A 56,063-nucleotide genomic window follows, 5' to 3' on the forward strand; every position below is an offset into this window, starting at 1 on the left:
TGCGCCGCCGCTGCCGATCACGACTACGTCGTAGTTCTGCGGTGCGGAAGGATTACCGCCCTCTTCAATTACATACTCTTTGCTGGAGGTGGAGAGCGCGCGCGATACCGCTTTTTTCAGCGCCTCGCTCTGGGTAGTGGCGCCGCTGATGGCGTCAACGTGCGGGCTGTTGGCCACCAGAATGCGGTTACGCAGGCTTTCAAAGGTCTCGGTAAAATCAACGTCCAGCGTATCGTCCGGCACCATTGAAATATCGGTGATGCGGTCGGTATCCAGGGTGACGTTGATTTTCAGCTTCAGCGCTTCCGCCTCGACTTTCTCCTGATAGACGCCCGCCTTGTATTTGCGGCCCGGCGCGCTGACTTCGCGGATCATCGCGTCCACCAGCGAGAAGCGCCACAGCGGTTCCGGGATCATCAGCGCTTCGCGCTGGGTGCTGTCAATATAGAGGTCGAGATGCTCGTTGTTCAGCACGCGATCCGCCCAGTCAGGATAGGCGATGCAGGCTTTGCCGATCGCCACCAGATCGTAGCCGTGCTCCAGTGCCATCTCCACGTCGGCTTTATTCACCACGCCGCCGACGCCGATAACCGGCACCTTCGCCAGGCGTTCGGAACGCTGCGCGATATATTTGTCGATCAGCGGCATCGGGTCGCGGGTATCGACGATCGAGGGGCGCAGCAGCTGGCCCATGGAAAAGTGCACGTAGTCGAGGCCGCGCTCCGCCAGTTTTTCCAGCAGATAGAGTGTGTCGGCAAAGCGAATGCCGGGCACTTCGATCTCTTCCGGCGAGAAGCGATAGCCGATAATGAAGGTGTTGTGCGCGATGCGCTCCGCCATTTTATGGGCGATATCCAGCACCGCCAGCGGGAAACGGGCGCGGTTTTCGCGGCTGCCGCCCCACTTGTCGTCGCGCTGGTTAGAGTTAGGGGAAAAGAACTGCTGGATCAGATAGGTATTGGCGCCGTGCAGCTCCACGCCGTCGAAGCCCGCCTTGATGGCGCGGTTCACCGCGTCGCCGAATTTAGTGATCATCACTTCAACTTCGTCGGCGGTCAGCGCCTGCGGCGTGGTCGCGCCTTCGCGCGGTGCGGCAATGGCGCTGGGGCCCACCGGCGTTTTGCCGCCGATCAGCCCCGGTTCCACCATACGGCCGCCGTGGTAAATCTGCAGAATAGCCGTCGAGCCCTGCGATTTAATCGCGTCGGCGATTCGGGCAAGTCCGGGGATCTTGTTGTCGCTGTCGATGCCGATAGCGCCGGGAAAGGCGGGGCCTTTGTTATCGATAAAACAGGATTCGACGATAACCGTACCGAGCGTGCCTGCGCGCGCGCGATAGTACTCCACGAGCTCGCTGGTCACGGTACCGTCGTAAAATCCCGTACAGGTGGTCATCGGCGCCATGACCAGACGATTTTTTAATACCGCGCCGTTGGGCAAAGTCAGCGGATTTAAAAGCGGGGTGCGAGTATTCATTTAGATTAACTCCGGAAATTAAAAGCTGAGAAATTCTGCGGACGAGGCACTCTGGTGATTATTAAAAGGTCCGGCTTAATGCCACTAATATACCAGTTACTTTAGCTACAAAAGAAATGAATATAGTTATAAAACTTTTAAAGGAGCGGAGTTATTTATTTTGCAATGGCTGAGATTTTAGTTATAGTAATGTTAGCGAAAGCGCTGAAAAAATCAAATTATTGTTATAATATAAAATTAAACTATACTTTTCAACAAGGTAAAAGCGGTGAAATTTGCAGAAAAAAGCGCCAGTAACGCTATTTGTCGCTTCGGAATCTTCTTAAGAGTGCAGATCGGATTTTAAAGACTTTAATCCAGTTAAAAGGCAAACTCACTCTTTGATCTAGATCAAAATTTACTATTATGGCAGGCGCATCATATAGCCACGACGCAAAAGTTTATTTAATAAAGTTGTCACATGAAGACGTTATTCAATAAGGTTTTGCTGAAGGCGTTCTACGCGCACTAATAATAAACGGTGCATCAACAAAGCCGACACTCTCTTCTTTATAACTTGCAGACCCTCACTATGAACATGAAAACGACGCTGAACGAAGCCGCGCAACCTGCGCCCGTCCCGCCGCCGGGACAACACAAACGCTGGATCATGCTGGCCCTGCCCATCGTGGTCGCCGTCCTGCTGATGCTGGTGCCGACCCCCGCCGGGCTCGAGCCCTACGCCTGGCACTTTTTCGCCATCTTCGTCGGCGTTATCGTCGGCCTGATCTTCGAACCGCTGCCGGGCGCGGTTATCGGCCTGACCGGCGTGGTGGTCATCGCCCTCTTCAGCCAGTTCGTGCTGTTTAGCCCCGCCGAGCTGGCGAAGCCCGGCTTCAAGGTCGCCACCGAGGCGTTTAAATGGGGCGTAAGCGGTTTCGGCAACTCCACCGTCTGGCTGATTTTTGGCGCCTTTATGTTCGCCGCCGGCTACGATAAAACTCAGTTCGGCCGCCGCCTGGCGCTGATTCTGGTGAAATATCTTGGCCGTCGCAGCCTGACGCTCGGCTACGCCATTACCTTCGCCGATCTGCTGCTGGCGCCTTTTACCCCGTCAAACACCGCGCGCAGCGGCGGCACCATCTACCCGATTATCGCCAACCTGCCGCCGCTCTACGGCTCTAAACCCAACGACCCGAGCGCGCGCCGCATCGGCTCTTACCTGATGTGGGTGGCGATTACCGCCGCCTGTATCACCAGCTCTATGTTCCTGTCGGCGCTGGCGCCGAACCTGCTGGCGCTGGCGCTGGTGAAAAGCGTCGTCGGCTTCGATATCTCCTGGGGCATGTGGTTTATCGCCTTCCTGCCGCTCGGCGTGCTGCTGATCCTGACCATGCCGCTGCTGGCGTACTGGCTCTATCCGCCGGAAGTGAAGGTCAACGACGAAGTGCCGCGCTGGGCCACCGCCGAACTGCAAAAGCTGGGCAAACTGTCGCGCAACGAGATCCTGCTGCTGATTTTCGTGGTGTGCGCGCTGCTGATGTGGATTTTCGCCACCGCCTGGATCGAGCCTGCGATGGCTGCGCTGCTGGTTATCATACTGATGCTCTGGACCGGCGTGCTGAACTGGAGCGACATCACCAGCAACAAAGCGGCGTGGAACACCTTCGCCTGGTTCGCCACCCTGGTGGCGCTGGCGGATGGCCTGGCGCGCGTCGGCTTTATCGCCTGGCTGGGCAAAGAGGGCGGCATGCTACTGCAGGGTTACGACCCGCAGGTCTCCGCGGTAGTGTTGCTTGTCGCCTTCTATCTGCTGCACTACCTGTTCGCCAGCACCACGGCGCACACCACCGCGCTGCTCCCCGCAATGCTGACCATCGCCGCGGCGATCCCGGGCATCAATATGCCGGTGTTCTGCCTGATGCTCTGCACCTCGCTTGGCGTGATGGGGATTATCACTCCTTACGGTACCGGCCCCAGCCCGATTTACTACGGCAGCGGTTATCTGCCGACCAAAGACTACTGGCGTCTGGGCACCATTTTCGGCCTGCTGTTCCTGGTGCTGCTGATGCTGATCGCCTATCCGTGGATGGTGATGATGTTCTAAAGCAGGCGACGAAACAGGTTAATAAAGTGTAAAATCCTTTCCCTTCAGCTTACGCCAGCCGCGTCCCGCGCGGCTGGCGAAATAAAAACCAACAATATTTGCGGCTGTTCGTCTCGCGCTGCGCGAGCCGTCGCCGCCGCATAAGTGAGCCGAGATGTCGAACAAACCTTTCTACTATCAAGAGCCCTTTCCGCTGTCCCACGATGACACCCAGTACTATCTGCTGACGCGCGAGCACGTCTCCGTCACCAGCTTCGAAGGCGAAGAGGTGCTGAAGGTCGATCCCAAAGCGCTGACGCTGCTGGCGCAGCAGGCGTTTCACGACGCCTCTTTTATGCTGCGTCCGGCGCACCAGCAGCAGGTCGCCTCTATCCTTGCGGACGATGAAGCGAGCGAGAACGACAAATATGTCGCCCTGCAGTTTCTGCGCAACTCGGAAATTGCCGCCAAAGGCGTGCTGCCGACCTGCCAGGATACCGGCACGGCAATCATTATGGGCAAAAAAGGGCAGCGCGTCTGGACCGGCGGCGACGACGAAGCCGCGCTGTCGCAGGGCGTCTACAACACCTTTATCGAAGACAACCTGCGCTATTCGCAGAACGCCGCGCTCGACATGTATAACGAGGTGAATACCGGCACCAACCTGCCGGCGCAGATCGATATCTACAGCACCGACGGCGACGAATATAAGTTCCTCTGCATCGCCAAGGGCGGCGGCTCAGCCAACAAAACCTATCTCTACCAGGAGACCAAAGCGCTGCTCTCGCCCGGCAAGCTGAAAAACTATCTGGTGGATAAGATGATGTCGCTCGGCACCGCCGCCTGTCCGCCCTATCACATCGCGTTCGTGATCGGCGGCACCTCGGCGGAGGCCACGCTGAAGACCGTGAAGCTCGCCTCGACCCACTATTACGATAGCCTGCCGACCAGCGGCAACGAGCATGGCCAGGCGTTCCGCGATCTGGCGCTGGAGCAGGAACTGCTGGAGGCGGCGCAGCAGCTCGGCCTCGGCGCGCAGTTCGGCGGCAAATATTTCGCGCACGATATCCGCGTTATCCGCCTGCCGCGCCACGGCGCCTCCTGTCCAGTGGGCATGGGCGTCTCCTGTTCAGCGGACCGCAATATCAAAGCGAAGATCAACCGCGACGGCATCTGGATTGAGAAGCTGGAGGATAACCCGGCGCAGTATATTCCGGAAGCGCTGCGTCAGCAGGGCGAAGGCGGCGTGGTGAGCGTCGATCTTAACCGGCCGATGAAAGAGATTCTGGCGCAGCTCTCCGCTTACCCGGTTTCTACGCGTCTCTCGCTGAGCGGCACCATTATCGTGGCGCGTGATATCGCCCACGCGAAGCTGAAAGAGCGCATCGACAGCGGCGAAGGGCTGCCGCAGTATGTGAAAGATCACCCGATCTATTACGCCGGTCCGGCGAAAACGCCAGAAGGTTACGCCTCCGGCTCGCTTGGCCCGACTACCGCTGGCCGCATGGATTCCTACGTCGATCTGCTGCAGTCGCACGGCGGCAGCATGATTATGCTGGCGAAGGGCAACCGCAGCCAGCAGGTGACGGACGCCTGCCAGAAGCACGGCGGGTTCTATCTCGGCAGCATCGGCGGCCCGGCGGCGGTGCTGGCGCAGCAGAGTATTAAAAAGCTGGAGTGCGTGGAGTATGCCAAGCTGGGGATGGAGGCGATCTGGAAGATTGAGGTTGAGAACTTCCCGGCGTTTATCCTCGTGGACGACAAAGGCAACGATTTCTTTAAGCAGATTCAGGACAGCACCTGCGCGCGCTGCGTGAAGTAAACCTTAAATACCTTGTAGAAGGCGTGACCTTTGTGCTCACGCGGCTGGCAGGATTCGATCGCAAAGGCGCTTTACGCATCCCTGCTCGCTCGGCCCGCGACATCCATGTCGCGGGACGCTTTGCTCCTCGAACCCTGCCAGCCGCGTATTAAGCCTCAGAGCTGCCTGCAAGAATCTGTTTCAGGCGTATTGTGCTCGTCTAATATTACGACGGACTACCAGAAACGCGGCACTTCCGCCGCATCGCTCGCTTCTCCCGCCCGCAGTCGAGCGGCACCATCGCCATCGCGCAGCGAGACCGGCAAATTAACCGCAATGATGCTGTACTCCACGCCGTCCAGCACCTCGTCATGTTCAGTCAGCACGTTATAAAATTCGTTCATCAACATTCCTTATTCAGTTCGGCCTCAGGCCCGTCAGGAACCACCGTCCTGACCATGCCATAGCAATCTTACGCGGTTATGACAGTTAACAATGGGTCGAAAAAACGCGAAATGCGCCGGGATTAATATGAAACAAAAACGGCGCGTTGCCCAGAGAGCAGCGCGCCGCAAAGCGCGAAATCAGAAGAAACCGAGCGGCTGAACGCTGTAGCTCACCAGCAGGTTTTTGGTCTGCTGATAGTGGTCCAGCATCATCTTGTGCGTCTCGCGTCCGATGCCCGACTTTTTATAGCCGCCAAAGGCGGCGTGCGCCGGATAGAGGTGATAGCAGTTGGTCCAGACGCGCCCCGCCTTGATGGCGCGGCCGACGCGGTAGGCGCGGTTGATATCGCGCGTCCAGACGCCGGCGCCCAGCCCGTAAATCGAGTCGTTGGCGATGGCGATCGCTTCCGCCTCATCCTTAAAGGTGGTAATGCCGACCACGGGTCCGAAAATCTCCTCCTGGAAGACGCGCATGCTGTTGTCGCCCTTCAGCAGCGTCGGCTGAATGTAGTAGCCGCTGGCGAGCGAGCCTTCCAGCTTCTCTACACCGCCGCCGGTCAGCACCTCCGCGCCCTCCTGACGAGCGATCTCCAGATAGGAAAGGATCTTGTCGAACTGCTGCTGCGATGCCTGCGCGCCGACCATGGTTTCGCTGTCCATTGGATCGCCGCGCTTAATGGTTTTGATGCGCTTCATCACCGCCGCCATAAAGGGCTCGTAGATCGACTCCTGCACCAGCGCGCGCGACGGACAGGTACACACCTCGCCCTGATTCAGAAAGCCGAGCACCACCCCTTCGGCCGCCTTCTCGATAAAGCTCTCTTCCGCCTGCATGATATCTTCGAAGAAAATGTTCGGTGATTTGCCGCCCAGCTCGACGGTTGAGGGGATCATGCTCTTCGCCGCCAGTTCGAGAATATGGCCGCCGGTCGCCGTGGAGCCGGTAAAGGCAACTTTGGCGATGTCGGGATGGGAGGCCAGCGCCTCGCCCGCCTCTTTGCCGTAGCCGTGCACCACGTTCAACACGCCGGGCGGCAGCAGATCTTTAATCAGCTCGACAAACAGGGTAATGCTCAGCGGCGTCTGCTCGGCCGGCTTCAGCACCACGCAGTTGCCCGCGCCCAGCGCCGGAGCCAGCTTCCACGCCGCCATCAGCAGCGGGAAGTTCCAGGGGATAATCTGCGCCACCACGCCGAGCGGCTCATGGAAATGGTAGGCGGCGGTAAACTCATCGATCTCGGCCGCGGTGCCCTCCTGGGCGCGCACGCAGCCGGCGAAATAACGGAAGTGATCCACCGCCAGCGGCATATCGGCGGCCAGCGTTTCGCGCACCGGCTTGCCGTTATCCCAGGTTTCGTTCACCGCCATATATTCCAGATTTTGCTCCAGCCGATCGGCAATCCTGAGCAGCGCCAGCGACCGCTGCTGCGGCGAAGTTTTGCCCCAGGCTTCGGCGGCGGCGTGCGCCGCAGCGACGGCATTGTCTACATCCGCCTTGTCCGAGCGCGGGAATTCCCCTGCGACCGAACCGTTGACCGGCGAAGTGTTGGTGAAGTAGTTGCCGTTCACCGGCGTCACGAATTCGCCGTTAATGAAGTTGCCGTAGGTTTTCTGCAGCTGAATCAGAGAACCCTGTTCCCCGGGAGAGGCGTAACGCATGGTGAATCTCCTTAACATGACCGGAATCGAAACAACAATGAAACTTGCTGTTAACAATGAATGAACAAACCCAGCCTGTCAGATGTTGCAGTCGGAAACTGTGACCGCCGCAAAGGAAAAGCGCGCCGTCCGTGCGCACGGATAATTCTGAGAATAAGCCGAGGCGCGGAAAAAAAGCGAAACCTCAGGCCGGAACAGGGTCAACAGAGAAGGTTAATCACAGGAGAGAGTGACATGCTGGCTTCGGCTTTTACCCTTATGCGCGCAAAAGCAGACTTTATTCACCAGTTTATTCGCCATCCGCGCAAGATGGGCAGCATTACACCCTCGTCGGCGGCGCTGTGCCGCGCCATGAGTGACAGCGTCTGCTGGCGCAGCGCGCTGCGCGTCGCTGAACTGGGTGCGGGCGACGGCGTGCTGACGCGTCATCTGCTGGCGCGTATGCAGCCGCAGGCGACACTGGATGCGTTTGAGATCAGCGCGCCGCTGGCGGATAAGCTGCGCGCGCTGGAAGATGCGCGCCTGCAGGTGCGCAGCTGTTCGGCGGCCTGGTTATCAGGCGAGTATGACGCGATCTTTTCCGGCCTGCCGCTGCTGTCGCTGCCGCCGGCGCTGCGCGACGACATTCTGCGCGCCGCGTTCGACGCGCTCGGCCCGGACGGCGTTTTCGTGCAGTTTCAGTACACTTCGATCACCCAGCCCGATCTGTCGCGCTACTTTATCTGGCAGCGCCAGCGGGTGCTGAAAAACGTGCCGCCCGCCTGGGTTTATCGCTGTCGGCGCAGCTACGCGCCCTGAGCCTGATTCGCCTGCGGGCGCGTCTGCAGCCAGAATGCCGTCAGCAGCTGCCGCGCCCAGTCCGCGCCTTCGATATCCGCATCCGCGACGCTATCGCTGACGTCCGGCGGCAGGCAGGCGCTCATAATATGGCGTGAGAATTCCGGGTGAAACTGCACCGACAGCGCCTGCGGCGAGTAGCGCAGGATCTGACAGGCATCTTTCTCGGAGGTGGCCAGCACCTGCGCCTGCGGCGGCGGGACAATCACCGACTGGCGGTGCGACAGCCAGGCGCTGAAGCGTTCCGGCAGCGCCGAGAGCAGCGCGTCGCGCTGCATCGCCGCTTTGCACGTCAGCGGCAGCAGGCCGCGCTCCCAGCCGTTGGGGTTGTCCGCCACCTTGCCGCCCAGCGCGTAGGCCATCAGCTGGTGGCCGTAGCAGACGCCCAGCAGCGGCAGCTCAGCGTCAATCGCCGCCCTTACCCACGCCGCGCTGCGCTCGCTCCACTCGGCGTGGTCGGTCACCATCGCCCAGGATCCGCTCAGGATAGCACCGCTGATCTGATCAAACTGCGGCAGCGATTCGCCAAGGTGCGGACGCACAATGAGATAGTCATCAGGTTGCAGATCAAGCGCGTCAATAAACCAGCGCGGCTGTTCGCCAATGCGTTCAACCACGATGGCAGGCGGCACTTCCAGTTGAATCAGCGCAAGGGGCAAAGAGGAGGTGGAAGTCATACCGAATGGGTTCCCAGGCAGATTAGCGTCTCGGTGAACCAGTCTGACAGCAAAGCGGCAGCCTGTCTTATGATTTTCCTGCTGCAGTCATAACAGAAAAATATTTGTCATCGCCTGTCGGCCTCTCCCCGCTTCGTGCCATCATTAGGCGTGGCGAAAAACAACAGCGAAGGACGGGATTGTGGCTCTGCGGCATTTTTTTCTAATCTTGATGGTGGTCTCTATCTGGGCATTCAATAACGTGGCGGTGAAGTGGGGCCTGCTGGAGCTGCCGCCGCTGTTTCTCACCTGCATGCGCTTTGTGGTAGTGGCGATTGTGCTGATCCCCTTCTGCCGCATCACCCGCGAGCAGCTTCCGTGGCTGCTGGCGCTCGCCTTTACCTTCGGCTTTATGCACTTCTCGCTGCTATTCGTCGGCATGCGCTATACCGATGCTGGCACCGGCGCGATTGTGGTGCAGCTCGGCACGCCAATCGCCATGCTGCTGGCGATGGTCGTCCTGAAGGAACGGTTGAGGGCGATTCAGCTGGTCGGCATTGCCATCTCCCTGTGCGGCGTGGCGGTGCTCTCCGGCAGCCCGACCATCCCCGCCTGGTGGGTGCTGGCGATCCTGCTCTGCAGCGCCACCGGCTGGGCGGTCAGCAATCTGATTGTGAAAAAATCGCCGCCGATCAAGCCGCTGACCATGACCGGCTGGATCGCCTTTCTGGCGGTGCCCATCGTCGGCCTGTCGAGCTTCGTAATGGAGTCGCACCAGTTTTACGCCCTCAGCCAGGCGGGATGGCGCGGCTGGTTCGGCATTCTCTACAGCGCGCTCGCCTCGTCGATTGTCGCCTATACCCTCTGGTACGGGCTGCTGAAGCAGTACAACGTCAATCTGATTATGCCCTACTCGCTGCTGACGCCGGTGCTGTCGGTGCTGATGGGCATTCTGGTGCTGGGCGACAGCCTCAACAGCTTTAAAATCATCGGCGCCTCGCTGGTAGTGTGCGGCACGGCGATAGCGGTCATCAATCTGCGCAGCCTGCGCATGCATGCGCGCTTCCCGCGTCTGCGCCGCCGCTGAAAAAGCGGTGCTATGCTCTGGATACCGTCTGTTTCTGGAGAATGATTATGGATTATCAGCTTGCCGCGTCGCTGTGGCAGCAGCTACGGCAAGGATTGCGTGGCCCCGGCGACGCAACCGCCCCGCCCACTTTTCTTGATACTGCAACCTTCTCATCCGCTTTCGCCGTCAGCGAGCTGGCGGCCACCAGCATTGGGCTGGCGACCCAGGCGACGGCAGATTTCATCGGCGTCCGCCAGCTGGTGAGCGTCAATGTACGCCTCGCCTCGCGCTGGTTTCAGACCAGCTTCTTTCCCCGCAATCGCCCCGCGCCCGCGCTGTGGGACGCCTTTGCCGGCGACTATCGCAGCGCCGACGGCTGGATCCGCCTGCATACCAACGCGCCGCAGCATCGCGCGGCGATGGAGCGCGTGCTGGGCCAGCATCACGACCGCGACGCGCTGGCGCGACAGGTGGCGCGCTGGCAGGCTGACGCGCTGGAGCAGGCAGTGGTCGACGCGGGCGGCTGCGCCGCAAAGATGCGCAGCGAGCAAGCGTGGCAGCAGCATCCGCAGGGCCTGGCGGTGCGCGAAGAGCCGCTGATCGCCTGGCGTCGGGGCGCCGCCGCGCCCGCGCGCAGCTGGCCGATGCTCGCCGCGCGGCCGCTGCTCGGCGTTCGGGTGCTGGATCTGACGCGCATCATCGCCGGGCCGGTGGCGACCCGCTTTCTCGCCAGCCTCGGCGCGCAGGTGCTGCGTCTCGATCCGCCCGGCTGGCGCGAGCCGACGCTGGATGAAGAGATCGCCTGCGGCAAACGGCGCGCCGTGGTCGACTTTAAAACGGCGGCAGGCCGCGAGACGCTGCGCGAACTGCTGCAGCAGGCGGACGTGCTGGTGCACGGCTATCGCGCCGACGCGCTGGAACAGCTGGGATTCGACGCCGAGACGCGTGCCCGGCTGGCGCCGGGTCTGGTGGACGTTAGCCTGAACGCCTGGGGCTGGCACGGCCCGTGGCGCAACCGCCGCGGCTTCGACAGTCTGGTGCAGATGGCGTGCGGCATCGCCGAGAGCGGCATGCGATGGTCGCAAAGCGAGAAGCCGACGCCGCTGCCGGTACAGGCGCTGGATCACGCCACCGGCTATCTGATGGCCGCCGCGGCGCTGGAGGGGCTGCGTCAGCGCCACGCTACCGGCTACGGCGTGGCGGCGCGGCTGTCGCTGGCGCGCACCGCCCTGCTGTTGCAGCAGCATCCCTGTCGGGACGCGCGCCTGCCAGCGGGCATTAAAGCGCATGCGCACGACACGCTGCCAACCGTTGAGCTGACGCCCTGGGGCATCGGGGAACGGCTGCGCGCCGCCGCGCGGCTGCCCGGCACGCCCCAGCTCTGCGCCACGCCAGGTTGCGAGCCGGGTACGCATCCGGCGCGCTGGTAAAAAGGCGCGGCGTTACGCTTCGCCGCTCTCTTCGCCGGCCTCGTTCAGCTCGTCCCACATCGCCTGGATAGCTTCGCGGCTTAGCATCGCCAGCGTGCGGTAGAAGGCGGTGGTGGCGTGCGCCTCGACCTTGCCGAGAAAGGCGCCGCACCAGGGCAGCAGATAGCTGTCGAACAGGGCGCACTGCGCCGCGCTCTCATCTTCCGCGGACTGATCTTCCAGCCAGGAGGCCGCCAGCATCAGCACGCCGAAGTGGTCGGCGGGCGCGTCGCTGAGCGGCATGCCGCGCGAGGCGAGAAAAGCGCGCACCTCCGGCTCCGGCTTGCCTTGCGGCCACTGCGACGCGTAAGGCGGCACCTTACAGTCGGGGCCGACGAACAGCGCATTGTAATCCGCCGCCAGCGCCTGCGGATCGCTGTTCTGCTGCAGGCGCTGCAGCAGCTCGTCCTGCTCCAGCGGCCACTGCGCGCCAAGTTTGCCCTCGCGCAGCAGCGTAAACAGCGGAACCAGCAGCGGATCCTGCGGCTGACGGTTAAACAGGGAGCCGATCACGCGGCAGAGAATGGAAAACTCGTTCATGCACTATTCCAGAGGCAAAAGGGTTAGAAATCCGCCAGTTCGGCAATTTTTTTGCCGGTGCGCTGCTCCAGAAAATCGAGCAGGCGGCGCGGCGTGACATTTAACACGCGATCCTCGGGAAAATCCACTGCGCGCGTAATACGCAGGCAGTGCTCGAAGTCACCCAGCGTAAACGCGGTGTGGGAATCGGAGCCAAACGCCAGTTTTCCGCCGGCGTCGCGCACCGCTTCGGCGATGGCGCGGCAGTTCGGCTCGCTGCCGGGACGTGAGGTGGTAAAGGAGGAGTTGTTGATCTCCAGCGCCACGTTGTAGTGCGCGGCCGCTTCTGCGACGGCGCGGATATCGACCGGGAACTTCGGGTTGCCCGGATGGCTGATGATATGCGCCACGCCGTTCGCCATGGTGGCGATCATCGCATCGGTGTGATGGCTCTTGTCGCGCGGCGTGTAAACCGGCTCGTGAAAGCCGGCGATAATCAGATCCAGCGAGCCGAGCATCGGGCCGGAGCAGTCGATTTCGCCCTGCTGATTTTTAATATTGGCCTCGATACCGCGCAAAATGCCGACGCCGTCGATGACGCGCGGCCAGATTTTCATATTGACGAAGTGCCAGTAGTGCGGCGCGTCGGCCATATCGGGGCCGTGATCGGTAATGGCGAACAGCCTGATGCCGTTGTTTTTCGCCTGCGCGACATAGTCGTGCAGCGTGCTGTAGGCATGAGTACTGGCGACGGTATGCATATGCAAATCAACGGGGTACATTATTTTCTCCTCTCTGCCGCCCGCTCGGGCGGCCAGTAAGTTAACCGGAATTCAATAGCCGCGCTGGCGATCGACGCAGCCCGAGGGCCGTTCGCCCGCCTCGATGGCGCCGATGGCGCGCGTGACGGCGTCCATCGCCTCATCCGGCAGGGTCAATGCCGCAATATGCGGGGTCACGGTGACGCGCGGATGACGCCACAGCGGATTCTCCTGCGGCAGCGGCTCCTGCTGGAACACGTCGAGCGCGGCGGCGCGCAGCTGCCCGCTCTCCAGCGCCGCCAGCAGATCCGCCTCCACTACCTGCGCGCCGCGCGCCATATTGAGGAAACAGGCGTGCTGCGGCAGCTGGCTCAGGGTGCGCGCGTCAAACAGGTTGAGGGTTTCCGGCGTGGTGGGCAGCAGATTGATCGCCACCTGCGCGCCGCGCAGAAAGTCATCGAGGCTCTCGCGTCCGGCAAAGCTCTCGACGCCCGGGATGTACTTCAGCGTTCGGCTCCAGACGCGCAGCGGAAAGCCCCAGGGCCGCAGCGCCTCGATAACGCTCTGCCCCAGCACACCCGCGCCGAGCACGCCGACGCGGAACCTCTCGCGCGTGGTCGGCGGCAAAGGCTGCCACTGCGCCTGCTGCTGCTGTCTGGCGTAGTCGTCGAAGCGGCGGAACCAGCCGAGTACGCAGTAGAGCGCATACTCCTGCATCTGCCGCGCCATGCCGCTATCTTCCAGGCGGACCAGCGGTACCGACGGCGGCAGCATATCGGGATAGCGCGCCAGCCGGGCGAGAATATCGTCTACGCCCGCGCCCATCACGAATACGCCCCGCAGTCCGGCGCGATGCGCCAGCATCTCGCGCGGCGGCTGCCACAGGATAGCGTAATCGGCGGGCGCGTCGTCGCCGGGCTGCCAGCGCCGGACCCGGGCCTGCGGCAGACGCCGCCGCAGGCCCGCCAGCCAGATCTCGCCGTCCTGAGTCGGGTGATACCAGATAATATCCATCTCAATCCTCGTTTTTTGCCCTCAGCCTCCGGTAAAAGCGGCGCCAGGGCAAGCAAAAACCGCCACCCCGCCGCCAGGCTCACGCCTGGTCTGCTTCACATTTCCGCAGCGTCGTCGCGCCACGTTGTCAGATTGCGACTAAAGTTGTTTGAGTGGTCAATGCGTTACGCGCGGCCGCCTTTCGGACAAGGAGAAAAACCGATGAAGAAAACTGTCGTAACCGCGCCTGTCGGGCGTCAGGGAGTCGCGCCAGTGCTGCTGACTCTGCTGCTGGGTCTGCCTGCGCTGACGGCGCACGCAGACGATAACTCACGTATGCTCAGCAGCCAGCCGCAGCCGCCGGATGTTCGGCTGGGTCCATTATTTAACGCGGTGCAGCAGGCGCAGTTCTATCCCGACCAGAAAACCTTCGCCGACGCGGTGCCGAAGTTCGATCCCGCATCGATTCTGGCTGACTGGCAGATGCAAAAGAATCAGCGCAATTTCGATCTGAAGCGTTTTGTCGCCAGCAACTTTACCCTGCCCGCCGCAGGCGAAAAATATGTGCCGCCCGCCGGCCAGAGTCTGCGCGCGCATATCGACGGCCTGTGGCCGGTGCTGACGCGCACCGCCAAAAGCGCCGGGCGCTACGATTCGCTGCTGCCGCTGCCGAAACCCTATGTGGTGCCGGGCGGCCGCTTCCGCGAGGTTTACTACTGGGACAGCTATTTCACTATGCTTGGCCTGGCCGAAAGCGGCCACTGGGATCGCGTGCAGGATATGGTGGATAACTTCGCGTGGGAGCTGGATACCTACGGCCATATTCCCAACGGCAACCGCAGCTACTACCTCAGCCGCTCGCAGCCGCCTTTCTTTAGCCTGATGGTCGATCTGCTGGCGACGCACGAAGGCGACGCGGCCTACACTAAATATCTGCCGCAGCTGCAGAAAGAGTATGACTACTGGATGGCGGACAGCGATAGCGTCGCCGCCGGTCAGGCGAGCAAGCGCGTGATCAAGCTGGCGGACGGCACCGTGCTTAACCGCTACTGGGACGCGCGCGACGCGCCGCGCACCGAATCCTGGCTGGATGACGTCAATACCGCGAAAAAAGCGCCGCAGCGCGACAAAGGCGAACTCTACCGCGATCTGCGTGCCGGCGCCGCGTCCGGCTGGGATTTCAGCTCGCGCTGGTTCAGCGACGCGCATAACCTCGCCTCGATCCGCACCACTCAGCTGGCGCCTGTCGATCTCAACAGCCTGATATTCCATCTGGAGCAAACGCTGGCCAAAGCCTATCGCCTCGATAAGCAGCAGGATAAGGCGAAGCAGTTCGCCGATCTGGCGGAGAAGCGCCAGGCGGCGGTGAACCGCTATCTGTGGGATGAGAAACAGGGCTGGTACGCCGACTACGACAGCAAAACGCGCCAGGCCAGCCCGCAGCTGACCGCCGCAGCGCTCTTCCCGCTCTATATGCAGCTGGCCAGCGACAAGCAGGCCGATCGCACCGCCTCGGCGGTAGAGAAACAGCTGCTGAAAGCGGGCGGCCTGCTCACCACTACGGTGAACAACGGCCAGCAGTGGGACGCTCCTAACGGCTGGGCGCCGCTGCAGTGGGTGGCGGTAGAAGGTCTGGAGCACTACAACAAGCCGCAGCTGGCGCAGCAGGTCGGCATGCGCTTCCTGCAGAACGTCCAGACCACCTACGACAAAGAGCATAAGCTGGTCGAGAAGTATGTGGTCGACGGGCCGAACCTCGGCGGCGGCGGCGGCGGCGAATATCCGCTGCAGGACGGCTTCGGCTGGACCAACGGCGTGACGCTGATGCTGCTCGACAAGTACTGTCCGAAAGAGAAAACCTGCAACAGCGCGCAGGATATTCCTCAGGCCGCGGCGACCACGAAGTAACCTCCCCCAGACGAAGGGCCGCTGCCGGCCCTTCGTTTTCTTTTTTGCCTTCTCCTGTTCAACAAACCTTGAAACATTTTTCACATATTGATAATAATTCTCACTCTGATTTTGAGAATCTTTATCATACATGTGCCGCCTGCCTAAGGCGGACCGAACAAGGACAGGACATGACGCTGCCGTTTCCCCCTCACCGCTGCGCGCTGCTGTGCGCGCTGGCGATCGCTCTGCCCGCCGCCAGCCTGGCGGCCGACACGCTGACGGTGACCGCCTCGCCGCAGGAGAGCGCCGACGGCCCAACCCAGGGCTATCTCGCTACCACCAGCGCAGGCGCCACCAAAAGCGATCGCCCGCTGCTCACGACGCCGCAGTCGGTCTCGGTGATTACCCGCCAGCAGATCGACGATCAGGGCGCGATCGATCTCAATCATGTGCTGAACTATACGCCAGGGGTTTTCTCCAACTTCGGCGGCGCGGCGACCCGCTACGACACCATTTCGCTGCGCGGCTTCCACGGCGGCGACGTGGATAATACCTTCCTCGACGGTCTGCGCCTGATGAGCGACGGCGGCAGCTATAACGTTTTGCAGGTCGATCCCTGGTTTCTGGAGCGCGTCGACGTGATTAAAGGCCCCTCTTCTGCGCTGTACGGCCAGACGGTGCCGGGCGGGCTGGTGAACCAGACCACGCGCCGCCCGCAGTTCAGCGAAGCGGGCCACTTCCGGCTGACGGCCGGTACCCAGGATACGCGCGGCGCGGCGTTCGACTACACCAACGCCATCAACAACGAGTGGGCGTTTCGCCTGACCGGCATGACGCGCAACAGCGATACTCAGTATGACCACACGCGCGAGGAGAAGTACGCGCTGATGCCGCAGCTGATGTGGCAGCCTACGGAAGATACGCAGCTGCTGCTGCGCGCCTATCTGCAAAAAGATCCGTCGGGCGGCTATCACGGCTCGGTGCCGGGCGATGGCGCGCTGAGCGCCCACAACGGCGCGAAGCTCAGCACCGGTTTTTACGACGGCGATCCCTCTCTTGACCAGTTCAAGCGGCGCGAACAGATCTACAGCTATGATTTCCAGCACCGCTTTAGCGATGTCTGGTCGTTTTCCTCGACCGGCAGCTACAGCCACTCCAACGTCGATCTCGACCAGGTTTATCAGGTCGGCTGGCAATCGCCCGGCAGCGCTATCCTTAACCGCTACTATTCCGGCGAGCGCTCGTCGCTCTCCGCCTGGGCGACGGATAACCGCGTTACGGCGGAGTTCGACACCGGGGAGCTGGCGCATCGCCTGTCGATCGGCGCGGAGTATCACCGTTACAAGAACGATTTAAGCGACGCGGGCGACGCGGCCAGCGCGCTCAACGCCGATACCGGCGCGGCGCTTGGGCCGATGCCGGACTATAGCTGGACGCGCGAGACGCGCCGCTACTACCAGACCGGCCTCTACCTGCAGGATGAGATGACGTGGGATCGCTGGCATCTCGATCTCTCCGGCCGCTACGACCGCATCGTCGCCGACAACAGCGGCACGGCGCGCCGGCAGGACGATCACGTCAGCGGGCGCGCGGCGCTGCTCTACGCCTTCGACAACGGCGTCTCGCCCTATGTGAGCTACAGCCAGGCGATTACGCCGACCGCGCTGACCGGCACCGACGGCAACCTGCTGCAGCCGACCACTTCGGAACAATATGAAGCGGGCATAAAATATCAGCCGGCAGGCACGCGCGATCTCTATACCCTGGCGCTCTACGATCTGACGCAGAAAGATGTCGCCACGCGCAATATCGTCGACTCCACCTATACGCCGACCGGCAAAGTGCATTCGCAGGGCATCGAGCTGGAGGCGCGCAATCAGCTGACGTCGCGCCTGAGCACGGTGGCGGGCTATACGCTTAACCACCTGCGCTATAAGGAGACGCTGGACGGCAATGATGGCCACACGCCATACGTGACGCCAAACAGCATGGCCTCGTTCTGGGGCCACTATCAGTTTGACGCCGGCATCAGCGCGGGCGCAGGCGTGCGCTATATCGGCAAACAGTGGGCGGACAATGAGAACAGTCGACGCGTGCCGTCGGTGACGCTGTTCGACGCTTCGGTGCGCGCCGACCTCGGCGTCTGGAACAGCGCGCTACGCGGCGCGTGGCTGCAGGTCAACGCGAATAACCTGACCGATCGTCACTATGTGGCAGCCTGTTACGGCACGGGCTACTGCTACTGGGGCGCGGAGCGTTCGCTGCTGGTGTCGGTGGGATACGATTTCTAGCGGGGAAAGTAAAACGGGACGACAAAGTCGTCCCGTTGCAGTTCTTACGCTATGCGTATTAGCTACGGACTTTACGGTAGATAAACAGCACGACAAGGGCACCGATTACCGCGACCACAAAGCTGCCGAAGTTAAAGCCGTCTACTCGGCCGAAGCCAAACAGGGTACTGATCCAGCCGCCGACTACCGCACCGATGATACCCAGAATAACGGTTACGATAAAACCACCGCCATCTTTACCAGGCATGATCCATTTAGCGAGAATACCGGCGATTAAACCAAAGATGATCCATGAAATGATACCCATCTACTGCTCCTTCCTTTTTGTTTAGGTTGTGACCGCCTGATTAATCAGGAGAATTACAGAGCTAAGTATAGACCGGAAATTCTCTAATGCAGGATAAACCGCGACAAAAATTGACTTAAAAACCTAAAGCTTCCGCGCCCACCGCCGATAACGCAGAGAGAATAAAGCATCAGATAACAGCAAATTTGCCCTCTTTTGGAGCCAGTAAGTGAAAGAAGCCGACAAAGAACAGTATCTCAAACGTGGCACGCTGGCGGTTCTCGGCGTGATAAAGGATTTGCTACGATTTCAGACGCCTTTAATGGTCACTTTTTCGCGCGGTCAGTTTATCAGCCGTATGCTGGATGCCGACGAGGATCGCATTGTTTTCGACCTCGGCAGCAATAATCTCGACAACGAGTATGTGCTTTCCTGCAACGATGTGAGCATCTTCGCTGAAACCTACGGCGCCAAGGTAGAGTTCAGCCTCGCGTCGCTGGAGAGAACCACCTTCGAGGGGTTGCCCGCCTTTAGCGCGCCGCTGCCTGACCTGCTGTGGCAAATTCAGCGCCGTGAGTTTTTCCGTATCTCCGTGCCGCTCGATCCGATCTTTTACTGTCACAGCGAGTGGCCCAACGGCAAGAAGGTGCGTTTCCGCCTGCAGGATCTGTCGCTGGGCGGCATCGGCGTGCTGGTGGACGAGGCGCTGCCGGACGGCCTGAGCAGCGGCGATAAGTTTAAAAAGCTGCACGTCGAGCTGGGCGAATATGGTCAGTTCGAGGTCGGCGCGCAGCTGCTGCATATCGGCGAGCGCAGCGTGGTGACCAGCAAAAACGAAACGCGCGTCACGCCGCGTCTCAGCTTCCGTTTTACCGCCATCGAGCCGTTGCAGGAGCGTCAGCTGCAGCAGGTTATTTTCGCCCTTGAGCGCCTGGCGCGCGACAAAGCGAATCGTTTTCAGTAATTTTTCAGTGATTTGCGCTGCCTCCCGGCGCATCCAGGCTATGCTTCTCCTTGCTCTCTTTTTTAAACCGGCTCCCAGCAAGGAGAAACTCCCCAATGGAAAACTGGCTCTCATCCGGCTATTTTCAACGTCTTTTTCTGAATCAAACCTTCTGGATCAACAGCGCTATCGTGGTTGCGGGCACGCTGGTGATCTACTGGCTGCTGCGCAGCGCCATCCGCTTTATCTCCGGCCGCATCGCGCGCTACAGCGAGCAGCGCCGCGTGCGCTTCACCTCGATTCTGGTGGAGATCCTGCGCAGCACCAGCCAGCTGCTGCTGCTGATCTTTTCGCTGCTGATCGCCCTGCGTTTCGTCGACGTGCCCGCCAGCTGGGACGGCTTTATTTCTCACGGCTGGTTCCTCGCGTTCGCCGTGCAGTTGGCCATGTGGATCGACTGCGGCATCCGGCTGTGGCTGCATAATCTGCTGCGCGATCCGGTGCACGTGCGCAATCCGGTGACCACGGTGATCCTCGGTATTCTGCTGCGCGTGGTGGTGTGGGTAATGATGCTGCTCGCCATTCTGTCGAATATGGGCATCAATATTACCGCCCTGGTGGCGAGTCTCGGCGTGGGCGGTATCGCCATCGCGCTGGCGATTCAGACAGTGCTGAGTGACGTTTTCGCCTCGCTGGCGATCGGCTTCGATAAGCCTTTCGAGCACGGCGATTTTATTGTATTCGGCGATATCGCCGGCTCTATCGAGCATATTGGCCTGAAGACCACGCGCCTGCGCAGCCTGAGCGGCGAGCAGATCGTCTGCTCCAATACCATTCTGCTGCAGCAGACCATCCACAACTACAAGCGGATGCAGCAGCGGCGCATCGTGTTTCGCTTCGGCCTGAGCTACGGCACGCCTTCGGCGCAGGTGCGCGAAGTGAGCAATCTGGTGAAGTCGATTATTCAGGGCATCGAGCTGACCCGCTTCGACCGCGCGCATTTTTTCGCGTTTGAGGATTCGAAGCTGACCTTCGAGGTGGTCTATTTCGTGCTCGACGCCGACTACAACAAATATATGGATATTCAGCAGGAGATTAACCTGCAGCTGATGGCGGCGCTGGAGCAGCGCGACGTGCGCTTCGCCTTCCCGATCCGTCAGGTGGAGTTCAGCGGCGGTCGCATTCCGCCGGTGGAGATGCTGCGCGCGGATAATGACGAGGAAGAGGCGCGGCGGGCCTGATTTCTCAAAACCGCACCGCTGCTTCAGGGGAAAGGTCGTTTCGGCCGAAGAGCAAAGCGTCGCGGGCCAGGGATGACCCGCGCCGAGGCGCAGGGATGCTTTATGCCGTCTTTGCGATCGGCCGAAACGTCCTTGCCCCTGCTTCTGCCGCTATAGCAGCTCCAGTTTTTTAAACGCCCTGGTTCCCCAGCTAATTTAGCTCGCTGCGTGCGAGCCTGTGCCAGGTCAAGGGCGCTTCGCTCGATCGCAAAGACGCAAAAAGCGTCATCCTTGACAGCTCGGCCCGCGACATCCTTGTCGCGGGACGCTTTGCTCTTCGGGCGAAGCGCCCTTTCCCTTTGGCTATAGTGCGGCTGTGAGATGCGCGGTGAGACCTTTTTGAGATTTCAAACGTCATCAGGCTCTTACTGAGGCGGCTGAAACCGGCAGCGCGCCACCGCCTCCAGCCAGCCCTCGTAGTTCTCCCGCATCGCCTGCGCCTGCTCGCTGCGCGGCTCGACGCGCGTGCCGCCCTGTAGCGCCTGCATCTCGCTGCCCTGCTGCCACCAGCCGAGCACCTTGCCCGCCAGCAGCGCCGCGCCGAGGGCGGAAACCTCCGCCGTAGGCGCGCGCAGCAGCGGGCGCTGCAGCACGTCCGCCTGCAGCTGCATCAGCCAGTCGTTGGCAGTCGCGCTGCCGTCCACGCAGAGCGCCGACAGCCGCTGGCCGCTCGCCTGCTCCATGGCGAAAAAGACGTCCGCGATCTGATAGACAATCGACTCCAGCGCCACGCGCGCCAGTACCGCAGGTGTCGCCGCATCGGTCAGGCCGCACACCATGCCGCGCGCCCGCAGATCCCACCAGGGCGCGCCCAGCCCGGAGAGCGCCGGGACAAAATAGATGCCCTGACTATGGTCGGTGGTTTGCGCCAGCGCGGTCAGCTCGCGCGGGTCCTGAATGCCAAGCATCTTGCCCAGCCAGGCGGCGCCGGAACCGGTGTGGGTGATATTGCCTTCAAAGGCGAAACGCAGCGCGCCGTCGTGCCAGGCCACCGTCGTGCTGAGACCGTTATCGGTGAGCAGCGGCGTCGCCATCGACATCATCAGCGAAGAGCCGGTGCCATAGGTCGCCTTAACCACCTCTTCGTCGCCGCGGCGCTGCGCCTGCAGGGCCGCATGGGAATCGCCGATGCGCGCCAGAATCGGCGTGCCCGGCAACAGACCCGGAATATCGTTAATCGCCACCGCGCCCTGCGCGCTGGCCGACGGCACGATAGTCGGCAGCGCGGCGCGCGGCAGCTGAAACAGACGCAGCAGCTCCTCGTCCCAGTCATTGCTGTGCAGGCTATAAAGCTGAGTGCGCGCGGCGTTGGCGTGATCGGTAACGAACACCTCGCCCGCGCTGAGCTGCCAGGCAAGCCAGCTGTCGACGGTGCCGATGCAGAGTTCACCCGCCGCCGCGCGCGCCGCGCCGTCCGGGATCGCCGCCAGCATGCCGGTAAGCTTCGCCGCCGGAAACATCGGATCCACCGCCAGCCCGGTCAGCCCGGTAATGCGCGAGGCGTTGCCCGCGGCGCGCAGATCGCGACAAAATGCTTCTGAGCGCCGATCCTGCCAGCTCACCAGCGGCGTAAGCGGCTTGCCGTCGCGCCGCTGCCAGATCAGCACCGACTCGCGCTGATTGCTGATCGCCACCGCCGCCACCGGCGCGCCGCCGCACTGCGCCAGGCAGTCAACTACCGCCTGCTTCACCGCCTGCCAGATAGCCAGCGCGTCCTGCTCCGCCAGCCCCGGCTGCGGATGCGACAGCGTCAGCGGCTGACTGCCGCGCGCCACAACGCGGCCCTGGCGATTGACGGCGATCGCCTTGGCATTGGTAGTGCCTTCGTCAATCGCCAGAATAAGGGCGTCTTCCATGGTCAGGCTCCCGCGCAAATGCGCACTGCGCTGTTGACGACGCTTGCGGCGTCGATGCCGTGATACGCACGCGTGGAGGCGCGATCGCCCGCGATGGCGTACTGACCGTCTGGGATACCCAGGCGCAGCAGCGGAATGGCGCAGCCCCCTTCCGCCAGCACTTCAGCCACCAGACTGCCGACGCCGCCGTTAACGTTGTGCTCTTCCACGCTGATCACGGCTGGATAGTGATTTAGCAGGTTGCGCAGCTGTTGGGTATCGCAGGGTCTGATGGATGGAACGCTGATCACACCCGCCGAGATCCCTTTCTCCGCCAGCTGTTCCGCCGCGTGAACAATCTCATGCACCGTCGAGCCCATCGCCACCAGCGCGATATCCTTGCCTTCGCGCAGCTGGTCGATTTTACCCGGTTCGAAGCGGTAATCCTCGCTGTGCAGCTGCGGCAGATCTTTGCCGTCGAGGCGGATATAGACCGGGCCGACATGCTCAAGCGCATAGTCGATGATCTGGCGACACTCCAGCGGACAGGCGGGCGCGTAAATTTCGATGTTGCCGAAGCCGCGCATCACCGCGATATCGTCGATGCTGTGGTGTGTGCTGGCGAGCGGACCGTAGCTGGCGCCGGCATTAAGGCCGAACAGCTTCACGTTGGTGTTGTTGTAGCAGACGTCGACCTTGACCTGCTCGTTGGCGCGCGACACCAGGAAAGGCGCGGCGTTACAGGTCACGGCGATCTTGCCGCCCAGCGCCAGCCCGGCGGCGGTGCCGACCAGCGTCTGCTCGGCGATGCCGACGTTCACCAGCCGGTCGGGAAAGGCTTTAATAAAGGGCGAAATTTTTGCGGTTGAGGTGGAGTCCGCCACCACCGGCACCAGATCCACGCCGCGATTCACCGCGTCGATAAAGGCGGTCACCATTACGCTGGCTAAATGTTGTGCATTACTCATCTTTCAGTTCCTCCAGTGCCAGTTCGATCTCTTCGCCTTTCGGCACGCGGTGATGCCACTCCGCTTTACTCTGAATAAAAGAGACGCCGTAGCCTTTTTCGGTATGCGCCACGATGACCTGCGGCTTGCCGTTCTGCGGCAGGCTTTCAATGGTCTCGACCACCTGCGCCATGTCGTTGCCGTTGCACTCCGTGACCTCCAGGCCGAAGGCGCGCCATTTTTCCGGCAGCGGGTCGGTGTTCATAATGTCGCGCGTCGCGCCCGCCAGCTGCAGCTTGTTCTTGTCGTTGATGATGATCAGGTTGTCGAGGCCGTAGTGCGCCGCGACCAGCGCCGCCTCCCAGTTGCTGCCCTCCGCCAGCTCGCCGTCGCCGGTCACCACGAAGATGCGCCGCTTGCTGCCATCTTTTTTCGCCGCCAGCGCCAGCCCCACCGCTACCGGCAGGCCATGGCCGAGCGCGCCGGTATTCAGCTCCACGCCCGGGGTTTTCTGCCGCACCGGATGGCCCGGCAGATGCGAATCAGCATGCTGATAAGTGGGCAGCCAGTCGACCGGAAAATAGCCCGCTTCCGCCAGCACGCAGTAGTAACCGCCGACCGCATGGCCTTTGGACTGGATATAGATGTCGCGCTGCGGATCCTCGGTGCGATCCGGCGCGCAGTCGAGAATGCGGAAATAGAGCGCGGTCAGAATATCCGCCTGCGACAGATCCGCGCCGGTATGACCGCCGGCCGGGCTGCCCGCGTTAAGCTGGATAATGCGGCGGCGCACGGCGCGCGCCTTACGCTGCAGTTCGTCGACCGGAAGTTTGAAAGGATTCATACATCACCTCTGAATTAAAAATCATGATCGAATATATATTCGAAGGGGGTAAAAAAAGGGGGTGCAGCAAAACGACCCGCCTGCACCGCCACCGATTAACTTTTTGCCTCTGCGCCCTCCTCGATCAGCGCCTTCTGCGCCACCACCGCCGCTTTCTGCTGCATGCGGTTTTGCATCTGGTCGATGATGACGGCGATGATGATAACGATGCCCTTGATCACCATCTGCCAGAATTCGCTGACCCCCATCATGATCAGGCCGTCGGCGAGAAAGCCGATCACAAAGGCGCCGACCAGGGTGCCGAGAATGGTGCCGCGCCCGCCCGCCAGCGAAGTGCCGCCCAGCACCACCGCCGCAATGGCGTTCATTTCGAACGAGGTGCCGTTGGCCGGATGGCTGGCAACCAGCTGCGACGACACTACGATGCCCGCTATCGCCGCGCAGAAGCCGGAGAGCGTATAGACCCAGATTTTCACCTGCTTCACTTTGACGCCGGAAAGCTCCGCAGCGCGCTCGTTGTCGCCGATGGCGTAGACCTGCCGGCCGAACGGCAGGCGACGAGCGATATAGGCGATCACCAGCGCCAGCACGACCATCATCCAGATGGCGTACGGCAGGCCGAGCAGCGATCCGGCGCCGATGCGGTCGAAGCCGGTGTTGCCGAGCAGCGGATTGCCCTGCAAGCCGGGGAAGGTTTCGCCGCCCGAGGTGAGCATCGCCGCGCCGCGCAGGATATACATGGTGCCAAGCGTGCAGATAAAGGGGGCGACGTTGTAGCGGGTGATGATCCAGCCGTTTGCCGCGCCGATCAGGCCGCCCACCAGCAGCACCAGCGGCACAATCACCCAGACGCTGGGAAAGATGGCGATGCCGAACATCGGCAGCACGATCCCTTTGGTGATCAGCCAGCCGGCGATCATGCCGCACAGCCCCAGCGTCGCGCCGATCGAGAGGTCGATGCCGGCGGTGATAATCACGAAGGTAATGCCCAGCGCCAGAAAGGCGTTGATGGCGATATGCTTCACCATAATCACCAGGCTGCCGAGCGCGAGAAAGTCCGGCACGGTGATCGCGAAGAAGCCGACAATTAAAAACAGCGCGATAAAGGTGCGCAGCTTCAGCAGCAGCAGGATGATGCTCTCGCGCGAGTTGAACGCCTTCGCCGGTTGCCCTGCCATCGTCATAGCGTTATTGCCTTTCATGCTCAGAACCCCTGTGCGCTTGCTTTCACCAGCGCTGACTCTTCCGCGTCGCCGCGCGGAATATCAGCCGTAAGTTTGCCGCCCGACATCACCAGGATGCGATCGGCCACCGCCATGATCTCTTTCAAATCAGAGGTGGAGAAGAGCACCGCAATGCCCTGCTCCGACAGCTGCACCATCATGCGAAACACTTCCCCCTTGGCGCCGACGTCGATGCCGCGGCTCGGCTCGTCCAGCAGCAGCAGGCGCGGATTGGTCAGCAGCGAACGGCCGATCACCACTTTCTGCTGATTGCCGCCGCTCAGGGCGCTGATCGCCACCTCCGGCGAGGAGATTTTGATCGCCAGATTGCCGACGGTGCTGGTCACCGCCGCCCGCTCTTCCTGCTGGGCGATGGCGAAGCGGTGCGTCAGGCGGCGCCACAGGCTGGCGATGGTGAGGTTGCTCGCCACTGACGAGCCCGGAAAAATGCCGGCGCGCTTGCGATCTTCCGGCACCAGGCTCATGCCCATGCGGATGCGCTCGGCGGGCGGCAGCCGCGTCGGCACCGGCTTGCTGTCGAGCCAGATTTTGCCGAGGTAGTTGCGTTCGCTGCCGAGCAGACACTCGAAGAGTTCGGTGCGCCCCGCGCCCATCAGCCCATAGATGCCGACGATCTCCCCGGCGCGCACGTTAAAGGAGACGTCATCCACCAGGGTGTTGCCGTTGGGGCTGACGCAGGTAATGTGCTCCGCCTCCAGCACCGCCGCGCCGAAGGTGCGTCCGTCCGGCAGAAAGTTGCTCATCGGCTCGCTGCCGAGCATTTCGCGCACGATCCAGGGCACGTCGATATCGCTGACCTGCGCTTCCGCCTGGAAGCGGCCGTCGCGCAGAATGGTGATCACGTCGCCGATCGCCATCAGCTCTTCGAGGCGATGCGAGATATAGATCAGGGTAACGCCCTGTCGCGTCAGCTCGCGGATGACGCGGAACAGGATCTCGACTTCGGTTTTGCTGAGCGCCGAGGTCGGTTCGTCGAGGATAAGAATATCGGCGTCTTCCGCCAGCGCCTTGGCGATCTCCACCAGCTGCTGCTGCCCGACCTTGAGATTGCCGACCGGCTCTTTCGGCGAAATCGGCTGGTCAAGGCGCGCCATCAGCGCGGCGGCGCGGCGCTCCTGCTCCGCTTCGTTAATGGGGCGAATGCCGCGCTGCAGCTCGCGGCCAAGAAAAATATTCTCAGCCACCGACAGGTTTTCAAACAGGTTCAGCTCCTGATGCACCATGCCGATACCGAGCTTTGCGGCGGCGCGCGTGCTGCTCAGCACTACCTTTTCGCCGTTGAGGAACAGCTCGCCGCTGGTGGGCTGCTGCACCCCGGCGAGGATTTTCATCAGGGTCGATTTGCCCGCGCCGTTTTCGCCGATAATCACGTTGACCTTGCCGCGCCAGACGCGGTAGTCGACGTGGTCCAGCGCCAGCGTGCCGGGAAAGAGCATGGTGATATTGCTGGCCTGCAGGATGATGTCGTCGCTCATGGCGCCTCTCCCTGCTTCAGCTCTACCGCCATCACGTCATTCACCACGCCGTGGCCCATCTCCACCGCCAGCAGCGCCTGCGCCGGTTTGCCGACCCAGCTGGCGTCGACCTTCGGCAGCTGCTGCACCGCGTGGCGGTTAAGCGCGCGGGTCAGCTGCGCGTACTGCACCTGATTGGTGAACTCCTCGAAGCGGAAACCCGCCGCATCGCGCAGCGCGTTGCTGCGGATCACCGGCCCGAGGCTCACTTTGACCGGCTTGCCGTTCAGGGTCAGCGTCAGGGTGCGCTCGCGGCTGTTGCTCTCGTCCACCGCCTCGACCGTACCGCTGGCGCGCACAAAGACGCTTTCGCTGCCGCCCGCCTTCACCGTCCCGCTTTTGGTCTCCATATCCGCCCAGCTCATGGCGCGCTGCTGCGCGGCGTCGAGTACCCGGCTCTGCCAGCTCGCCTCCGCGATCTGCTGCGGCGTCTGGCTGCTGTAGCTCGGTTTCGCATGAGGATCTTTCGGCATGATCGGGTTGCCGCTGGCGTCGAGATCCACCACGGTACAACCGCTTACCGTCAGCGCCAGGGCTATCACCAGCATCGCTCCGCTCCGTTTCATGCCGCCTCCGGTCACTTCGCCAGGTTAAAGTTTTTCAGCTTCGACGCGTTGCTGTCGTCAATCAGCACGCAGTCCATCAGCTGCTTCTCTTCTTTCTGGGCTTTACCGTTTTTCAGGTAGTAGTCCGCCTGCTCGACCGCCATCTGCGCCTGCGCCCAGCCCGGCTGCAGCACCGTCGCCTTGATGTTGCCTTTGTTGATAATGGAGTCGCGGGTATAGTCGCTGCCGTCGAAGCCCACCACGATAACGTTGGTTTTACCCGCCGCCTTCAGCGCCGCCTCCGCGCCCAGTGCCATGGTGTCGTTGCCAGAGATCACGCCGACGATGTTCGGGTTCTTCTGCAGGATGGTCTCCATGCGGCTGAACGCCTCGGTCTGGCTCCAGTTGGCGCTCTGCTGCGCCACCATCTTCATGTCGCCGTAGTCGTCCAGCACGTCGTGATAGCCCTGCGAACGCACGCCCGCGTTGGTGTCGGACTCTTTGCCCAGCAGCTCGACGTAGCTGCCTTTGCCGTTCAGCAGTTTGGCGAACTTCTCCGCGCCGAGCTGCGCGCCCTGATAGTTGTTGGAGACGATCTGCGCCACGGCGATGCCGGTTTTGTTGATTTCGCGGTCGATAAGGAAGGTAGGAATGCCGGCATCTTTGGCTTTTTGCACCGGGCCGACGGTGGCGTCCGCCCCGGCGTTATCCAGGATGATCGCTTTGGCTTTGCGCGCGATGGCGGTTTCGATCAGCTGGTTCTGTTTGTTGACGTCGTCGTCGTGCGACGCCACCAGCGTGGCGTAGCCGAGCGCCTTAGCCTTTTCCAGCGCGCCGTCCGCTTCCGCTTTGAAAAAGGGATTGTCGTGCGACGGGGTGATGATCGCCAGCAGGCCTTTATCGGCGGCGAGCGCGGCGGTCGAGAGTGCCATCAGTGAAGCCAGTAGGGTAATTTTGACGAGAGGTGCGTTCATCGGTTATTCTCCGCTTGAATAAATATTCAATTGCGATTTTATATGCAAGATGACTATGCACCCGCTTCAGGCGGGCGCGCAACCCCGATTGTTTAAAAAGCGAAAAGGATCACAAAATGTCCCGCGTTGTGATTTCCCGCATCCTGGTTAACAATACCAGGCCGACACAGAGAGGAAGGATGAATGGCGAAACAGGATGAGCAACGGCTGATGGTGAAGATTGCCACGCTTTACTACAGCGAAGGGATGAAGCAGTCAGATATCGCGCAGATGCTGAAGTTGTCGCAGTCTTTTGTCTCGCGCATTCTCAACCGCAGCGTGAAAGAGGGCGTGGTGAAGATCAGCGTCGTGCCGCCCGCCAATATTTTTCCGGCGCTGGAGAAGGCGATCGAGCAGAGCTACGGGCTGCCGCAGGCGATTGTGGTCGACGTGCCGGAAAACGCCTCTTCACAGCAGATCAAGCAGGCGATCGGCTCGGCGGCGGCGCACTATCTGGAGACGCGGCTGCGCGCCGACGAGCTGATCGGCATCTCCTCCTGGAGCGGCACCATTCGCGCCATGGTGGATGCGCTGCACCCCTTTAACGCCGCCTGCAAAGGGGTAATCCAGCTGCTGGGCGGCGTCGGCGCCAACGGCAACGTGCAGGCGACGATTCTGACGCAGAATCTCGCGGCGCTGCTGAACTGCCCTTCCTGGCTACTGCCTTCGCAGTCGATCGAGCACTCGGTGCAGGATCGCCAGCGGCTGGCAGCCAACCCGGACGTTGCGGAGGTGCTGGAGAAGTTTGATCAGGTGGATCTGGCGATCGTCGGCATCGGCGATCTGGAGCCGTCGGCGCTGCTGCGTAACTCCGGCAACTATTATGACGAGGAGATGCTGCGCACCCTGGCGAAGCGCGGCGCGGTAGGCGATATCTGCCTGCACTACTTCGACGCGCAGGGCGAACCGGTGCTGAGCGCGGAAGAGGATCCGGTCATCGGCATGGAGCTGGCGCAGGTGCGCAACTGCGCGCAGGTGGTGGCGCTGGCGGGCGGCAAAGAGAAGGCGCACGCCATTCGCGGCGCGCTGCGCGGCGGCTACGTCAACGTGCTGATCGTCGATTACCCCACCGCGCGGCTGCTGGTGGAGTAAAGCGTTAAATGGTGCGGTACGCCGTGGTGACCTTCCACAGGTAGCGCGGCGCCTGCGCGGCAGGATGCTTGTTCTGAACGTGCTGGTAGAACTCGTCCGGCGACATGGCGTTGATCATGGCGATAGCCCGGTCGCGATCGCGGGAAAAGGTGCGCAGCAGCGCGCCCGCGCCGTTGGCGTAAGAGACGATAGTGGCGTAGCGCAGCGTCAGCGGGTCGCGAATGCCGGAGAGCGCCGACTCCTGCAGGATCTTGATGTAGGCGGCGCCGATATCGATATTTTTCGCCGGATCGCGCAGCTCAGCGTTCGACGGCTGACCGCGGCGCCCCTGCACGCGATAGACTTCCCTGCCCGCCGTCGCGGCTTTAATCTGCATCAGTCCCACCGCATTTGAGCGGCTGACGACGCCGGGATTACCGCCCGATTCGACAGTAATAATGGCGCTGAGCAGTTTCTCATCAACGCCATAATGACTGGCGGCATCTTCGGTGAACATCGCCCAGGTGGCGTTGATATTCGACGGCGGCGCCTGAGTAAGCGGCGTGTTTCGTTGCTTAACGACCTGTTTTGACGGTTCGCTGGCGCAGCCCGCCAGCAGCAGCGCGGAAAGGGCAAGGTATCGAAATTTCACCAATTTTTCATCCTGATGCAGTGTGGTCGCAGGCTATCATACCTGGCGCGCGCCGCAGCAAAATTACCGTTTATCCTAATTGCGTAAAAAACCGTGTCGCGCAGTGACTTCCGTCGCGCTTTTCGTCATCATCGGCCAGTTACTCGCCCGCTAACCGCAGGAATAGCCTTATGATTTCTCGTTCCGTCCATCTCATTTCGCCCTCCGGATATTGTCACAACCAGCCTGCCGCCTGGCGCGGCGTCGAACGGCTGCGCGCGGCGGGCCATCAGGTCGATAATCTGGAAACCATCGGCCGCCGCTTTCAGCGTTTCGCCGGCACCGACGCCGAACGCCTCGCCGAATTCAACCGGCTGGCGCAGCTCGAGGCACTGCCCGACATCGTGCTGGCGGTGCGCGGCGGCTACGGCGCCAGCCGCCTGCTGGCGCAGATCGACTACGTCGGGCTGCAGCGCCGCCTGCTGAATCAGCCGCTGGCGCTGTGCGGCCACAGCGACTTCACCGCGCTGCAGCTCGCCCTGCTGGCGCAGACCGGCCTTATCAGCTTTAGCGCGCCGATGCTGGCCGGCAATTTCGGCGCGGAGGTTTTATCTGATTTTACCCTGTCGCACTTCTGGCAGGCGCTGACTTCGCCTACAGTCAATGTTGGCTGGCGCAGCGAGACGCCGGACGCCGGCGAGTGGCAAGGCACGCTGTGGGGCGGCAATCTGGCGATGATCTGCTCGCTGATCGGCACCCCCTGGCTGCCGCAGTTCGACGACGGCATTCTGGTGATCGAGGATGTGAATGAGCATCCGTTCCGCATCGAGCGCATGCTGATCCAGCTGCAGCAGAGCGGCATCCTGGCGCGGCAGCGCGCCATCATCACCGGCAGCTTTACCAGCAGCGCGCTCAGCGACTATGACAACGGGTTTGACTTCGCCAGCGTCTGGCAATATCTGCGCGACGTCACCGGCCTGCCGGTGATAAGCGATCTGGCCTTTGGCCACGATGCGGATACCGTCACGCTGCCGCTTGGCACGCGCGCCCGTCTGCGCGTGGCGAATCATCAGGCCGAACTGCAGGCCACTGGCCATCCCGTATTACCCGAGCATTAAGCCGTTCTCAGGGAGATCGCCATTGAAGCCGCTGTACGACGATTTGTGGATCTCCACGCCGGAATTTCCGGAGGAAGATGCCGTTAACGATTTAATGATGCACGGCTTTATGCTGCGCCATCCGCGCGGCAACCTGCTGATTGGCCGCGTGGAGCACCCGCTCGATCATGAGGTGCTGGCCGACGAGGGCGGCGTGATCCGCCACTACCTGACACACTGGCACGAAGCGGCGCCCGGCGCCGCCGCGATCCAGCAGCGCTTCAACAGCGCGCTCTACTGCCACAGCCGCTCTCTCGGCCCCGTCAGCCGGGTGCTGGAGCCGGACGACACCTTCAGCCAGCAGGAGACGCACTTCGGCGACGTCCACCTGCTGCCGACGCCGGGCCATACGCCAGGCAGCAGCAGCATTCTCTACCATTCGCCGCTGGGTCGCAGCTATCTGTTCGTCGGCGACACCCTGACGCGCGATCACCATTGCTGGATTACGGTGCTGGTGGCGGACAGCAATCCGCACGAGCTAAAGCAGTCGCTGGAGTTTTACCGCACGCTGCGGCCCGATGTGGTGCTGATGAGCACCACGCGCGGCCATCTGTCATGGGTCGAGGTGACGCTGCAAAGCTGGCTGGCGGCGATTGACGAGGCGGAGCAGCAGCCGCTGGATATGCGCCAGCAGCCGCCTTTTTGATTACAGCGCCTTGCTGAGATAGTGACGCTGATGGTGACGCGGATAGTTATCCAGGCTGAAACGCAGGCTGTAACCTAACTTTTCATAGAACGGGCGCGCCTGAAAGCTGGCGGTATCGACCTGCGCATAGCGGCAGCCGCGTCGGCGCGCCTCCTCTTCTGCCGCTCTGATCAGCTGGGTGCCGACGCCCTGCCCGCGCAGCGCGTCGCTGACCCACAGCATATCGATACGCAACCAGTTGCCGGTGGTTGAGCCGGTCAGCCCCGCCCGTTTTTTGCCGTGCTCATCAGTGACGAACACGCCGATGGCTTTGATCTCGTCGATATTGATAAAGCGGCTGTTGAAGGCGTTCAGGCCGAGGCGTACCTCATCCAGATCCTGATGCGTGACCGCATCGGTAACGTTCAGTTGCATAGACTCTCCGGCTAAAGCAGGTTAAGAGTGCGGATGGGCGCGATCGTCGTAGGGCTCCAGCGATAACTGGTCGACATCGCGCGTTTCGCTACGGCTACAGGGTAACAGCCGGTTACTGTCGCGGTAAACGAAGAAGGTCTCGTCACTCGCTTTGTTGACGATCAGCTGGTCGCCGTTGCGGAAGCGGGTAATGGCGACGCTGTCGCCGCCCTTTAGGCGGGTATGCTGCTGGCCGGCGGCAATCTGAAAATGGTGCTGCGGCCAGGTAAGCGTGCTCAATCCATAGGCGGCGCGCGAAATGGTCATGGTGGGACGGCCGGGACAGGTGATCTGGAACTGGGTTTCGCTCCAGGCGGGCGCAATGGCGCAGCTCAGCAAACCAAGTGTGAGCAAAGTCGCTTTCATTATCTTCAGACTCCGTCGAAGTTATGCTCTGATTTAGTTAACTATTTTTAGAATAACACAGCAGACGGCAGGGAAAAACGAAACGGCCCGCGCAGGGCGGGCCGAAGTGTGACAAAAGCTGTCGTTAGTTACCGACCTGCGACATATCTTTGATGCTGTCGCGATTGATTTGCTGCTCTTTACCGTAGACGTCTTTGTAGGTGATCATACCGGTGTCGTCATCCACCTTCGGCTTGCCCTGCGCCACAATAGTGCGGCCGTCGTTGGTGTGCAGCACGTGGTCATTCGCGCAGCCGGCCAGCATCAGGCCCGCGCTCAGGATACCGATAGCCATAACTGTTTTTTTCATAATTCCTCCTTCCTGGGTTCGCTTTAGGTTTAGCACAGCCTCGCCAAAGCGAAACCAAGAAGAGGCTTAAAACGCATTGATTCCTAAAGGAGATCCTATGGACCGGCAAGATGCCCTGTTTCAGCGGCTGGCGCAGTCGCCGTTTCGGCGGCGCTTTCATCTGGGCGTAAAGGAGCGTGAATACTGTCTGGCGAAAGGGCCAGAGGTGATCGATCGGCATGCGGCGGATTTTGTCGCGCAGCGTCTGGCGCAGGCGGAGCCGAAGAATGACGGTAAGCAGACGCCGATGCGCGGCCATCCGGTGTTTATCGCCCAGCACGCTACGGCGACCTGCTGTCGCGGCTGTCTGGCGAAGTGGCACGGCATCGCTGCTCATCAGCCGCTGGACGACGCGCAGCAGGCGTGGATTGTCAGCGTGATCCACCGCTGGCTGGTGAGTGAGATGAACCGTTAAAAGCCCGGCGCCGCATCATGCAGCCCCGGGCTGACGTTTATTCCGCCGCAACCTCGGCGGCGACCAGCATTAACGCCAGCGAGGCGTCCTCCTCGTCGTATCCCTGCATAACATCGCGGATCGCCGCCACGCAGGAGATCACCTGCTGCTTCTTTTCCGCTTCAAGCCTCTCGATCGCATGACGGATAATCATTAGACTGGCTTCTTCTTCTTTCATTCAGTTTCCCTTAAATCGCCCAACTGGTGCGCAAAGATGGCAAGAATACCTTTAATGTGCTACTCAAGTCACCCTCTGGCACGTTTAACGCTTAACTATTAATCGAACTGCAAATGGGATGCCGCGCCAGACCTGCTATGATCACAATAGCCGGGACGCAACGCGTCAAAATCAGCGCCACGGGATACCCAGGGATCGAAGCAGGTACAGGATATGTTGCGACTCACTGTTTTCACTTTTATTACGCTGCTTGCCGGCTGCGCGTCCGGCCCAAAAGGGGTCGAGTGCGCTGGCGAAGTCAGCACCATTTACGGCCAGCCGATGGGGCAGACGCAGGCGACGATTTTTGACCTGGTCAGCGCCTTCACCGTCAGCCGCGACGGCGTTAACGTGCAGAGTGGGACACTGCAGTCGCTGGATCGTTTCAAATATGTCCCCTCCGCCGTCACCGCCGAAGGCTACTATGCCCAGCGGCTGTCCGATAAGCAGTTCCGCCTGATCAATCCGCACGACGACACCATGATCACCTGGACGTGCCCTTAGGCGTGCGTCCGGCGGCCAGATAGTTTATTGTCGTGGCTCGTCAGGCTGCAGGCTCACCCTCCATGGAAAAGCGACTGGATAACAACGGCTACATCGATTTCCCCTTCCCCGCCACGCGCAACGAGGACGGTTCGCTGAACCCGTGCGGCATCGATCTTACGCTGCAGACAGAGCGTATCGACGAGATTGCGGTGCTGGCGCAGTCGGCGAATCTGCGGCGTCTGCTGGAGGAGATTAATCTGCAGGATGGGCTGTTTATGACGCTGGCGTGCGACTGGCAGCAGCGCGCCGATGCGGTATGCGGCTTTATCGATTTCGCCTTTCGTCCCGACCTGCCGGCCGCCCAACACGAGACGCTGACCCTCGACCAGGCTTTCGAACGCTACCTGCGCGAGCAGGCGACGCAGCACGATATGCAGCCGGAGGCGTTAATTAACTACGCCCGCTGCGTGCTGGACTGGGGCTGGTCGCCGCTGCGTCTGCGCGCACGGGAGTATGAAAAGGTAACGGTGATGTACTACTGCCAGCAGCGCGACGAGGCGGAGTGGTGCCTCGATCACCTGCGGCATTTCCTGGTGAGCTGGTATCCCGCCAGCCGCCAGGGAGTGCTGGCGCAGCAGGCATAGCGCCTGGCGGCGCGGCCTGAAGCAGGTTTATTCCTTATGCGTCTGCGTCTCCTCCCAGCTTAAATCAAAACGCTTAAGGTATTTGCGCAAGCGATCCGCATCGTTTGGCTGCTTTTTTTGCTGGCGGGAGATGGCGAAAAGCTCACGTCCGGCTTCAGAGAGCGAGGCTGAACGTCGACACACCGCAAGGACCGTTTCCAGCTGCGCGCGATCGAACAGGTCGATCGCCTGCTTAACCGGCAGAGAGGCTTGCGGTTGCTCGGGCGTCTGCCAGGTGTCCTGTAGTCGGCCAATCTCCTCCTCCACCAGCGCTGCGGTAATGCGGCCATTTTCAGCGAGCGTGGCCATCCGCGCGACGCTCGCCCCAAGTTCGCGAAAGTTGCCGCGCCAGGCGGCGGTCTCTGAGCTGGCGAAGCTCAGGTAGCGGGTGCGCGCCTCTTTATCGAAGCGTATCTGGCTGCGATTGTCGCGAATAAAGCGCTGCAGTTCGTAATCGACGTTAGGCTCGATATCCTCCCGCCGCTCAGCAAGGCCTGGCAGCCGGAATGTCCACATATTGATACGCGCGTAGAGATCATCCCGAAAGCGCCCTTCCCTGACCCACTGGCGCATATCGCGGTGCGTACCGGCGATCAGTTGAAAATCGCTGCTCACTTCGCGGTCTGCGCCAAAGGGGAAAAAGCGCTTCTCTTCAATTGCGCGCAGCAGCATCGCCTGTTCATCCAGACCCAGCTCGGCAATTTCGTCCAGAAACAGAATGCCGCCGTCCGCTTCGCGCAGCAGACCCGCGCGCGCAGCCAGCGCGCCGGTAAAGGCTCCTTTCACATGGCCAAACAGGGTAGACATCGCGTTATCGCCGCGCAGCGTCGCGCAGTTCACCGCCACAAACTTTCCCTGCACCTGATGACGAGACTGGCGCAGCTGGAAAATGCGCTCGGCCAGAAAGGATTTACCCGCGCCCGTTGGCCCGGTTAGCAGCACCGGGGCGCTTGAGCGCTGCGCGACGCGTTCAATCTGTTCGATAAGCGCATTAAAGGTCGGGTTGCGGGTTTCGATGCCCGATTTGAGAAAAGAGAGCGAGCTCTGCTGCTCGCGCTGAAAGCGGCTGGTTAAAGTGGCATAGCGACTCAAATCGAGATCGATAACCGAATAGACCCCCTGCGGCGTTGCTTCGCCCGGCTGTCCTGGGCCGGTCTGTAACAGGCTGGCGGGCAGGTAGCGCGCTTCCGTGAGCAAAAACCAGCAAATCTGCGCCACATGCGTTCCGGTGGTGATGTGCACCAGATACTCTTCATTCTCAGTGTCAAAAGGATAGCGCGTAGCAAAATCGAGAAACGCGCTGTACACCTCTTCAAAATCCCAGGGATCATTGAGGCTGACCTCATGCGGGATCACCTTCGTGCGCGGCGAGACGGCGGCAATGTCCTCTGCCAGTCGTTGCGCCAGGCTCAGGTCGCGCGGCTGATGCAGCAGTTCAAAACGGTCAATGGGCAGCTCATCGTGCTGGCACAGCGCCACGCTGGGACGCCACTTCGTCCAGCGATGTTCACGCTTGCCGCGTCTGTCGAGCTGCGTGCCCAGAACGCCGATAACCACGCGTTTTTTCATTTCTTATCCTTTTGTATAAAAGCCTATCCAGCGGGATAAGATTATCGCTCCTGACAGGGTCTGGCAAATCCTCGCTGTAAATTTAAATCTATTAAATTTAATCGCTTAGGTTTATTTTTCACTAATTACTGTTTTTGGCACGCTATTCGCTATATATAACGACACGCATACAGCAATGAAGAAAAAATGATGAAACCTCAATTTGACCTGCTCCAGTCTGGCGCCGGCGCGCCGATAAAAATGTGGACACAAGGGGTCCCCGTCGAGCCAGAAGCCAAACAGCAGCTGCTGAATACGGCCAGCATGCCGTTTATTTTTAAACACATGGCCGTTATGCCTGATGTGCATCTGGGAAAAGGCTCCACCATTGGCAGCGTGATCCCGACGCTGGGCGCCATTATTCCGGCGGCCGTCGGCGTCGACATCGGCTGTGGCATGATCGCGGTACGCACCTCGCTGGTGGCAGCCGATTTGCCTGACAGCCTGCTGGGCCTGCGCAGCGCCATCGAGCAAGCCGTGCCGCACGGGCGCAGCAGCAGCCGAGGCAAACGGGATAAAGGAGCATGGCATGAGACGCCGTCTGACGTCGATGCGCACTGGTCGCGGCTGGCCGGACGATTTAAGCGCCTGACGGAGCGCTATCCGCAGCTGCTGAAAACCAATAACCACCAGCATCTGGGAACGCTCGGCACAGGCAACCACTTTATCGAGATCTGCCTCGATCAGGCCGATCGGGTCTGGGTGATGCTGCACAGCGGCTCGCGCGGCGTGGGCAATGCGATCGGCACGTTGTTTATTGCGCTGGCGCAGAAAGATATGCAGCAACATATTGCCCATCTTCCCGATCGCAATCTCGCCTATTTCCGCGAAGGCAGTCGTCATTATGACGACTATCTGGAGGCGGTGGGCTGGGCGCAGGATTATGCGCACCACAACCGCGAGGTGATGATGAATCGGGTGCTGGCAGCGCTGTCCGCCACGATCACCAAACCCTTCGCCACCCATCAGGAGGCGGTGAACTGCCATCACAACTATGTGCAGAAAGAGAAGCACTTTAATCAGCAGGTACTGATTACGCGCAAGGGCGCGGTGTCGGCGCAGCAGGGCGAGATGGGCATTATTCCCGGCTCGATGGGCGCCAAAAGCTTTATCGTGCGCGGCCTGGGCAATGAAGAGAGCTTCTGCTCATGCAGCCACGGCGCGGGACGCACCATGAGCCGCACTGCCGCTAAAAATCGTTTTACTCTCGACGATCAGATCCGCGCCACGGCCCACGTTGAGTGTCGTAAAGATCGTGACGTCATTGATGAAATACCGATGGCCTACAAAGATATTGATGCCGTTATGGCGGCACAGTCCTCGCTGGTGGAGATCGTTCACACGCTGCGCCAGGTGGTCTGCGTAAAAGGATAAAAGGAAAAGAAGGATGAAAACAGAAACGGGATTACACGGCGTCGACGAGTCAATGCGCGCCCGCGTTCGCGCTGTTCTGGCGCAAACGGAAGCCGAGCACGATATCCGGATAGTGTTCGCCTGCGAATCAGGCAGCCGCGGCTGGGGCTTCGCCTCACCGGATAGCGATTATGACGTGCGTTTTCTCTATGTGCACAAACCTGAGTGGTACCTGCGCGTTGAGTCGCCGCGCGACGTTATCGAAAAGCCCATCGATGCCGAGCTTGACGTATGCGGCTGGGAGTGGCGCAAGGCGCTGGGTCTTTTAAAGCGCGCCAACCCAACGCTGATCGACTGGCTCGATTCGCCCGTTATATACCGGCAGGACGAGGAGGTTATGGCTGGCTTGCGGGCGATCGGCGATCGTTTCTTTTCGCCCGAGCGCGCGCGCTGGCACTACCGCTCGATGGCCCACAAGAACTTCCAGCACTATTTGCAGGACGATGAAGTCAGGCTGAAAAAGTATTTTTATGTGCTGCGTCCGCTGCTGGCGGTGCGCTGGATAGAAGCGGGAAAAGGCGCGCCGCCCATGCGCTTCGATCGGTTGCTTGAAGGAACCGTGCAGGCGGGCCCGTTACTCGAGGATATTGCCGAACTGCTTAGCGCCAAACAGCGCGCCGGCGAGGCGCAATTCGGGCCGCGTCGCCCGGTGCTGCATGCCTTTATCAAGCATGAGCTGGCGCGTGCTGAAGCGAGGCTCGCTCCCCCGCCTCACAAACGAGATGATGCGTTGCTGGATGCGCTGCTGTTTAAAACCGTGATGGGCAAGGTTGCTTAAAAGGGAATGCAGATGAAAAGCTGGCTTAACAGGTTACTGAATAATAAATCAAAAGAAACCTTTCCGATAGTATGGGATGCGCAACTGCCACCCCTCTATACGCGTCTCGAACAGACTTATGAGCAGGCACAACCCCTGCCCTGGGATAATAACGTGCTGCCATGTCAGCCTTTGGGTGACTCGGATGAAGCGTTCTGGGCGCCTGGTGCGCTTGAAGGCACGATGATTTATCACTTCAGTTTCGGAGGCGGCGATATTGGCGCAAAAGAGATTTTGTCGCGTTTGCAGCAGGCGATAGGGAAACCAAATGCAAGAACGATGCGGGCACTGTATGAATTAATCATTCAGGACTCTCCGCTGCCTTACATTGATAAGTTGCTAAAAGCTATCCCAACCGTAGGTGGCATACGAGCAGACCGGCTCAATGAACTGCTATTATTTCTGTGCACCCGCAGTCCGGATCGAAATGCGATAAAGTTTGCGATGGCTCTCATGGCTTTTTTTCCGCAGCAGCGAAATGTGGATGTATTACAGGTGCTGGGACGCCACGATGAGTTCACGCTTTACGCTGTTGTGGCGCTGCGTTCTATGCTCACGCCAGAGCAATATACAGATATCTGGTTCGCAATGGCGCAACGAGTAGACGGTTGGGGACGTATCCATTTGATGGAACGTATGCCTGACACGCTGGATGACAAGATGCGTCGCTGGCTATTACGCGAAGGGTTCTTTAATTCAGTAATGAATGAATACACTGCGGTGAATTGCGCGGTTCACGGCGGATTGTGCGAAGCACTGGCGAGCGAACATGACGATGCTCTTCTGCTGGGTGCGGCTGAGATACTGTACGCTTTGTTAAATGAAGATCCGGTTCCAGGCATGTCGGTGTATGACGACGCCGTGGAAACCTGCCAACGCTATTTACAAAACGTGATTGCTCAGCGGCCAGCTCATCCTTTGCATTACCTTACGGCCAAACGTATTAGTGAGTGGGCACGGCAGGAAGAATCGCTCCATCCCTCACTCTCCGCCCAATTGGTGACAATGAGTGCTGGTATTCTGGCATTAAACCTCTGGGATGAAGTCATCCTGCAGACTCTGGCGGGTGAAGAAGGTTATGCATTCAATCTGGCGATCGAAGTATATCGCGATCGTCAAAAAGATCCCTTTCCCATCCTGTTTGCACGCCAGCGTGATATGCCTGAGTCAACCCTCTGGTATCAACTTATGCAAACTGAGGATATCAACCAGGCAATTCAGGTATGTTCTCTGGCTGAGACGCAGTTTAACCTTAATGCCATCGCGAGCGGGCCGACGCTTAGCAACGGTATAGGACCCAAATGGAACGTTCACCGCCATCTGGATTCGCTATTACAAGAATTAAAGCGCTTTCCGGAAACAGGCTGGCCTTTACTTAAAGCAGCATTCCGGAGTCCAGTGATAAGAAACCGTCAAATGGCGCTCAATGCTCTTGAAGCATGGCCACTAAATAGCCTGTCTGTTCATCTTCACTACATTGAAGAATGCGCTGAAAGTGAACCGTACGAAGAAGTGCAGCAACGACTGAAGGGCCTGCGGGATCGCTTGTGCCAAAACGGCTGACCGACAGGCAAAGTCCGCTTTCAGCGGGCTTTTATTCAGTCGTGAAGTGCAGCTGCGCGGCCAGCGTTTAAGGCTTAACCAGACGGATCGCGTGCTCCAGCATCCGCTGCTCATCGCGCTCGCTGTAGGAGCGGTGCTGCCGCGCGCGTTTCAGCAGCGCGGAAATCTCTTCCCGTTTGGTCTCATGGCCCGATTCGGCCAGCACGACCACCGCATCGCCAATGACCCGGCAGACTTCGTCGTAATCATCTTCATTTAATGCATCGCGCTTCATCGCTCCTCCTGTCAGGCTTCGCCAGTCGTCGTAAAAGAGTATTCAGAAACAGTAGTCAGGATCGTCACGCGCCGCAAACCTGCGGCGGGCGGAACAGCATCTGAGGCTTAGGGCTTCGCTTCGCCATCGGCGCAGCCCTTCTCCAGAGAGCTGCGCCGGTTTTGCCTTACCGGCGGGTTGAGAGCGTTTGCAGCACTTTCAGCTCGGCCACCGCTTCCTGCATGGCGTCCATGCCAGCGGTCAGGGTGCGCAGGCTATCCAGCTGTTTCGTCATGTCTGCGCGTTCCTCGCGCGTGCGATGGCTCATCGCCGCGATGGTATCGGCCGCGTGGATGCTGCGCTCAGCCATATCGGTGGCGGTTTGCACCGTGTTGGTGGCCACGCCGCGAATGCGTGAAATGGTGCTCACCGCATCGTTGATATTGCTTGCTGTGGCTTCCGCCTGCTCTTTAGACGAGTGGGCCAGACGGCGCACTTCGCCCGCCACCACGGCGAATCCCCTGCCCGCTTCGCCCGCGCGCGCCGCTTCAACCGCCGCGTTCAGCGCCAGAATATTGGTCTGGAAAGCGATATTGCTGATGCCATGCGTAATGACATTGATGCCGTTTGATATCTCCTCCAGATCGTCCAGCCCTTCGCCTAAACGGCCCTGTGCCTGCTGGCTCTCTCTGGCGAGATCGCTGATGGCGCGGATAGCGCTTTCAGCCATGGTAAGCGCTTCGTTCTGGCTCTGGGTCGCCGCTTCCAGCACCGGCAACGCCTTCACGATAGGCGCCAGCTCCTGCTGATAATTCACCACGCGCGCCAGCACGCCCGACTGCACGCGGTTCAGCGCCTCCCAGCGACGCAGCGCGCGCTGGGCGTAATGCGCCGCATAGCTGGCATACTCCACGGGAAATTGCGCCATCGCATTGGCGTCGTGATTAAAAAACACCAGCGCAGAGAGGGTCTGATTGATCGGCACGCCCAGGATTTCGCCGAAGCTGGAGAAGCCGGCGGCGGGAATGCCTTTAAAGAAGTGGGCGTCGTGTAGCCGATCGGCGTTGCCTGCGCGGCGCAGTATGCAGTCGTTCATCAGGATCGCCGCCGGTTTGCCGTGGCGCCCGGTAAACGCCTGCCAGTCACGCAGCGTCGCCTGCTTAAAATCGGTTTCGCGCATCAGATAGAGCCGGTCGCCGAATTCCAGGTCACAAAAAAATTGCACGCTGTGGCTCGTCATTTTCGCCACGGAGCGAATAAAGAACGCCTCGCCTACCTTTACGGCGAAGGTCAATCCTTTCAGCCGCTCGGTAAGCTGCTGCTCGTTGCACGCCAGATGTTCCGCCAGCGCCTGGGTAAACGGCTGCTGCTGCCCCTGCTGATTGAACACCGAAGTCAGGGTGCGCGTTATGGGATCGGCTTCCGCGATTAACCAGCTCTTGTTCAGCGGCTCAAAGTTCTGGCTTTTAAAAGGCGCAAAGGATTTGCCCGCCGCCATGCGGCAGAAAACGATCACCGCTTTCCCCTGCAGCACGCGACCGCCTACGCCGATCCAGGTGCCGTCGAAGGTGACGCGCCCGCCCGCCGAGCCGCCAATCGCCAGGCAGGGAAAGCGGCCGCTGTTGTACCAGGCCTGCATCAAAAAGCCTTCCGACGCCGAGAGCCCGTCACAGTAGATCATGGCAAAGGTGCGATCGGCAGAGAGCGGCATGCGCAGCTTCAGCGCGGCCAGCTCCTGCTCAATCGCGCTGATGCGATCGGTCGCCGTATGGGTGTCACTGAGATGCAGGTCAACGATATGGGTTTCATGTTCCGCAATCAGGCTGCGGGGCAGCCAGAGCCAGCTCCCCTCCTGGCCATCCCCTTTGCAGTAGGTGGTCTGCCTGCCGCTGGCGCTGAGCGCGCCGTTAGAGGAGAGCGTAACCACGGTTAAATCCGCCGAGGTAAAGCGCTGCCAGGCCTGGCTGACCTTCTGGAAATCGGCCTCGGGCGGCACGAACGTCAGCAACACCCCTGCCGCGCGCGGGCTGAGGCCTGCCGCAGAGAGCGAGGCCGGCAGGCTCTCGCAGTTAAAAATGCCGTTAGCGGGCTGAGACGCGCCTGCGAAACCTGAACCGAAAAAGCGTTTACCCATTGTCTTGAGAGCAGACATATTATTATTTCCACTGTAATTAAAAGGCGTGCATAGGCTGGTGTTGTAAAAAAAAGAGGGCTAAAAGCAGGTCCGTTCGCAATCAGTACTCATGATCCCTACTCAGCGTTAAAGGATGCGCTGAAGATGCGTTATCGACTCATATGGCGATAGCTTCAGCTATTAATGTGATTGGCATCACTGATAAGAGGAGCTAAATATGCATTGAGAAGAGCGGATTGATCGTTACCAGTGCTTACTTCCGCATTTAATTATCTGCTTCGCGCTTTACCTTATATTTCGCTGCAATTGAGAGTCTTCACATCATAAGCTGACGAATTAAACAGTCTGATAACATTCCCCTTGCCGCAGCTGAATAATAATCTTATTAATATTTAATTACTTATAATAAAAAACATTCCAGCGTGTTAATAAAACCATTACAAGGATAAAGTATACCGACTAAACACGCCGTTGCCGCGAGCGCGGAACAGGGTCTGTTCCAGACGTTAAAATCCTTCCCGGCGACTGTTCATGCGCTGCTCTTTTTTACGCTTGTCATACGGTTTAGCTATTTTATGGCGTGGCCGTTTATCGCCGTGATCATGACGCAAAATTATCACCTGTCGCCGATCGCCATTGGCATGGCGATGACCAGCAGCGCGCTGTTCTCGGTGGTGCTGGGTATGTATGGCGGGCAACTATCGGATCGGCTGGGTCGCCGCGTGATCCTGCTGCTGGGCTGCGCCTTTTCCGCGCTGGGATATATCATCCTGGCGCAGGCCACCGGGCTGGGGCTGTTTATCGTCGGCCTGATGATTATCGGCGTCTCCTTTGCGTGGGTCGATCCTCCTTTGCGCGCGCTGATGAGCGATTTGCTGGGCGATCGTCGTCGCCGCGCGCTTGCTCTGCAAATGCGCTACTACCTGATTAACGTCGCGGCGGTGTTTGGTCCGCTGGTGGGGATCGTCTTTGGCCTGACCTCGCAAAAGGGAACCTTCCTGATAACCGGACTGAGCTACCTGCCTTTTTTCGCGTACGTGCTGCTGTTTATCCCGGCGGGTAAACTGCTGAGCGAGCAGCAGGCTGGCAGCGAGCCGCCGGTAAAACTGAACCAGATGATGGGTATTATCGCCAGAGATAAAACCTATATTGCAGCGCTGCTGTGCAGCATTTTATGCAGCGTGGTGTTTATCCATTATGAAGCCATACTGCCTCAGTATCTGCTGTTGCTTGACGGCCACGCGGCAGTGAAGCTGATCACCCTGATACTGGTCACGAATGCCTGTACCGTGCTGCTGTTTCAGACATTTATTGTGCGGTTTCTGGCGCAGATTAACCTGCCGAAACGCATTCTGTTGGGCGGCCTTATTTTCGCGGTATCGCAGCTCCTTTTTTTTTCCGTGCGTTCGACGGAAATCTGGCTGTGGCTGGCGGTCACCGGCGTCTTTAGCCTGGGGGAGGCGATTCTTATGCCGAACCTGAACATTCTGCTCGATCAACTGGCGCCGGCAAAGCATAGAGGCGCCTACCTGGGCGCTTCTATGCTGTCGACGCTAGGGATCGCTGCCGGACCGTTGCTCGGCGGCGTGATGCTGGCGCTGACCGGCGCCGGCGTCTTTATCTGCACCGCCTTGCTCAGCCTGATGCTCTGCGCCCTTATTTACGTCTTCAGGATCCGCATCCTGACCCGGCTACAGGATGCATAATAAGGCGCGGAGAGCTTTCCTCGCGGTTACGCCTGCTTCCGCTGCCGCAGCGCATAAACCAGCACCACGCCAAAGCAGAGCAGCGGCAGACTATAAGCTACGGCGGTGCTGACATGGTCGGAAATCAGCCCCATGAAATAGGGCATAATCGCCCCGCCGACAATCGCCATAATCATAAACGAGCTTGCCTGTTTGGTGGCCGGGCCGAGATTTTTGACGCCCATGGCGAAGATGGTCGGGAACATCGTCGACATAAAGAAGAAGATGGCGATCAGCGCCACGACTGAGACATCCCCTGCGCCCAGCATCACCACGGCGCAAAGCACGATATTGATCAGCGCATAGGCCGCCAGCATCGCGGCCGGTTTGACCCTGCCCATCAGCCAGGTGGAGAAGAAGCGGCCCAGCATAAAGCAGATCATCGCCACCGACAGCATATAAGAGGCGCTCTGGTTGGTGACGCCGTGCCAGTGCTCGGTGGCGTAGTTAATAAAGAACGCGCCCACCCCAACCTGCGCCGCAACATAAAAGAACTGCGCAATCACGCCGCCGACGAAATGCTTTTGCTGCCATAAGGTCGCGCCGGGCTGCTGCACATGCGCGCTGGCGGCCTCGCGAATATCGGGCAAAGCGGTGCGTTTAAACATCAGCGCAATGGCGATGACCACAAACGCGATAACCACGTAGGTGATTTTGACGCTCTCCTGCGCCGCCTGCTGGCTGGCGTGGGTAAAGAACAGCGAGCCGCCGATCATCGGCCCGACAAACTGTCCGAGACCGTTAAAGGACTGCGCCAGATTGAGGCGTCGCTCCGCCCCGCTGGCATCGCCCAGCACCGTGGCATAGGGATTCGCGGCGGTTTCAAGGCAGCCAAGCCCGGATGCCAGCACGAACAGCGCGAAGAGAAAGACCGAGAAGTTATTGACCATCGCCGCCGGCACGAACAGCAGCGCGCCAAGGGCGTAGAGCGATAATCCCGCCAGGATCCCGGCCTTGTAGCCGTGACGCTGCATAAAATAACCGGCCGGCAGCGCCACGATAAAATAGGCGCCGAAATAGGCCGCCTGCAATAATCCCGATTGCGCTTTGGTGACGCTTAAGGTCTCCTGAAAATGTTTATTGAGTACATCCAGCAGGCCGTAGGAGACGCCCCACATAAAAAACAGGGTGGTAATCAGCATGAACGCCCAGCGCAGGCTAATAGTTCCCCCGACGCCGATATTTTCCGGCGTCTCGACGCGTTGTATTGCCATGGTTATATCCTCGTAGCGTAGAGTCGGTAAGTGTTGTTATTGGTCCTGCAAAGAGAATATTCGCGCCATCGCCGCCCATTTTTCCCCTGCGGGCGTCCAGGGCGTTGGCTGTTGAAACTGCCACATCAGCGCCTCCCAGCGCTGAATATGCGGATCCTGCTCCGACGCCTGAGCAAAAGCCTGCGCGTTAAAGCGTTCGTTTACCTCCATTACCATAAAAAGTCGGGCGCCAAGCCGGTATATCTCCATATCGACGATGCCGTGCTGACGCAAATGGGCTGCCACTTCCGGCCAGATGCGCTGATGCAGCCGCTGGTACTCGGCGATCTTCTCCGTGTCATCCACCAGATCGAGCGCCAGACAGTAGCGCGCCGTTGCGCCGCTCATAACAGCGCCCGATCGAGATGCAGATAGCCGCCGTCGACGCTCAGCCACTCGCCGGTGGTGTGCGACGCACGGGGCGACAGCAAAAATACCGTGGTATTGGCGATCTCCTCCGGCGTGGTCATCCGCTGGCCGAGCGGAATGCGCTGGGTAATTTTCGCCAGTTCGCCCTGCGGATCGGCGAAGCCGCCGATCCAGCGTTCATAGAGCGGCGTCATTACCTCGGCGGGCACCACGGCGTTCACCCGCACGCCGCTGTGACGCAGGGATACCGCCCACTCCCGCGTCAGCGCCAGAATCGCCCCTTTCGCCGCGCAGTAGCCGCTGGTGCCGCCCTGGCCGCTCAGCGCGGTTTTTGAGGCGATATTGACGATCGCGCCGCGGCTCTTTTCCAGCGCGCGCTGGCAGAAGTGCGTCATCTGGTAATAGTGCAGCAGGTTCTTTTCCAGCGAGGCGACGAAAGCGCTGCGTCCCGCCTCCAGCCCGACGCCGTCGTTGACGCCTGCATTGTTCACCAGTCCGTCGATGCGCCCGAACTGCTGCTGTATCGCCTCGACCGCGCGCTGGCAGTTCTGCTCATCGCAGAGATCGGCAATCACGACCTCGGTTTGCGGCTGCAGCTCGCGCAGCGCGGCCAGCCACATCTCATCCGGCTGCGCGTTGGTGACGATCGCCGGGATCGCGCCCTCTTCCGCCAGCAGACGGGAGATAGCGGCGCCGATGCCCGATCCGCCGCCGGTGACGATAACCACCTTATCCTGCAAAAACAGATTCATTCTTCTCTCCTGTCAGGCCGTAAACGTTCGCGGCCGTATCGCCCCAGATAGCCGCCTGTTCGCTGGCGGTGAGCGCAGCCGTCGCCTCGTCAGCCAGCTGCGCCACCGCCTGATACTCCGCGGCCAGCAGGCAGACCGGCCAGTCCGAGCCGAACATCAGCCGCTGCGGACCGAAACGCGCCAGCGCCTCGTCGATAAAAGGCCGCAGCTGCGCGCTGTCCCACTGGCCGTGCGGCGCCTCGGTCACCAGTCCGGATAATTTGCATACCACGTGCGGCATCGCTGCCAGTTCCGCCACCTGCTCGCCCCAGGCGCGCGCGCCGCGTGCAATATCTGGCTTTCCGAGGTGGTCGAGCACCAGCCAGTGGCGATCGTGCTGCGCGGCAAACTGCGTCGCCTCCGTCAGATGACGCCAGGTCACCAGCATTTCCCACACGTACGCCTGCTTTTGCAGCTGCCGCATACCCGCCGCCACGCGCGCTTGCCGCAGCCAGGCGGCGGGATCGCGTTCGTCCTGCACCAGATGGCGGAATCCCCGCAGCCGCGGATGGTGCAGCGCGGCCAGCTGCGACGTCAGATCCGCCGCGGCAACGTCGATCCAGCCCACCACCTGCGTAGCCGGCAGCGTCTGCGCCCACTGCAGCAGCTGCTGCGTCTCCGCCACGCACTGCCGCGCCTGTACCGCAATCGATCCCTGCAGCTGTCGCTGCGCCAGCAGCGGCGCGAGGTCCTGCGGTAAATAATCGCGCTGCAGGCGCGTCATGGCGGCCATGATCCAGGGATAGCGCGCCGCGTCGTAGCGCCAGAAATGGTGATGAGCGTCGATGCGCATCTCAGCCTCCCTGCGCGCGATAGCGGTATTTCTCGCGTGAGGCGGGCACCATTTCGATCGAGAAGCCGGGCGCGGTTGGCGGCATATAGGCGGCGCCGCGGATCTCGCACGGATGCAAAAAATGTTCGTGCAGATGATCGACATATTCGATGACGCGACCTTCATGGCTGCCGGCAATGCAGACAAAGTCGATCATCGACAGATGCTGCACGTATTCGCACAGCCCCACGCCGCCGGCGTGCGGGCAGACCGGCAGCTGATATTTCGCCGCCATCAGCATCACCGCCAGCACCTCGTTGACGCCGCCGAGGCGACAGGCGTCGATCTGCACCACGTCGATCGCCTCGCGCATTATCAGCTGCTTAAAGATGATGCGGTTCTGGCACATCTCGCCGGTAGCGACTTTGACCGGCGCGACGCCCTGACGAATTTTGCGGTGGCCTTCGATATCGTCCGGGCTGGTCGGCTCTTCGATAAACCAGGGCTGGGCGAACGCCAGCTGTTGCACCCAGTCGATGGCGTCGTTGACTTCCCACACCTGATTGGCGTCGATCATCAGCTGGCGATGCGGCCCCAGCACCTCGCGCGCAATGCGCACGCGGCGAATATCGTCGTCGAGATCGCGCCCGACCTTCAGCTTGATATGGGAGAAGCCGGCGTCGACCGCCTGCTGGCAGAGGCGGCGCAGCTTGTCGTCGTCGTAGCCGAGCCAGCCCGCCGAGGTGGTGTAGCAGGGATAGCCCTGCCGCTCGAGCTGAAGGATGCGCGCCGCCTTGCCCGGCTGCTGCGCCGTCAGCAAGGCGAGCGCCTCGTCTGGCGTGATGCAGTCGGTGAGGTAGCGGAAATCGATGCAGCGCACCAGCTCCTGCGGCGACATATCGGCCACCAGCCGCCACAGCGGCTTCTCTTCCGATTTCGCCCACAGATCCCACACCGCGTTGACCACCGCGCCGGTCGCCAGATGAATGGCGCCTTTATCCGGCCCGATCCAGCGCAGCTGGCTGTCGCTGGTGATATCGCGCCAGAACTGCCCCATATCGGCGGTGATCGCTTCCAGCTGGCGGCCGACGATCAGGTGCTCCAGCGCGCGGATCGCTGCGCAGCAAATCTCGTTGCCGCGCCCGATGGTAAAGGTCAGGCCGTGCCCGCTGATCGCCGCGTTATCCGTTTCGATAATGACGTAGGCGGCAGAGTAGTCGGGGTCCGGGTTCATCGCGTCCGACCCGTCGAGATGTTCGGACGTGGGAAAACGGATATCTTCGACGCGCAGTGAGGTCAGTCTGGTCATGCTTCGCTGCCCTCGGTGATCTGGCGCTGCTCGCCCAGCCCGGCGATGCCTAAGCGGATCTCCTGGCCCGGACGCAGGTAAACCGGCGGTTTCTGTCCCATGCCGACGCCCGGCGGCGTGCCGGTAGAGATCACGTCGCCCGGCTGCAGGCTCATAAAGCGGCTGAGATAGCTGATAATGTGCGCCACCGTGAAGATCATGGTGCGGGTGTTGCCGTTCTGATAGCGTTTGCCGTCGACCTCCAGCCAGAGATCGAGCTGCTGCGGATCGGCGATCTCATCGGCGGTCACCAGCCAGGGGCCGATGGGACCAAAGGTGTCGCAGCCTTTGCCTTTGTCCCAGGTGCCGCCGCGCTCGATCTGATATTCGCGCTCGGAGACGTCGTTAACCACGCAGTAGCCCGCCACGTGCGACAGCGCATCCGCTTCGTCGATGTAGCTGCCGCCTTTGCCGATTACAACGCCCAGCTCAACTTCCCAGTCGGTTTTCACCGAGCCGCGCGGAATGCGCACAGCGTCGTTAGGGCCGACCACCGCGCTGGTCCATTTGCCGAAGACCACGGGCTCCTGCGGGATGGCGGCGCCGGTCTCCGCGGCGTGATCGGCGTAGTTCAGGCCGATACAGATAAACTTGCCGATCCGGCCGACGCAGGCGCCCGTGCGCGGCTGCCCGCTGATTTTAGGCAGCTCGCTGAGCGGCAGCTGGCGCAGCCTCTCCAGCGAGGAGGGCAGCAGCGCATCGCCCGCGAGGTCATCGATATAGTGCGACAGATCGCGCAGTTCGCCCTGCTCATCCAGCAGCGCCGGACGCTCGTTGCCCGGCTCGCCTACACGTAATAATTTCATTGCTCCACTCCTGTTAGTTGCTCCAGCCGCCATCGATAATCTGGGCGGTGCCGGTGGTGTAGGCGCTGGCATCGGACGCCAGGTAGGCCGCGAGATAAGCGATCTCCTCAGGCGAGCCGATGCGGCCAATGGGCTGACGCGCGACAAAGGCGTCATAGACTTCCTCTTCCGAGCGCCCTTCTGCTTGCGCCTGGGCGGCGATGCGCTGGCGCAGCGACGGCGAATCGACCGTGCCGGGGCAGATGGCGTTGCAGCGGATGCCGTCGCCGATGTAGTCCGCCGCCACCGAGCGCGTCAGGCCGATGACCGCCGCTTTGGTGGCGCTGTAGGCAAAGCGATTGGCGACGCCTTTGATGCTGGAGGCTACCGACGACATGTTGATAATCGAGCCCCTGCGCTGTTGCAGCATCGCGGGCAGAAAGGCCTGGATCATGTGAAACATCGCGGTGACGTTGAGATCGAGCGCGAACTGCCACTCCTTTTCGCTGCACGCCAGTAGGCTGCCGCTGTGGACGACGCCGGCGCAGTTAAACAGCGCATCGAGCGTGCCGAGCTCCTGCGCCGCCGCGCGAATCGCCTGAGGATCGGTAACGTCCAGCCGATAAGCGCGGATGCCGGGCAGATCCTGCAGCGCGGCCAGATTGATATCGCTGGCAATCACCTCTGCGCCCTGCTGAGCGAAGTAGCGCGCGCTGGCCAGCCCGATGCCCTGCCCGGCGGCGGTGATTAATACGCGTTTTCCGTGTAAATTCATTGCATTTCCTCTGGTCCAAAGATCTAATGGTCAGGCCAATAGAGAGGTGTTTTGCCCTTCCGGAATAGCAAATAACGCTGGCTACTTTTTCGCTGACGCATTACGTTTTATTGACATTTGCGTAACATTGACAAGTGTCCTGACGATTATTTGTGCATCGGGTCACTTAATTTATTTAGACGGGTAGCAGTGCGATGCCGATAAAAAAGATGGAAAACCCCAGGCTTTACAGACAAATAGCTGACCAGCTGATCAAGCTTATCGACAATAACGAGTTTCCGCCCGGCAGTCGCCTGCCAGCGGAGCGCGAGCTGGCCGAACAACTGCAGGTGAGTCGCGCCTCGGTGCGCGAAGCGCTGATTGCGCTGGAGGTGATTGGGCTGGTGGATGTGAAAGTCGGCAACGGCGTGATTGTGAAGGCGCGCTCCCGCACTCAGGAGCCGGTGATGATGCAGGCCGGACGCGATCAGTGGCGCGAGCTGGACGATGAGCTGGGCATCAAGCTGGACTTCTCTACCGAGCTGCCGCCGTTCTCCCTGCTGCAGGCGCGGCGCCTGATTGAGCCGGAGGCGGCCGCGCTGGCCGCGGTGCACGCCAGCGACGAGGAGCTGGCGCTGATCCGCGCGGCCTATGAGCAAAACTGCGAGGATAACCGCGCTCAGTCGCGTACCCATCCCGGCGACCGGCTGTTCCATATCCGTATCGCCCAGGCGAGCGGCAACCCGGCCTATGGCTTTATCATTGGCCATCTGCTCGGCCACCGCTACGGCAGCATGTTCCGTATGCTGCAGGCGCACTATACGCCAGGCGACATGCCTTCTGTCTCGGAATCGGAGCACAGAGCTATTCTCGCCGCGCTGGAGAAACGCGACGGCAAAGCGGCGCGAAGCGCGATGAAAAAACATATCGACCGGGTGATCGCAACGTTTGAGCGGGTTCAGGAGTAAGGGCTGGTGTAAGGGGCTGAAGGACGCGACCAGCCCTTTCCTGCAAACTTGCTTTGACAAAGCTGGTCTGGAGCATATCTCAAACCTTATAAATAAGACGTTTGTTAGTTTTGTCCTTCCTTGCTGAAACGATTTAAGCGAAGCCCGCATTTTCTGCTCTCATTTGTTTCCCGCCCTCTAAATCTGTTTACTTGTTGCACATAAACCTGTGACGCAGATCTGATTTACTTCATCCTCACAACACAAAATTGCGTCAGGTGAACCTCATCACGTTTTCGCGCGGCGGCAATTTATACTCTTGCCCGACTTCAGCTAAATCAATTCAGCAACGGGATGCATAAAAATGAAAAAGACACTTTTAGCAGGCATGGTTATGGCGGCATTCAGCGGTCAGGCAGCAGCGCAGACGTGGGTGCTGACAGATGCTGAAGCCGGTACAGACAAGGGAAACTGGCAGATTAGCAGTAAACAGCTGAAGCTTTCAGGCGACACCTTCAGCTTACAGCAGAAAGTCCTGCACGGCGGCAAGCAGGAAGGTTCGAAAGTGCTGACTATCACCAGCCAAAACGGCCTGACTATCGCCCTGAGCCCGACGCGCGGCATGGATTTACTGCACGTGAGTGGCGATGGCGTCCGACTGGGCTGGGATTCGCCGGTCGACGAGGTGGTCAACCCAGCCTATATCAACCTTGAAAGCCGCAATGGATTAGGCTGGCTGGAAGGATTCAATGAAATGATGGTGCGCTGCGGCTACGAGTGGACCGGGCATCCGGTGGTCAAAGACGGCAGGATTTACACCCTGCACGGCAAAGCAGGCAATACGCCAGCGTCCCGCGTTGAGGTCACCATCGACGAGAAGGCGCCGCATGAAATTCGCGTGCGCGGTCTGCTGAAAGAAAACACCTTTAAAAAAGCGAATCTGGAGACCTGGACCGAGCTACGTTACGTGCCCGGCGCTAAATCCTTTACTCTGCATGACGTGCTGACCAACCGCGGCGACTATCCGCATGACTATCAGATCATTTATCACAGCAACTTTGGCACGCCGATTCTGGAAAAAGATGCGCGCTTTATCGCGCCGCTGAAGTCGGTTTCGCCTTTCAACGATTATGCGAAAACCGGCCTGAAAGCGTGGAATACCTACGACGCGCCGACCAAAGACTTTGATGAGATGGTGTTTAACCTGGTACCAAAGGCGGACAGCAACGGCAAAACGCTGGCGGCAGTGATCAACAGCAAGGGCGACAAAGGCGCCTCGATTGAGTTCGACACCCACCAGCTGCCCCTGCTGACAATGTGGAAGAACACGGACACGCTGAAACAGGGCTACGTTACCGGCATTGAGCCGGGCACCAATTACGCCTACCCAGTCACCATTGAAAAAGAGCAGGGTCGCGTGAAGCAGTTAGCGCCGGGCCAAAGCACCACCTTTGAGCTGACCTATACCCTGCTGAGCAGCGCCAGCGCGGTTAACGCAACCGAACAGCGCATTAAGCAGATTCAGGGCGATGAACAGCCCACGGTGGATGAGAAACCCATCGCCGTAGAGTAATGCCGGCGGGCAGATCGCTTTCTGCCCGCTCTCTTTGCCTTCCCGCCTATCGGAAAAGGCGCGAGCCAGCCTCAAACTCCCGGAAAGCATCGTCAGCGGGCTGATAGCCCAGCACTTCCCGGGTGCGTGACAGATCGAATCGCTTAAAGCGGTTATCGGAAATGCCATAGCCGATAAAAAAGGTAATATCTTCTGCTTCTATCGCGCAGGTAATGAGATTGACCGCGTCCTGCGGACTCAGCCAGGCGCTGTAATCCCGCGCATTTTTCAGCCGCCCGGCTTCTTTTGGCTCAAAGGCGCCGATCCTGAGCGCGACGCAGGAGAGCCCGTGCTGAGTGGCATAAAAGGAGCAGATCGCCTCGCCATAGCACTTGGTTACCCCGTACAGATTGGCCGGCGCGACGGCCATGCCAGGATGGATCTGCACATCAACCGGATAGCCCTCTATCGTCTGGGCGCTGCTGGCAAAAACAAAGCGCCGACAGGCGGTTTTCGCTACGGCTTCCAGCAGCCAGGTGACCGAGAGAAGATTGGCAGGCAGCAGCTGTTCGAATGTCGCATCAGCGTCCGGGATGCCAGCCAGATGCACTATCGCGTCGGGCTTCGCTGCGGCCAGCAGTTCGGTTGCCGCTCCCGGCTTTGACAGATCGGCCGCAATAAAACGGTGCGGAGCGCTCACCTCATAATCTGGCGCCTTCAGGTCGGTCAGCGTGAAATTATAGCTATCGCGCATCGCTTTAAAACAGGTTTGTCCAATGCGGCCGCTGGCGCCTGTAAGGAGGATATTTTTTACTCTCATCGTGCCGGGTTCCTTGTTTTATTAAACCAATCGTCTTGCTGAGGCTGCCCCTGAAAATAGCGAATACGGCGTATTACTGTTCAGTTTAAACGCGCCTGGAAGCCCTGCTATCCCGGCGTAACAAAAAAAGCCTCTGTTTAATAAAGAGCCCCTATGATTTAGGGTAATGACCGGTTATCAGATAAACCTACGCTTTTACAGGAGATCACGATGAAAGCAGTTACGCTCAAGGCGCCCGGCGGTCTGGAAAACATTACCCTGACTGATATTGCCGACCCCGGCAGGCCTGGCAAAGGCGAAATTCGGGTGGCGATTAAAGCCAGCTCGCTCAACTTTCACGACCTGATTGTGGCCAGCGGAGAGTTCCCTACTCAGGATGGTCGCATCTTGCTGTCAGACGGTGCAGGCATTGTGGAAGAAGTAGGAGAAGGCGTTGAAGCGTTCAAGGCTGGCGATCCCGTCGTCTCTACCTTTTTCCCCATCTGGCCAGCAGGCAAACCGCTGCCCGCGGCAGGCAACTTTGCCCATACGCCCGGCGACGGCATCGATGGCATGGCGAGCGAATATGTTGTTCGTCCGGAAAGCGCCTTCACCCATGCGCCGCAAGGCTGGAGCCATACCGAGTCTGCCACCATCACCACTTCCGCCCTGACGGCCTGGCGCGCGCTGGTCACAGATGGTCAGCTTAAAGCGGGCGAAACGGTGCTGGTGCAGGGAACCGGCGGCGTCTCTGTCGCGGCGCTGCAAATCGCTAAAGCGATGGGCGCCCGGGTGATTGCCACCTCCTCCTCCGATGAAAAGCTCGCCGCCGTACGAGCGATGGGCGCCGATGAAACCATCAACTACAAAACCACGCCGCAATGGGGCGATAAAGCGCTCGAGCTGACACAGGGGTTCGGCGTCGACCACGTCGTGGAAGTGGGCGGTCCGGCCACCCTGAATGAATCCCTGAAGGCGGTTAAAGTCGGCGGCCATATTGCGCAGATCGGCATTCTCTCCGGCGATAAAGCGGACATCTCCGTGCTCTCCCTGCTGGCGAAACAGGTCCAGCTTAAAGGTCTGATTGTGGCCAGCCGCCAGGACCAGGTCGATTTTGTGAAGGCGCTGGAGATCATGGGCAAGAAGCCGGTGATTGACCGCACCTTCAAATATGCCGAGCTCGGCGACGCCTTTCGTTACCAGCAGAGCGGCGCCCATCTGGGTAAAATCTGCGTCGAGTGGTGACGGCGTCGGCGATAAGGGCGCCCTCCCTTATCACCTTCCTGTAATGGCACCAGCACGCGCCTCTTGCCGGGCCGTGCTGGCGCCCGAAGGTATCCGCCTTATCCCGCGCCCTTAACCCGCTTTGCCATGGGCCACGTTAGTTGACCGCTTATCCGTGCCGAGAAAAATCAGGAATAGTAAACAGGACATGAGATGACCGACTTCGATTTTCATAAGTTTCTTATTAACGACCTGCCTTATACCTTTCTTTTTGAAGTCGTCATTCGCGTTTTTATTGCCTACAGCGTTGTTTTTATTTTCCTCAAAATTTCTGGCAGACGAGGCGTTCAGCAGCTGTCGCTTTTCGAGGTGGTGATTATATTGACGCTGGGTTCGGCCTCCGGCGACGTGACATTTTATGACGATGTGCCGGTGCTGCCCGTTATCATGGTTTTTATCGTTCTTCTTGCCCTTTACCGTCTGACGACCTGGGGTATGTCGCGATCGACTACGCTGTCGACCTTAATTGAAGGACAAGTCGTTACCCTGATTTCGGAAGGGAAGTACGTATCCAGTAATCTCGATAAACTCAATATTTCTGAAGATGAGTTTTTAATGGAGCTGCGGCATGCGGGCGCAGAGCATCTTGGTCAGATCCGACTGGGACTGGTTGAAGTCGATGGTCAGCTCAGCCTCTATTTTTATAAAGATGAAGATGTCGTTCCTGGCCTTTCCGTTCTGCCAGCTGCGCATCGCCCCTGCTTCACCTTAATCCCTCAGGACGGTTTATATGCCTGTAAGCGCTGCGGTCTGACACAAGAGATGCGTACCGGCGACAAAGGCAACTGTCCGGAATGTGGTCGGGATATATGGTCGCTGGCGCTGCATTCGCGTCGAACATAAACAGCGGGCCGGTTACTCTCGGTCGCCTCGTTTGTCCTCCGGCTATTCACCCGCTACGCTTTCAGCATCCCTTTTTTAGCCAGGAGAAGCCTGTGAAA

The 56,063-nt window shown here is 60.2% G+C and carries 54 protein-coding genes (1 of these 54 only partly in view); 23 read left to right on the forward strand and 31 right to left on the reverse strand.

Annotation, left to right across the window (positions count from 1 at the left end):
* Nucleotides 1–1,476, reverse strand: partial view of a flavocytochrome c gene (locus JS46_RS02845; protein ID WP_033747702.1) — the 5' portion only. Its footprint begins 1,302 nt before the window's first position; the window shows 1,476 of its 2,778 coding nt (coding positions 1–1,476); it begins with the start codon at nt 1,474–1,476; its stop codon lies beyond the left edge, outside the window.
* 577 nt (nt 1,477–2,053) lie between these two features.
* Between JS46_RS02845 and JS46_RS02850 the strand changes: the two genes are divergently transcribed.
* Entirely contained in the window at nt 2,054–3,562 is a 1,509-nt protein-coding gene (locus JS46_RS02850) for an anion permease (RefSeq protein WP_033748039.1), read from the forward strand.
* A 154-nt stretch (nt 3,563–3,716) separates the two neighbouring features.
* On the forward strand, nt 3,717–5,363 hold the full coding sequence (gene fumA / locus JS46_RS02855; protein WP_033747703.1) for a class I fumarate hydratase FumA: 1,647 nt from the start codon (nt 3,717–3,719) through the stop codon (nt 5,361–5,363).
* A 215-nt stretch (nt 5,364–5,578) separates the two neighbouring features.
* On the opposite strand, the gene JS46_RS24325 is transcribed toward fumA, so the two are convergent.
* Together JS46_RS24325 and JS46_RS02860 are read right to left on the reverse strand one after the other, a co-directional pair.
* Nucleotides 5,579–5,746, reverse strand: a complete 168-nt coding sequence (locus JS46_RS24325; RefSeq protein ID WP_160173325.1) for a hypothetical protein — start codon at nt 5,744–5,746, stop codon at nt 5,579–5,581.
* Nucleotides 5,747–5,926: 180 nt separating this feature from the next.
* On the reverse strand, nt 5,927–7,447 hold the full coding sequence (locus JS46_RS02860; protein ID WP_033747704.1) for an aldehyde dehydrogenase family protein: 1,521 nt from the start codon (nt 7,445–7,447) through the stop codon (nt 5,927–5,929).
* A gap of 234 nt (nt 7,448–7,681) precedes the next feature.
* Here JS46_RS02860 and JS46_RS02865 point away from each other — a divergent pair, with 234 nt between their 5' ends.
* Nucleotides 7,682–8,245, forward strand: a complete 564-nt coding sequence (locus JS46_RS02865) for a class I SAM-dependent methyltransferase (protein WP_033747706.1) — start codon at nt 7,682–7,684, stop codon at nt 8,243–8,245.
* On the opposite strand, the gene JS46_RS02870 is transcribed toward JS46_RS02865, so the two are convergent.
* On the reverse strand, nt 8,233–8,961 hold the full coding sequence (locus JS46_RS02870) for a glutamine amidotransferase (RefSeq protein WP_033747708.1): 729 nt from the start codon (nt 8,959–8,961) through the stop codon (nt 8,233–8,235). The two genes, JS46_RS02865 and JS46_RS02870, sit on opposite strands and share 13 nt — an antisense overlap.
* A 181-nt stretch (nt 8,962–9,142) precedes the next feature.
* Between JS46_RS02870 and JS46_RS02875 the strand changes: the two genes are divergently transcribed.
* Both JS46_RS02875 and JS46_RS02880 read left to right on the forward strand, forming a co-directional pair.
* The gene (locus JS46_RS02875) at nt 9,143–10,027 is read left to right on the forward strand and encodes a DMT family transporter (RefSeq protein ID WP_033747711.1); all 885 of its coding nucleotides are present in this window, start codon (nt 9,143–9,145) and stop codon (nt 10,025–10,027) included.
* 47 nt (nt 10,028–10,074) lie between these two features.
* Complete coding sequence (locus tag JS46_RS02880; RefSeq protein ID WP_033747715.1) at nt 10,075–11,439, forward strand: CoA transferase; 1,365 nt, start codon at nt 10,075–10,077, stop codon at nt 11,437–11,439.
* A 12-nt stretch (nt 11,440–11,451) separates the two neighbouring features.
* Here the strand turns inward: JS46_RS02880 and JS46_RS02885 are convergent, their stop codons facing one another.
* Genes JS46_RS02885 through ghrA form a run of 3 tightly spaced genes read right to left on the reverse strand, consistent with a single transcriptional unit; the run spans nt 11,452 to nt 13,772 of the window.
* Complete coding sequence (locus tag JS46_RS02885) at nt 11,452–12,018, reverse strand: molecular chaperone (RefSeq protein ID WP_033747717.1); 567 nt, start codon at nt 12,016–12,018, stop codon at nt 11,452–11,454.
* A 23-nt stretch (nt 12,019–12,041) separates the two neighbouring features.
* Nucleotides 12,042–12,779, reverse strand: coding sequence for a phosphatase (locus tag JS46_RS02890; RefSeq protein ID WP_033747719.1), 738 nt, complete (start codon nt 12,777–12,779; stop codon nt 12,042–12,044).
* Between the two features lie 51 nt (nt 12,780–12,830).
* Nucleotides 12,831–13,772, reverse strand: coding sequence for a glyoxylate/hydroxypyruvate reductase GhrA (gene ghrA / locus JS46_RS02895; RefSeq protein WP_033747720.1), 942 nt, complete (start codon nt 13,770–13,772; stop codon nt 12,831–12,833).
* A gap of 201 nt (nt 13,773–13,973) precedes the next feature.
* Here ghrA and treA point away from each other — a divergent pair, with 201 nt between their 5' ends.
* Both treA and JS46_RS02905 read left to right on the forward strand, forming a co-directional pair.
* Entirely contained in the window at nt 13,974–15,659 is a 1,686-nt protein-coding gene (treA, locus tag JS46_RS02900; RefSeq protein ID WP_033747721.1) for an alpha,alpha-trehalase TreA, read from the forward strand.
* A 170-nt stretch (nt 15,660–15,829) separates the two neighbouring features.
* Complete coding sequence (locus JS46_RS02905; protein WP_033747723.1) at nt 15,830–17,932, forward strand: TonB-dependent siderophore receptor; 2,103 nt, start codon at nt 15,830–15,832, stop codon at nt 17,930–17,932.
* 58 nt (nt 17,933–17,990) lie between these two features.
* Here the strand turns inward: JS46_RS02905 and JS46_RS02910 are convergent, their stop codons facing one another.
* Nucleotides 17,991–18,239 carry a GlsB/YeaQ/YmgE family stress response membrane protein gene (locus JS46_RS02910; protein ID WP_033747725.1) on the reverse strand — a complete coding sequence of 83 codons (249 nt, stop codon included), beginning with the start codon at nt 18,237–18,239 and terminating at the stop codon, nt 17,991–17,993.
* A 208-nt stretch (nt 18,240–18,447) separates the two neighbouring features.
* On the opposite strand from JS46_RS02910, the gene JS46_RS02915 reads away from it, so the two are divergent.
* Nucleotides 18,448–19,182, forward strand: a complete 735-nt coding sequence (locus tag JS46_RS02915; protein WP_033747727.1) for a flagellar brake protein — start codon at nt 18,448–18,450, stop codon at nt 19,180–19,182.
* Between the two features lie 95 nt (nt 19,183–19,277).
* The gene (locus JS46_RS02920; protein WP_033747729.1) at nt 19,278–20,402 is read left to right on the forward strand and encodes a mechanosensitive ion channel family protein; all 1,125 of its coding nucleotides are present in this window, start codon (nt 19,278–19,280) and stop codon (nt 20,400–20,402) included.
* 404 nt (nt 20,403–20,806) lie between these two features.
* Here the strand turns inward: JS46_RS02920 and JS46_RS02925 are convergent, their stop codons facing one another.
* The 7 genes from JS46_RS02925 to JS46_RS02955 form a co-directional block, all read right to left on the reverse strand.
* A complete protein-coding gene (locus JS46_RS02925) occupies nt 20,807–22,297 on the reverse strand; it encodes an FGGY family carbohydrate kinase (protein WP_033747732.1) in 1,491 nt (496 codons plus the stop codon).
* A 2-nt stretch (nt 22,298–22,299) separates the two neighbouring features.
* A complete protein-coding gene (locus tag JS46_RS02930; protein ID WP_033747735.1) occupies nt 22,300–23,244 on the reverse strand; it encodes a transketolase family protein in 945 nt (314 codons plus the stop codon).
* Nucleotides 23,237–24,067: a transketolase gene (locus JS46_RS02935; protein ID WP_033747739.1), complete on the reverse strand. Its 831-nt coding sequence runs from the start codon at nt 24,065–24,067 to the stop codon at nt 23,237–23,239. Before JS46_RS02935 ends, JS46_RS02930 begins: the two co-directional genes overlap by 8 nt.
* Before the next feature lie 95 nt (nt 24,068–24,162).
* On the reverse strand, nt 24,163–25,269 hold the full coding sequence (locus JS46_RS02940; RefSeq protein ID WP_033747741.1) for an ABC transporter permease: 1,107 nt from the start codon (nt 25,267–25,269) through the stop codon (nt 24,163–24,165).
* 2 nt (nt 25,270–25,271) lie between these two features.
* Nucleotides 25,272–26,786, reverse strand: coding sequence for a sugar ABC transporter ATP-binding protein (locus JS46_RS02945; protein WP_051905549.1), 1,515 nt, complete (start codon nt 26,784–26,786; stop codon nt 25,272–25,274).
* Nucleotides 26,783–27,391: a DUF2291 family protein gene (locus tag JS46_RS02950; RefSeq protein WP_033747744.1), complete on the reverse strand. Its 609-nt coding sequence runs from the start codon at nt 27,389–27,391 to the stop codon at nt 26,783–26,785. Before JS46_RS02950 ends, JS46_RS02945 begins: the two co-directional genes overlap by 4 nt.
* A gap of 11 nt (nt 27,392–27,402) precedes the next feature.
* Nucleotides 27,403–28,344 (reverse strand): D-ribose ABC transporter substrate-binding protein, encoded by a 942-nt coding sequence (locus tag JS46_RS02955; protein WP_033747746.1) that lies wholly within the window; start codon nt 28,342–28,344, stop codon nt 27,403–27,405.
* A 183-nt stretch (nt 28,345–28,527) separates the two neighbouring features.
* Between JS46_RS02955 and JS46_RS02960 the strand changes: the two genes are divergently transcribed.
* Nucleotides 28,528–29,475: a sugar-binding transcriptional regulator gene (locus JS46_RS02960; protein WP_033747749.1), complete on the forward strand. Its 948-nt coding sequence runs from the start codon at nt 28,528–28,530 to the stop codon at nt 29,473–29,475.
* A gap of 4 nt (nt 29,476–29,479) precedes the next feature.
* On the opposite strand, the gene emtA is transcribed toward JS46_RS02960, so the two are convergent.
* Nucleotides 29,480–30,109, reverse strand: coding sequence for a membrane-bound lytic murein transglycosylase EmtA (gene emtA / locus JS46_RS02965; RefSeq protein ID WP_033747752.1), 630 nt, complete (start codon nt 30,107–30,109; stop codon nt 29,480–29,482).
* A gap of 167 nt (nt 30,110–30,276) precedes the next feature.
* Between emtA and ldcA the strand changes: the two genes are divergently transcribed.
* Nucleotides 30,277–31,203 (forward strand): muramoyltetrapeptide carboxypeptidase, encoded by a 927-nt coding sequence (ldcA, locus tag JS46_RS02970; protein ID WP_033747754.1) that lies wholly within the window; start codon nt 30,277–30,279, stop codon nt 31,201–31,203.
* A gap of 22 nt (nt 31,204–31,225) precedes the next feature.
* On the forward strand, nt 31,226–31,888 hold the full coding sequence (locus JS46_RS02975; RefSeq protein WP_033747757.1) for an MBL fold metallo-hydrolase: 663 nt from the start codon (nt 31,226–31,228) through the stop codon (nt 31,886–31,888).
* Here JS46_RS02975 and JS46_RS02980 read toward each other — a convergent pair whose 3' ends face one another.
* The 3 genes from JS46_RS02980 to JS46_RS02990 form a co-directional block, all read right to left on the reverse strand.
* Complete coding sequence (locus JS46_RS02980) at nt 31,889–32,302, reverse strand: N-acetyltransferase (RefSeq protein WP_033747761.1); 414 nt, start codon at nt 32,300–32,302, stop codon at nt 31,889–31,891. It lies immediately after the preceding gene.
* 21 nt (nt 32,303–32,323) lie between these two features.
* Nucleotides 32,324–32,707, reverse strand: a complete 384-nt coding sequence (locus JS46_RS02985; protein WP_033747764.1) for a hypothetical protein — start codon at nt 32,705–32,707, stop codon at nt 32,324–32,326.
* Nucleotides 32,708–32,831: 124 nt separating this feature from the next.
* Nucleotides 32,832–33,056, reverse strand: a complete 225-nt coding sequence (locus JS46_RS02990) for a YgdI/YgdR family lipoprotein (protein ID WP_033747766.1) — start codon at nt 33,054–33,056, stop codon at nt 32,832–32,834.
* A gap of 97 nt (nt 33,057–33,153) precedes the next feature.
* On the opposite strand from JS46_RS02990, the gene JS46_RS02995 reads away from it, so the two are divergent.
* A complete protein-coding gene (locus JS46_RS02995) occupies nt 33,154–33,510 on the forward strand; it encodes a DUF4186 domain-containing protein (RefSeq protein WP_033747769.1) in 357 nt (118 codons plus the stop codon).
* A gap of 37 nt (nt 33,511–33,547) precedes the next feature.
* Here the strand turns inward: JS46_RS02995 and JS46_RS03000 are convergent, their stop codons facing one another.
* Nucleotides 33,548–33,727: a hypothetical protein gene (locus tag JS46_RS03000; RefSeq protein ID WP_033747773.1), complete on the reverse strand. Its 180-nt coding sequence runs from the start codon at nt 33,725–33,727 to the stop codon at nt 33,548–33,550.
* Between the two features lie 213 nt (nt 33,728–33,940).
* On the opposite strand from JS46_RS03000, the gene JS46_RS03005 reads away from it, so the two are divergent.
* Both JS46_RS03005 and JS46_RS03010 read left to right on the forward strand, forming a co-directional pair.
* Nucleotides 33,941–34,270: a hypothetical protein gene (locus tag JS46_RS03005; protein WP_033747776.1), complete on the forward strand. Its 330-nt coding sequence runs from the start codon at nt 33,941–33,943 to the stop codon at nt 34,268–34,270.
* A gap of 62 nt (nt 34,271–34,332) precedes the next feature.
* Nucleotides 34,333–34,896: a hypothetical protein gene (locus tag JS46_RS03010; RefSeq protein WP_033747779.1), complete on the forward strand. Its 564-nt coding sequence runs from the start codon at nt 34,333–34,335 to the stop codon at nt 34,894–34,896.
* Nucleotides 34,897–34,923: 27 nt separating this feature from the next.
* Here JS46_RS03010 and rtcR read toward each other — a convergent pair whose 3' ends face one another.
* Nucleotides 34,924–36,504 (reverse strand): RNA repair transcriptional activator RtcR, encoded by a 1,581-nt coding sequence (gene rtcR / locus JS46_RS03015; protein WP_033747781.1) that lies wholly within the window; start codon nt 36,502–36,504, stop codon nt 34,924–34,926.
* 186 nt (nt 36,505–36,690) lie between these two features.
* On the opposite strand from rtcR, the gene JS46_RS03020 reads away from it, so the two are divergent.
* Genes JS46_RS03020 through JS46_RS03030 form a run of 3 tightly spaced genes read left to right on the forward strand, consistent with a single transcriptional unit; the run spans nt 36,691 to nt 40,336 of the window.
* Nucleotides 36,691–37,917: an RtcB family protein gene (locus JS46_RS03020; protein ID WP_033747784.1), complete on the forward strand. Its 1,227-nt coding sequence runs from the start codon at nt 36,691–36,693 to the stop codon at nt 37,915–37,917.
* A gap of 13 nt (nt 37,918–37,930) precedes the next feature.
* A complete protein-coding gene (locus JS46_RS03025) occupies nt 37,931–38,734 on the forward strand; it encodes a nucleotidyltransferase domain-containing protein (protein ID WP_033747786.1) in 804 nt (267 codons plus the stop codon).
* Nucleotides 38,735–38,746: 12 nt separating this feature from the next.
* Nucleotides 38,747–40,336: a hypothetical protein gene (locus tag JS46_RS03030; RefSeq protein WP_033747788.1), complete on the forward strand. Its 1,590-nt coding sequence runs from the start codon at nt 38,747–38,749 to the stop codon at nt 40,334–40,336.
* A gap of 67 nt (nt 40,337–40,403) precedes the next feature.
* Here the strand turns inward: JS46_RS03030 and JS46_RS03035 are convergent, their stop codons facing one another.
* Both JS46_RS03035 and JS46_RS03040 read right to left on the reverse strand, forming a co-directional pair.
* On the reverse strand, nt 40,404–40,610 hold the full coding sequence (locus tag JS46_RS03035; RefSeq protein WP_033747789.1) for a DUF2767 family protein: 207 nt from the start codon (nt 40,608–40,610) through the stop codon (nt 40,404–40,406).
* Between the two features lie 166 nt (nt 40,611–40,776).
* Nucleotides 40,777–42,741, reverse strand: a complete 1,965-nt coding sequence (locus JS46_RS03040; RefSeq protein ID WP_033747791.1) for a methyl-accepting chemotaxis protein — start codon at nt 42,739–42,741, stop codon at nt 40,777–40,779.
* A 476-nt stretch (nt 42,742–43,217) separates the two neighbouring features.
* Here JS46_RS03040 and JS46_RS03045 point away from each other — a divergent pair, with 476 nt between their 5' ends.
* A complete protein-coding gene (locus JS46_RS03045; RefSeq protein WP_255351563.1) occupies nt 43,218–44,429 on the forward strand; it encodes an MFS transporter in 1,212 nt (403 codons plus the stop codon).
* A 26-nt stretch (nt 44,430–44,455) separates the two neighbouring features.
* Here the strand turns inward: JS46_RS03045 and fucP are convergent, their stop codons facing one another.
* The 7 genes from fucP to JS46_RS03080 are packed head-to-tail and all read right to left on the reverse strand — an operon-like array spanning nt 44,456 to nt 50,561.
* Nucleotides 44,456–45,682, reverse strand: coding sequence for an L-fucose:H+ symporter permease (fucP, locus tag JS46_RS03050; RefSeq protein WP_033747794.1), 1,227 nt, complete (start codon nt 45,680–45,682; stop codon nt 44,456–44,458).
* Between the two features lie 36 nt (nt 45,683–45,718).
* Nucleotides 45,719–46,069, reverse strand: coding sequence for an L-rhamnose mutarotase (locus JS46_RS03055; protein ID WP_033747795.1), 351 nt, complete (start codon nt 46,067–46,069; stop codon nt 45,719–45,721).
* Nucleotides 46,066–46,842 (reverse strand): SDR family oxidoreductase, encoded by a 777-nt coding sequence (locus JS46_RS03060; RefSeq protein WP_033747797.1) that lies wholly within the window; start codon nt 46,840–46,842, stop codon nt 46,066–46,068. The genes JS46_RS03055 and JS46_RS03060 overlap by 4 nt, the downstream gene beginning before the upstream one ends.
* A complete protein-coding gene (locus tag JS46_RS03065; protein WP_033747800.1) occupies nt 46,820–47,674 on the reverse strand; it encodes an amidohydrolase in 855 nt (284 codons plus the stop codon). The genes JS46_RS03060 and JS46_RS03065 overlap by 23 nt, the downstream gene beginning before the upstream one ends.
* A 1-nt stretch (nt 47,675) precedes the next feature.
* Nucleotides 47,676–48,962 (reverse strand): L-fuconate dehydratase, encoded by a 1,287-nt coding sequence (locus JS46_RS03070; RefSeq protein WP_033747803.1) that lies wholly within the window; start codon nt 48,960–48,962, stop codon nt 47,676–47,678.
* On the reverse strand, nt 48,959–49,807 hold the full coding sequence (locus JS46_RS03075; RefSeq protein ID WP_033747805.1) for a fumarylacetoacetate hydrolase family protein: 849 nt from the start codon (nt 49,805–49,807) through the stop codon (nt 48,959–48,961). The genes JS46_RS03070 and JS46_RS03075 overlap by 4 nt, the downstream gene beginning before the upstream one ends.
* A 13-nt stretch (nt 49,808–49,820) precedes the next feature.
* Nucleotides 49,821–50,561 (reverse strand): SDR family oxidoreductase, encoded by a 741-nt coding sequence (locus JS46_RS03080; protein WP_033747807.1) that lies wholly within the window; start codon nt 50,559–50,561, stop codon nt 49,821–49,823.
* A 194-nt stretch (nt 50,562–50,755) separates the two neighbouring features.
* On the opposite strand from JS46_RS03080, the gene JS46_RS03085 reads away from it, so the two are divergent.
* Both JS46_RS03085 and JS46_RS03090 read left to right on the forward strand, forming a co-directional pair.
* Nucleotides 50,756–51,508 carry a FadR/GntR family transcriptional regulator gene (locus JS46_RS03085; RefSeq protein ID WP_033747808.1) on the forward strand — a complete coding sequence of 251 codons (753 nt, stop codon included), beginning with the start codon at nt 50,756–50,758 and terminating at the stop codon, nt 51,506–51,508.
* Between the two features lie 343 nt (nt 51,509–51,851).
* Nucleotides 51,852–53,060, forward strand: a complete 1,209-nt coding sequence (locus JS46_RS03090; RefSeq protein WP_033747809.1) for an aldose 1-epimerase family protein — start codon at nt 51,852–51,854, stop codon at nt 53,058–53,060.
* A 46-nt stretch (nt 53,061–53,106) separates the two neighbouring features.
* Here JS46_RS03090 and JS46_RS03095 read toward each other — a convergent pair whose 3' ends face one another.
* A complete protein-coding gene (locus JS46_RS03095) occupies nt 53,107–53,859 on the reverse strand; it encodes an NAD(P)-dependent oxidoreductase (RefSeq protein ID WP_033747810.1) in 753 nt (250 codons plus the stop codon).
* Between the two features lie 210 nt (nt 53,860–54,069).
* Here JS46_RS03095 and JS46_RS03100 point away from each other — a divergent pair, with 210 nt between their 5' ends.
* On the forward strand, nt 54,070–55,083 hold the full coding sequence (locus JS46_RS03100; RefSeq protein WP_033747811.1) for an NAD(P)-dependent alcohol dehydrogenase: 1,014 nt from the start codon (nt 54,070–54,072) through the stop codon (nt 55,081–55,083).
* Between the two features lie 192 nt (nt 55,084–55,275).
* Nucleotides 55,276–55,965: a DUF421 domain-containing protein gene (locus JS46_RS03105; RefSeq protein WP_033747812.1), complete on the forward strand. Its 690-nt coding sequence runs from the start codon at nt 55,276–55,278 to the stop codon at nt 55,963–55,965.
* Nucleotides 55,966–56,063 lie beyond the last annotated feature (98 nt).

The organism is Pantoea sp. NGS-ED-1003, assembly GCF_000738765.1.
GTDB classification, from domain to species: Bacteria; Pseudomonadota; Gammaproteobacteria; order Enterobacterales; family Enterobacteriaceae; genus Pantoea; species Pantoea septica.

Coding starts and splice junctions, on each gene's coding strand:
- JS46_RS02850 (WP_033748039.1), top strand. CDS start 2,054: ATGAAAACGACGCTGAACGAAGCCGCGCAACCTGCGCCCGTCCCGCCG.
- fumA (WP_033747703.1), top strand. CDS start 3,717: ATGTCGAACAAACCTTTCTACTATCAAGAGCCCTTTCCGCTGTCCCAC.
- JS46_RS24325 (WP_160173325.1), bottom strand. CDS start 5,746: ATGAACGAATTTTATAACGTGCTGACTGAACATGACGAGGTGCTGGAC.
- JS46_RS02860 (WP_033747704.1), bottom strand. CDS start 7,447: ATGCGTTACGCCTCTCCCGGGGAACAGGGTTCTCTGATTCAGCTGCAG.
- JS46_RS02865 (WP_033747706.1), top strand. CDS start 7,682: ATGCTGGCTTCGGCTTTTACCCTTATGCGCGCAAAAGCAGACTTTATT.
- JS46_RS02870 (WP_033747708.1), bottom strand. CDS start 8,961: ATGACTTCCACCTCCTCTTTGCCCCTTGCGCTGATTCAACTGGAAGTG.
- JS46_RS02880 (WP_033747715.1), top strand. CDS start 10,075: ATGGATTATCAGCTTGCCGCGTCGCTGTGGCAGCAGCTACGGCAAGGA.
- JS46_RS02885 (WP_033747717.1), bottom strand. CDS start 12,018: ATGAACGAGTTTTCCATTCTCTGCCGCGTGATCGGCTCCCTGTTTAAC.
- JS46_RS02890 (WP_033747719.1), bottom strand. CDS start 12,779: ATGTACCCCGTTGATTTGCATATGCATACCGTCGCCAGTACTCATGCC.
- ghrA (WP_033747720.1), bottom strand. CDS start 13,772: ATGGATATTATCTGGTATCACCCGACTCAGGACGGCGAGATCTGGCTG.
- treA (WP_033747721.1), top strand. CDS start 13,974: ATGAAGAAAACTGTCGTAACCGCGCCTGTCGGGCGTCAGGGAGTCGCG.
- JS46_RS02905 (WP_033747723.1), top strand. CDS start 15,830: ATGACGCTGCCGTTTCCCCCTCACCGCTGCGCGCTGCTGTGCGCGCTG.
- JS46_RS02910 (WP_033747725.1), bottom strand. CDS start 18,239: ATGGGTATCATTTCATGGATCATCTTTGGTTTAATCGCCGGTATTCTC.
- JS46_RS02920 (WP_033747729.1), top strand. CDS start 19,278: ATGGAAAACTGGCTCTCATCCGGCTATTTTCAACGTCTTTTTCTGAAT.
- JS46_RS02925 (WP_033747732.1), bottom strand. CDS start 22,297: ATGGAAGACGCCCTTATTCTGGCGATTGACGAAGGCACTACCAATGCC.
- JS46_RS02930 (WP_033747735.1), bottom strand. CDS start 23,244: ATGAGTAATGCACAACATTTAGCCAGCGTAATGGTGACCGCCTTTATC.
- JS46_RS02935 (WP_033747739.1), bottom strand. CDS start 24,067: ATGAATCCTTTCAAACTTCCGGTCGACGAACTGCAGCGTAAGGCGCGC.
- JS46_RS02940 (WP_033747741.1), bottom strand. CDS start 25,269: ATGAAAGGCAATAACGCTATGACGATGGCAGGGCAACCGGCGAAGGCG.
- JS46_RS02945 (WP_051905549.1), bottom strand. CDS start 26,786: ATGAGCGACGACATCATCCTGCAGGCCAGCAATATCACCATGCTCTTT.
- JS46_RS02950 (WP_033747744.1), bottom strand. CDS start 27,391: ATGAAACGGAGCGGAGCGATGCTGGTGATAGCCCTGGCGCTGACGGTA.
- JS46_RS02955 (WP_033747746.1), bottom strand. CDS start 28,344: ATGAACGCACCTCTCGTCAAAATTACCCTACTGGCTTCACTGATGGCA.
- JS46_RS02960 (WP_033747749.1), top strand. CDS start 28,528: ATGGCGAAACAGGATGAGCAACGGCTGATGGTGAAGATTGCCACGCTT.
- ldcA (WP_033747754.1), top strand. CDS start 30,277: ATGATTTCTCGTTCCGTCCATCTCATTTCGCCCTCCGGATATTGTCAC.
- JS46_RS02980 (WP_033747761.1), bottom strand. CDS start 32,302: ATGCAACTGAACGTTACCGATGCGGTCACGCATCAGGATCTGGATGAG.
- JS46_RS02985 (WP_033747764.1), bottom strand. CDS start 32,707: ATGAAAGCGACTTTGCTCACACTTGGTTTGCTGAGCTGCGCCATTGCG.
- JS46_RS02990 (WP_033747766.1), bottom strand. CDS start 33,056: ATGAAAAAAACAGTTATGGCTATCGGTATCCTGAGCGCGGGCCTGATG.
- JS46_RS02995 (WP_033747769.1), top strand. CDS start 33,154: ATGGACCGGCAAGATGCCCTGTTTCAGCGGCTGGCGCAGTCGCCGTTT.
- JS46_RS03000 (WP_033747773.1), bottom strand. CDS start 33,727: ATGAAAGAAGAAGAAGCCAGTCTAATGATTATCCGTCATGCGATCGAG.
- JS46_RS03005 (WP_033747776.1), top strand. CDS start 33,941: ATGTTGCGACTCACTGTTTTCACTTTTATTACGCTGCTTGCCGGCTGC.
- JS46_RS03010 (WP_033747779.1), top strand. CDS start 34,333: ATGGAAAAGCGACTGGATAACAACGGCTACATCGATTTCCCCTTCCCC.
- rtcR (WP_033747781.1), bottom strand. CDS start 36,504: ATGAAAAAACGCGTGGTTATCGGCGTTCTGGGCACGCAGCTCGACAGA.
- JS46_RS03020 (WP_033747784.1), top strand. CDS start 36,691: ATGATGAAACCTCAATTTGACCTGCTCCAGTCTGGCGCCGGCGCGCCG.
- JS46_RS03025 (WP_033747786.1), top strand. CDS start 37,931: ATGAAAACAGAAACGGGATTACACGGCGTCGACGAGTCAATGCGCGCC.
- JS46_RS03030 (WP_033747788.1), top strand. CDS start 38,747: ATGAAAAGCTGGCTTAACAGGTTACTGAATAATAAATCAAAAGAAACC.
- JS46_RS03035 (WP_033747789.1), bottom strand. CDS start 40,610: ATGAAGCGCGATGCATTAAATGAAGATGATTACGACGAAGTCTGCCGG.
- JS46_RS03040 (WP_033747791.1), bottom strand. CDS start 42,741: ATGTCTGCTCTCAAGACAATGGGTAAACGCTTTTTCGGTTCAGGTTTC.
- fucP (WP_033747794.1), bottom strand. CDS start 45,682: ATGGCAATACAACGCGTCGAGACGCCGGAAAATATCGGCGTCGGGGGA.
- JS46_RS03055 (WP_033747795.1), bottom strand. CDS start 46,069: ATGAGCGGCGCAACGGCGCGCTACTGTCTGGCGCTCGATCTGGTGGAT.
- JS46_RS03060 (WP_033747797.1), bottom strand. CDS start 46,842: ATGAATCTGTTTTTGCAGGATAAGGTGGTTATCGTCACCGGCGGCGGA.
- JS46_RS03065 (WP_033747800.1), bottom strand. CDS start 47,674: ATGCGCATCGACGCTCATCACCATTTCTGGCGCTACGACGCGGCGCGC.
- JS46_RS03070 (WP_033747803.1), bottom strand. CDS start 48,962: ATGACCAGACTGACCTCACTGCGCGTCGAAGATATCCGTTTTCCCACG.
- JS46_RS03075 (WP_033747805.1), bottom strand. CDS start 49,807: ATGAAATTATTACGTGTAGGCGAGCCGGGCAACGAGCGTCCGGCGCTG.
- JS46_RS03080 (WP_033747807.1), bottom strand. CDS start 50,561: ATGAATTTACACGGAAAACGCGTATTAATCACCGCCGCCGGGCAGGGC.
- JS46_RS03085 (WP_033747808.1), top strand. CDS start 50,756: ATGCCGATAAAAAAGATGGAAAACCCCAGGCTTTACAGACAAATAGCT.
- JS46_RS03090 (WP_033747809.1), top strand. CDS start 51,852: ATGAAAAAGACACTTTTAGCAGGCATGGTTATGGCGGCATTCAGCGGT.
- JS46_RS03095 (WP_033747810.1), bottom strand. CDS start 53,859: ATGAGAGTAAAAAATATCCTCCTTACAGGCGCCAGCGGCCGCATTGGA.
- JS46_RS03100 (WP_033747811.1), top strand. CDS start 54,070: ATGAAAGCAGTTACGCTCAAGGCGCCCGGCGGTCTGGAAAACATTACC.
- JS46_RS03105 (WP_033747812.1), top strand. CDS start 55,276: ATGACCGACTTCGATTTTCATAAGTTTCTTATTAACGACCTGCCTTAT.